55 protein-coding genes and 2 tRNA genes (1 of these 57 cut by a window edge) are annotated in these 56,355 nt (G+C 58.6%); 35 read left to right on the top strand and 22 right to left on the bottom strand.

What is annotated here, in order from left to right:
- Window positions 1–51: 51 nt before the first annotated feature.
- Both AC0TOF_RS06600 and AC0TOF_RS06595 read right to left on the bottom strand, forming a co-directional pair.
- Entirely contained in the window at window positions 52–495 is a 444-nt protein-coding gene (locus AC0TOF_RS06600; protein ID WP_473767606.1) for an SRPBCC family protein, read from the bottom strand.
- 20 nt (window positions 496–515) lie between these two features.
- Window positions 516–1,127, bottom strand: a complete 612-nt coding sequence (locus AC0TOF_RS06595; protein WP_473767605.1) for a TetR/AcrR family transcriptional regulator — start codon at window positions 1,125–1,127, stop codon at window positions 516–518.
- A 328-nt stretch (window positions 1,128–1,455) separates the two neighbouring features.
- Between AC0TOF_RS06595 and AC0TOF_RS06590 the strand changes: the two genes are divergently transcribed.
- The 25 genes from AC0TOF_RS06590 (at window position 1,456) to AC0TOF_RS06470 (ending at window position 26,974) form a co-directional block, all read left to right on the top strand.
- Window positions 1,456–1,532, top strand: a tRNA-Asp gene (locus tag AC0TOF_RS06590).
- A 339-nt stretch (window positions 1,533–1,871) separates the two neighbouring features.
- Window positions 1,872–1,948 (top strand) — tRNA-Asp (locus AC0TOF_RS06585).
- 466 nt (window positions 1,949–2,414) lie between these two features.
- Window positions 2,415–3,599 (top strand): alpha/beta hydrolase, encoded by a 1,185-nt coding sequence (locus AC0TOF_RS06580; RefSeq protein WP_473767604.1) that lies wholly within the window; start codon window positions 2,415–2,417, stop codon window positions 3,597–3,599.
- 396 nt (window positions 3,600–3,995) lie between these two features.
- On the top strand, window positions 3,996–4,361 hold the full coding sequence (locus AC0TOF_RS06575; protein ID WP_006466588.1) for an NADH-quinone oxidoreductase subunit A: 366 nt from the start codon (window positions 3,996–3,998) through the stop codon (window positions 4,359–4,361).
- The gene (locus AC0TOF_RS06570; RefSeq protein ID WP_006466589.1) at window positions 4,352–4,933 is read left to right on the top strand and encodes a NuoB/complex I 20 kDa subunit family protein; all 582 of its coding nucleotides are present in this window, start codon (window positions 4,352–4,354) and stop codon (window positions 4,931–4,933) included. Before AC0TOF_RS06575 ends, AC0TOF_RS06570 begins: the two co-directional genes overlap by 10 nt.
- A 24-nt stretch (window positions 4,934–4,957) precedes the next feature.
- A complete protein-coding gene (locus AC0TOF_RS06565) occupies window positions 4,958–5,566 on the top strand; it encodes an NADH-quinone oxidoreductase subunit C (RefSeq protein ID WP_122000108.1) in 609 nt (202 codons plus the stop codon).
- Between the two features lie 10 nt (window positions 5,567–5,576).
- On the top strand, window positions 5,577–6,017 hold the full coding sequence (locus tag AC0TOF_RS06560; protein ID WP_122000109.1) for a GFA family protein: 441 nt from the start codon (window positions 5,577–5,579) through the stop codon (window positions 6,015–6,017).
- A complete protein-coding gene (locus AC0TOF_RS06555) occupies window positions 6,010–7,200 on the top strand; it encodes an NADH-quinone oxidoreductase subunit D (protein WP_122000110.1) in 1,191 nt (396 codons plus the stop codon). Before AC0TOF_RS06560 ends, AC0TOF_RS06555 begins: the two co-directional genes overlap by 8 nt.
- The gene (locus tag AC0TOF_RS06550; protein ID WP_473767603.1) at window positions 7,200–8,339 is read left to right on the top strand and encodes an NADH-quinone oxidoreductase subunit E; all 1,140 of its coding nucleotides are present in this window, start codon (window positions 7,200–7,202) and stop codon (window positions 8,337–8,339) included. Before AC0TOF_RS06555 ends, AC0TOF_RS06550 begins: the two co-directional genes overlap by 1 nt.
- 41 nt (window positions 8,340–8,380) lie before the next feature.
- Complete coding sequence (nuoF, locus tag AC0TOF_RS06545; protein ID WP_122000112.1) at window positions 8,381–9,688, top strand: NADH-quinone oxidoreductase subunit NuoF; 1,308 nt, start codon at window positions 8,381–8,383, stop codon at window positions 9,686–9,688.
- A gap of 135 nt (window positions 9,689–9,823) precedes the next feature.
- Entirely contained in the window at window positions 9,824–11,908 is a 2,085-nt protein-coding gene (gene nuoG / locus AC0TOF_RS06540) for an NADH-quinone oxidoreductase subunit NuoG (protein WP_473767602.1), read from the top strand.
- 19 nt (window positions 11,909–11,927) lie between these two features.
- Complete coding sequence (gene nuoH / locus AC0TOF_RS06535) at window positions 11,928–12,971, top strand: NADH-quinone oxidoreductase subunit NuoH (RefSeq protein ID WP_473767601.1); 1,044 nt, start codon at window positions 11,928–11,930, stop codon at window positions 12,969–12,971.
- Between the two features lie 12 nt (window positions 12,972–12,983).
- On the top strand, window positions 12,984–13,475 hold the full coding sequence (gene nuoI, locus AC0TOF_RS06530) for an NADH-quinone oxidoreductase subunit NuoI (RefSeq protein ID WP_006466596.1): 492 nt from the start codon (window positions 12,984–12,986) through the stop codon (window positions 13,473–13,475).
- Between the two features lie 174 nt (window positions 13,476–13,649).
- Complete coding sequence (locus AC0TOF_RS06525; protein ID WP_122000115.1) at window positions 13,650–14,267, top strand: NADH-quinone oxidoreductase subunit J; 618 nt, start codon at window positions 13,650–13,652, stop codon at window positions 14,265–14,267.
- Window positions 14,268–14,277: 10 nt separating this feature from the next.
- On the top strand, window positions 14,278–14,586 hold the full coding sequence (gene nuoK, locus AC0TOF_RS06520; RefSeq protein WP_006466598.1) for an NADH-quinone oxidoreductase subunit NuoK: 309 nt from the start codon (window positions 14,278–14,280) through the stop codon (window positions 14,584–14,586).
- Window positions 14,587–14,593: 7 nt separating this feature from the next.
- Window positions 14,594–16,588 carry an NADH-quinone oxidoreductase subunit L gene (gene nuoL / locus AC0TOF_RS06515; protein WP_122000116.1) on the top strand — a complete coding sequence of 665 codons (1,995 nt, stop codon included), beginning with the start codon at window positions 14,594–14,596 and terminating at the stop codon, window positions 16,586–16,588.
- Entirely contained in the window at window positions 16,588–18,096 is a 1,509-nt protein-coding gene (locus tag AC0TOF_RS06510) for an NADH-quinone oxidoreductase subunit M (RefSeq protein ID WP_122000117.1), read from the top strand. The genes nuoL and AC0TOF_RS06510 overlap by 1 nt, the downstream gene beginning before the upstream one ends.
- Before the next feature lie 18 nt (window positions 18,097–18,114).
- Window positions 18,115–19,551, top strand: coding sequence for an NADH-quinone oxidoreductase subunit NuoN (gene nuoN / locus AC0TOF_RS06505; protein WP_122000118.1), 1,437 nt, complete (start codon window positions 18,115–18,117; stop codon window positions 19,549–19,551).
- A 24-nt stretch (window positions 19,552–19,575) separates the two neighbouring features.
- A complete protein-coding gene (locus tag AC0TOF_RS06500) occupies window positions 19,576–20,373 on the top strand; it encodes a biotin--[acetyl-CoA-carboxylase] ligase (protein WP_473767600.1) in 798 nt (265 codons plus the stop codon).
- Window positions 20,374–20,464: 91 nt separating this feature from the next.
- Entirely contained in the window at window positions 20,465–22,141 is a 1,677-nt protein-coding gene (locus tag AC0TOF_RS06495) for a ribonuclease J (RefSeq protein ID WP_122000120.1), read from the top strand.
- Between the two features lie 31 nt (window positions 22,142–22,172).
- Window positions 22,173–22,577: a methylmalonyl-CoA epimerase gene (mce, locus tag AC0TOF_RS06490; protein ID WP_006471802.1), complete on the top strand. Its 405-nt coding sequence runs from the start codon at window positions 22,173–22,175 to the stop codon at window positions 22,575–22,577.
- A gap of 2 nt (window positions 22,578–22,579) precedes the next feature.
- A complete protein-coding gene (locus AC0TOF_RS06485) occupies window positions 22,580–22,849 on the top strand; it encodes a DUF1467 family protein (RefSeq protein ID WP_473767599.1) in 270 nt (89 codons plus the stop codon).
- An 800-nt stretch (window positions 22,850–23,649) separates the two neighbouring features.
- Window positions 23,650–24,978: a proline--tRNA ligase gene (proS, locus tag AC0TOF_RS06480; protein ID WP_473767598.1), complete on the top strand. Its 1,329-nt coding sequence runs from the start codon at window positions 23,650–23,652 to the stop codon at window positions 24,976–24,978.
- A complete protein-coding gene (locus AC0TOF_RS06475; protein WP_473767597.1) occupies window positions 24,975–26,291 on the top strand; it encodes a lipoprotein-releasing ABC transporter permease subunit in 1,317 nt (438 codons plus the stop codon). The genes proS and AC0TOF_RS06475 overlap by 4 nt, the downstream gene beginning before the upstream one ends.
- On the top strand, window positions 26,291–26,974 hold the full coding sequence (locus tag AC0TOF_RS06470) for an ABC transporter ATP-binding protein (RefSeq protein WP_006466608.1): 684 nt from the start codon (window positions 26,291–26,293) through the stop codon (window positions 26,972–26,974). Before AC0TOF_RS06475 ends, AC0TOF_RS06470 begins: the two co-directional genes overlap by 1 nt.
- Window positions 26,975–27,276: 302 nt before the next feature.
- Here the strand turns inward: AC0TOF_RS06470 and AC0TOF_RS06465 are convergent, their stop codons facing one another.
- Window positions 27,277–27,657: a hypothetical protein gene (locus AC0TOF_RS06465; RefSeq protein ID WP_473767596.1), complete on the bottom strand. Its 381-nt coding sequence runs from the start codon at window positions 27,655–27,657 to the stop codon at window positions 27,277–27,279.
- 215 nt (window positions 27,658–27,872) lie between these two features.
- Here AC0TOF_RS06465 and dnaE point away from each other — a divergent pair, with 215 nt between their 5' ends.
- Window positions 27,873–31,364: a DNA polymerase III subunit alpha gene (gene dnaE / locus AC0TOF_RS06460; protein ID WP_473767595.1), complete on the top strand. Its 3,492-nt coding sequence runs from the start codon at window positions 27,873–27,875 to the stop codon at window positions 31,362–31,364.
- Window positions 31,365–31,496: 132 nt separating this feature from the next.
- Here the strand turns inward: dnaE and AC0TOF_RS06455 are convergent, their stop codons facing one another.
- Window positions 31,497–32,138 (bottom strand): NAD(P)-dependent oxidoreductase, encoded by a 642-nt coding sequence (locus AC0TOF_RS06455; RefSeq protein ID WP_473767594.1) that lies wholly within the window; start codon window positions 32,136–32,138, stop codon window positions 31,497–31,499.
- A 283-nt stretch (window positions 32,139–32,421) separates the two neighbouring features.
- Here AC0TOF_RS06455 and AC0TOF_RS06450 point away from each other — a divergent pair, with 283 nt between their 5' ends.
- Entirely contained in the window at window positions 32,422–32,835 is a 414-nt protein-coding gene (locus tag AC0TOF_RS06450) for a winged helix-turn-helix transcriptional regulator (protein ID WP_122000126.1), read from the top strand.
- Between the two features lie 55 nt (window positions 32,836–32,890).
- Window positions 32,891–33,088, top strand: coding sequence for a DUF3008 family protein (locus AC0TOF_RS06445; RefSeq protein ID WP_473767593.1), 198 nt, complete (start codon window positions 32,891–32,893; stop codon window positions 33,086–33,088).
- A 45-nt stretch (window positions 33,089–33,133) separates the two neighbouring features.
- Here AC0TOF_RS06445 and bspC read toward each other — a convergent pair whose 3' ends face one another.
- Together bspC and AC0TOF_RS06435 are read right to left on the bottom strand one after the other, a co-directional pair.
- Window positions 33,134–33,559, bottom strand: coding sequence for a type IV secretion system effector BspC (gene bspC, locus AC0TOF_RS06440; RefSeq protein WP_473767592.1), 426 nt, complete (start codon window positions 33,557–33,559; stop codon window positions 33,134–33,136).
- A gap of 118 nt (window positions 33,560–33,677) precedes the next feature.
- The gene (locus AC0TOF_RS06435; protein ID WP_473767591.1) at window positions 33,678–34,730 is read right to left on the bottom strand and encodes an extensin-like domain-containing protein; all 1,053 of its coding nucleotides are present in this window, start codon (window positions 34,728–34,730) and stop codon (window positions 33,678–33,680) included.
- A gap of 334 nt (window positions 34,731–35,064) precedes the next feature.
- On the opposite strand from AC0TOF_RS06435, the gene rpsD reads away from it, so the two are divergent.
- The 3 genes from rpsD (at window position 35,065) to AC0TOF_RS06420 (ending at window position 37,581) form a co-directional block, all read left to right on the top strand.
- Window positions 35,065–35,682: a 30S ribosomal protein S4 gene (gene rpsD, locus AC0TOF_RS06430; RefSeq protein ID WP_122000129.1), complete on the top strand. Its 618-nt coding sequence runs from the start codon at window positions 35,065–35,067 to the stop codon at window positions 35,680–35,682.
- A 209-nt stretch (window positions 35,683–35,891) separates the two neighbouring features.
- Complete coding sequence (gene ttcA, locus AC0TOF_RS06425; RefSeq protein ID WP_122000246.1) at window positions 35,892–36,764, top strand: tRNA 2-thiocytidine(32) synthetase TtcA; 873 nt, start codon at window positions 35,892–35,894, stop codon at window positions 36,762–36,764.
- On the top strand, window positions 36,754–37,581 hold the full coding sequence (locus AC0TOF_RS06420) for an inositol monophosphatase family protein (RefSeq protein WP_473767590.1): 828 nt from the start codon (window positions 36,754–36,756) through the stop codon (window positions 37,579–37,581). Before ttcA ends, AC0TOF_RS06420 begins: the two co-directional genes overlap by 11 nt.
- 362 nt (window positions 37,582–37,943) lie before the next feature.
- Here AC0TOF_RS06420 and AC0TOF_RS06415 read toward each other — a convergent pair whose 3' ends face one another.
- The 5 genes from AC0TOF_RS06415 to AC0TOF_RS06395 form a co-directional block, all read right to left on the bottom strand.
- Complete coding sequence (locus tag AC0TOF_RS06415) at window positions 37,944–39,209, bottom strand: multidrug effflux MFS transporter (RefSeq protein WP_473767589.1); 1,266 nt, start codon at window positions 39,207–39,209, stop codon at window positions 37,944–37,946.
- A 181-nt stretch (window positions 39,210–39,390) separates the two neighbouring features.
- Entirely contained in the window at window positions 39,391–39,723 is a 333-nt protein-coding gene (grxD, locus tag AC0TOF_RS06410) for a Grx4 family monothiol glutaredoxin (protein ID WP_112587901.1), read from the bottom strand.
- A gap of 184 nt (window positions 39,724–39,907) precedes the next feature.
- Complete coding sequence (locus AC0TOF_RS06405; RefSeq protein WP_006466620.1) at window positions 39,908–40,141, bottom strand: BolA/IbaG family iron-sulfur metabolism protein; 234 nt, start codon at window positions 40,139–40,141, stop codon at window positions 39,908–39,910.
- Window positions 40,142–40,365: 224 nt separating this feature from the next.
- Entirely contained in the window at window positions 40,366–42,588 is a 2,223-nt protein-coding gene (gene purL, locus AC0TOF_RS06400; RefSeq protein ID WP_473767588.1) for a phosphoribosylformylglycinamidine synthase subunit PurL, read from the bottom strand.
- Between the two features lie 174 nt (window positions 42,589–42,762).
- Complete coding sequence (locus tag AC0TOF_RS06395; protein ID WP_473767587.1) at window positions 42,763–44,169, bottom strand: aminotransferase-like domain-containing protein; 1,407 nt, start codon at window positions 44,167–44,169, stop codon at window positions 42,763–42,765.
- A gap of 157 nt (window positions 44,170–44,326) precedes the next feature.
- On the opposite strand from AC0TOF_RS06395, the gene AC0TOF_RS06390 reads away from it, so the two are divergent.
- Window positions 44,327–44,614, top strand: coding sequence for a DUF1127 domain-containing protein (locus AC0TOF_RS06390; protein WP_473767586.1), 288 nt, complete (start codon window positions 44,327–44,329; stop codon window positions 44,612–44,614).
- Window positions 44,615–44,663: 49 nt separating this feature from the next.
- Here the strand turns inward: AC0TOF_RS06390 and AC0TOF_RS06385 are convergent, their stop codons facing one another.
- The 5 genes from AC0TOF_RS06385 to purC form a co-directional block, all read right to left on the bottom strand.
- Window positions 44,664–45,065: a hypothetical protein gene (locus AC0TOF_RS06385; RefSeq protein ID WP_473767585.1), complete on the bottom strand. Its 402-nt coding sequence runs from the start codon at window positions 45,063–45,065 to the stop codon at window positions 44,664–44,666.
- 65 nt (window positions 45,066–45,130) lie between these two features.
- Window positions 45,131–45,778 (bottom strand): glutathione S-transferase family protein, encoded by a 648-nt coding sequence (locus tag AC0TOF_RS06380; protein WP_473767584.1) that lies wholly within the window; start codon window positions 45,776–45,778, stop codon window positions 45,131–45,133.
- A 253-nt stretch (window positions 45,779–46,031) separates the two neighbouring features.
- Complete coding sequence (gene purQ / locus AC0TOF_RS06375) at window positions 46,032–46,703, bottom strand: phosphoribosylformylglycinamidine synthase subunit PurQ (protein WP_473767583.1); 672 nt, start codon at window positions 46,701–46,703, stop codon at window positions 46,032–46,034.
- A 22-nt stretch (window positions 46,704–46,725) separates the two neighbouring features.
- Window positions 46,726–46,968: a phosphoribosylformylglycinamidine synthase subunit PurS gene (gene purS / locus AC0TOF_RS06370; RefSeq protein WP_008935658.1), complete on the bottom strand. Its 243-nt coding sequence runs from the start codon at window positions 46,966–46,968 to the stop codon at window positions 46,726–46,728.
- A 119-nt stretch (window positions 46,969–47,087) separates the two neighbouring features.
- A complete protein-coding gene (purC, locus tag AC0TOF_RS06365) occupies window positions 47,088–47,852 on the bottom strand; it encodes a phosphoribosylaminoimidazolesuccinocarboxamide synthase (RefSeq protein WP_122000138.1) in 765 nt (254 codons plus the stop codon).
- Between the two features lie 256 nt (window positions 47,853–48,108).
- Between purC and AC0TOF_RS06360 the strand changes: the two genes are divergently transcribed.
- Together AC0TOF_RS06360 and AC0TOF_RS06355 are read left to right on the top strand one after the other, a co-directional pair.
- The gene (locus AC0TOF_RS06360; RefSeq protein ID WP_121982563.1) at window positions 48,109–48,432 is read left to right on the top strand and encodes a DUF1476 domain-containing protein; all 324 of its coding nucleotides are present in this window, start codon (window positions 48,109–48,111) and stop codon (window positions 48,430–48,432) included.
- Between the two features lie 61 nt (window positions 48,433–48,493).
- Window positions 48,494–49,261 carry an HpcH/HpaI aldolase family protein gene (locus AC0TOF_RS06355; RefSeq protein WP_473767672.1) on the top strand — a complete coding sequence of 256 codons (768 nt, stop codon included), beginning with the start codon at window positions 48,494–48,496 and terminating at the stop codon, window positions 49,259–49,261.
- A gap of 70 nt (window positions 49,262–49,331) precedes the next feature.
- On the opposite strand, the gene AC0TOF_RS06350 is transcribed toward AC0TOF_RS06355, so the two are convergent.
- Window positions 49,332–49,898: an alpha/beta hydrolase gene (locus AC0TOF_RS06350; RefSeq protein WP_473767582.1), complete on the bottom strand. Its 567-nt coding sequence runs from the start codon at window positions 49,896–49,898 to the stop codon at window positions 49,332–49,334.
- A 265-nt stretch (window positions 49,899–50,163) separates the two neighbouring features.
- Here AC0TOF_RS06350 and AC0TOF_RS06345 point away from each other — a divergent pair, with 265 nt between their 5' ends.
- The gene (locus AC0TOF_RS06345; RefSeq protein WP_473767581.1) at window positions 50,164–51,120 is read left to right on the top strand and encodes a VOC family protein; all 957 of its coding nucleotides are present in this window, start codon (window positions 50,164–50,166) and stop codon (window positions 51,118–51,120) included.
- A 327-nt stretch (window positions 51,121–51,447) separates the two neighbouring features.
- Here the strand turns inward: AC0TOF_RS06345 and purB are convergent, their stop codons facing one another.
- The 5 genes from purB to AC0TOF_RS06320 all read right to left on the bottom strand — a co-directional run.
- Entirely contained in the window at window positions 51,448–52,749 is a 1,302-nt protein-coding gene (gene purB, locus AC0TOF_RS06340) for an adenylosuccinate lyase (protein WP_473767580.1), read from the bottom strand.
- Window positions 52,750–52,774: 25 nt separating this feature from the next.
- Window positions 52,775–53,452, bottom strand: coding sequence for a ribulose-phosphate 3-epimerase (gene rpe, locus AC0TOF_RS06335; protein ID WP_112587914.1), 678 nt, complete (start codon window positions 53,450–53,452; stop codon window positions 52,775–52,777).
- Between the two features lie 51 nt (window positions 53,453–53,503).
- Window positions 53,504–54,430, bottom strand: a complete 927-nt coding sequence (locus tag AC0TOF_RS06330; RefSeq protein ID WP_176023230.1) for a lipid A biosynthesis lauroyl acyltransferase — start codon at window positions 54,428–54,430, stop codon at window positions 53,504–53,506.
- Between the two features lie 11 nt (window positions 54,431–54,441).
- Window positions 54,442–55,470 (bottom strand): zinc-binding dehydrogenase, encoded by a 1,029-nt coding sequence (locus tag AC0TOF_RS06325; protein WP_122000248.1) that lies wholly within the window; start codon window positions 55,468–55,470, stop codon window positions 54,442–54,444.
- 80 nt (window positions 55,471–55,550) lie between these two features.
- A protein-coding gene (locus AC0TOF_RS06320; protein WP_473767579.1) for a beta-ketoacyl-ACP synthase crosses the window boundary here: on the bottom strand, window positions 55,551–56,355 show its 3' portion. Its footprint extends 473 nt past the window's final position; the window shows 805 of its 1,278 coding nt (coding positions 474–1,278); the start codon falls outside the window, past its right edge; the stop codon is at window positions 55,551–55,553.

Genomic DNA, 56,355 nt, shown 5'->3' with positions numbered 1-56,355 from the left:
CGGGGCGGGCAATCTTTGTTGCCACCCCCGCACCTCATTCGTGAAACGGCGTTACTGGTTGATTTCAGGCTCGACCAGCTTCTTCAGCTTTTCGAGGGATTCCTGCCAGCCGAGATAGCAGGCCTCAGCGGGAATGATATCCGGCACGCCCTGCTGTTCGATATTGATTTCCGTCCCGACCGATACGGCTTTCAGCGTGATCGTGACTTTCATTTCGCCCGGCAGGTTGGGATCGTCGAAACTGTCCGTATAGACGAGCCTTTCTCCCGGAACGAGTTCGACATATGTGCCGCCGAATGAGTGGCATTGGCCCGTCGTAAAGTTCCGGAAAGACATTCTGTGCTTGCCGCCCACCTTTGCCTCCAGCTCATGGACGGTGCAGACAAAGCCATAGGGCGGCAGCCAGCTGGCGATGGCGTCCGGCTCGATGAAAGCGCGATAGACCTTTTCCGGCTTGGTGGCGAATACGCGGTGCAGGCGAATTGTGCTGGGCATGGTTTCCTCCCATGTGGTCCTCAGTTGGCGGGGTGCTTGAAAAGCAGGCTTATATATCGCTTGAGATGGTCGATGCTCTCGACCGCGCGCCGCGGATCGCCGCTTGCCTTGGCGATGATGAAGGCGCCCTGGATAACCGCCTGCGTATGAAGAGCGAGGCTTTCGGCGGTGAAATCACCGGCGACCGCATAGCGTTCCATCGCGGCTGCGATATCGGGGACAAGCGTGTCCGCATGGCTTGAAATGCTGGCCCAGCAGGCATCCCGGATAACGGAACTGGTCTCGTAGACCTCCTGCGTCATGGTGCCGACGAGACAGGTGAAATCCGGCAGTTCGCCTTGAATGAGCTGCTTGCGTAACTCGACATAGGCCAGCACGCGCTCAAGCGGCTCTTCCAGAGCGTGATAGGCGGCATCCGCAAAAAGCGCTCCCGTTGTTTCCGACCAGTAGTTCGCGGCGGCAACGGCCAGATCTTCCTTGCTGGAAAAATGGTGAAAGAAAGCGCCTTTCGACAGCGATGCCTTGGCGCATATGTCGTCCACCGTGGTCGCGGCGTAGCCCTTGGTGCGAATAACGCCAAGCGCTGCATCAAGCAGATTGGGCCGGGTTGATGGATTCTGTTTGCGTGCCATGAACGTACTCCTCAATAAACAATACCAACCAGTCGGTTTGAAATCAAGCAGGCAATTGCAGCCTGCCTGTTGCCGCGAGGAAGTGCGTGCTGGCGGAGGCGACCCGGATGATTCTGAAAACCGGGCTCGATTTAAGGCCGGAGCGGACTTGTGGATAAGTTCGATCCTATTGAAAAAGCCCGGAAATCGGGTCTTTTGCCGCAAAAGCGAAAATTCTTATCCTTTCTTCGTGACCCTTGCTTGACACTTGTTCGAGAACCCCTTAAACGACCGCTCACACCGGACGGAAACGCCGGTGCGACGCAGCCTCAGGGCTGCCGAGAAATGCGCGGGTGTAGCTCAGTTGGTTAGAGTGCCGGCCTGTCACGCCGGAGGTCGCGGGTTCGAGCCCCGTCACTCGCGCCACTTTCCTCTCAACATATCGATAGATTGAAGTTGACACGAAAGTGGCGCCCACCGCCTTTTCACTTCTTTTCCAGCCAGAACATTTCCAGCAAAGCGCGAAGCGGTTTTGCGCAGGATAGTGCGTGGAAGGGAGAGAGCTTGTCCAGTGATTCAGTTTAACTGGAATGCTGGAGAATTGCTCACACCGGGAAGGCGTCGAAGCTTCCTGTGAATGATTTTCACAATATCGCGATTCTTCTCCAAACACGCGCTTGACACTTGTTCGAGAACCCCTTAAACGACCGCTCACACCGGACGGAAACGCCGGTGCGACGCAGCCTCAGGGTTGCCGAAAAATGCGCGGGTGTAGCTCAGTTGGTTAGAGTGCCGGCCTGTCACGCCGGAGGTCGCGGGTTCGAGCCCCGTCACTCGCGCCACTTTCCTCTCAACATATCGATAGATTGAAGTTGATGCGAAAGTGGCGCCCACCGCCTCGTTTTCGAAGAATCTCCAGGAAATCACCGGGTCGCGGCTGTTATTTGGAAAACTGCTTCCACGACAGATAAGCGACCGACAGTATGATCGCTGCGATGGCGAGAAGATCGCCGCTGGCGAGCAGGTAATGGCTCATGCGTGACCTCCTTGTAGTCGACAATAGGCTCCATGATAGCCGGTGCGACTGCGATCTGAAGGCATGGCTTCGCAAGGCTTTCGGCATTTGATGCGCTTCCATTCCAAGTTTGACCGCAAACGCGAACGGAATTTTCCATCCTCGGGGCAGGCGCCCTTACGCCTTGAAAAGTCGCTACGGAAAACCGGCCGCCTTGCCCGTGCATTGCCAAGGGCCTGATTTCCTGTTTTCAATCGCGTGGAACCGGATCACAGGAACGGATCGCTGCGACGATGACCCGACACGCTTTTCTTGGTGTGCTTGCAACGTTTTTGATTCTTTCCGGCTGTGACACGCCGCGCGCCGTGTTGTGGCACGGGCCGAATTCAAGCCCGCAATCGGTGGCAGCGGCTGAAGCCGCCATCGTCAAGCCGGCGACGCCCGCGGCGGTGGTGCCCATCTATGTTGCGACGAGCCGCCAGCGCTCGGCCGATTTCTCGCAGCCCTACAATTCAAATCGCTCGAAAACGCTGAATTTCGCGCAGGTCGATGTCGGCATTCCCGCAGCCCATGTCAAAGGACAGGTCGAGTCGACCGGCTACAAGCCGGACCCGGCCAGAAATTTCGCGGCGACCGCATTCCAGCCATACGACAATGCGGAACAATTTCTCGCACAATTGAATGCAGCCCTGGCGAAGCAGGGGCCGAAGGACAGGGAAATCCTGATCTTCGTGCATGGCTACAACAATAATTTTGCCGACAGCACATTCCGCACCGCGCAGTTCGTCCATGATTACAAGATGAAGTCGGTGGCGGTCGAATATGCCTGGCCATCGGGCGGCGATCTCGGCCTTTATGTCTATGATCGCGACAGCGCCGACTTTGCGCGGGACGGTCTGGCGCGGCTGCTCGAGCTTGTCGCCCGCAGCAAGGCCGAACGCATTGTTCTGGTCGGCCATTCCATGGGCGGCTTTGTCACCATGGAGGCTTTGAGAACCCTGTCGCTGCTGGGCGAGAAGGATGTGCTGCGTCGCATCACGGCGCTGCTGCTCGCCGCGCCCGACATAGATCTCGACGTCTTTGAAAAGCAGATAAAGGATATCAACCCCATGCCGCATCCGACGGCGGTGATGACATCGCGCAGCGATCGGGCGCTCGGCGTCTCTTCCTTCATTACCGGCGGTCATGCGCGGGTAGGGGACGGCACCAGTATTCCGACGCTCCAGAAATACGGAATCGCCGTGATAGACGCGACCGATCTGGATGGTGGCGCGCACAATGTCTTTGCATCTTCGCCGTCACTCATGGCTCTGGTCAGCGACGGCACTCTCTCGCTGGGGGCATTGAACGCGCGGGCAAGCCAGGCGACGGGGCAGGCGGTGCTGGCGGACGGCGCTTCCGCAATCAGGGGTGCGGCATCGCTTGTGCTGTATCTGCCTGGCAGGTTGGTCGGCGCGGGGGCTTCCGCCGCTCCTTGAGTGTATTTTCAGGCGGGTTGGGCCCGCCGATTTTTATTCCCAAGTTGCTGGCAATTGATTCTCCCGGCGATTGCCGAGTGAGGCAGGCCGTGCGACTTTTCCTCACGAAATTATGATCTTTTCATGTTATAGGGGTTTTAAGGGCGATAAGCGGGCCGGATGCATGGCTTGTTAAGCATCTTGGCGCGACTTTGCCCAACAGAACGTGCCGGAGGGGTTGCGCTTGCGCGTGCGCTGCGATAACCGTCCGGGCGAAAAGCGCTTAGTTCGCACGGTATGCCTTTTGAAGCTGCTTGGGCGACGAGGTTGCAACAGATGCAATGTGTCGCATGGCCGTGAGCTTCAAAAAGCTTATGACAGGCGGCGCAGCCTCGTATTCAAGCCGGATAAAGGACCATGAACGAGCTTTTAAGTTCCTACCTGCCGATCGTCATCTTTCTCGGCATTGCGATGGTAATTGGTGTAGCCCTTCTGGTTGCGCCGTTTCTTGTCGCTTACAGACAGCCCGACCCGGAAAAGCTTTCCGCTTACGAGTGCGGCTTCAATGCCTTCGATGACGCCCGTATGAAGTTCGACATCCGTTTCTATCTGGTGTCGATTCTCTTCATCATCTTCGATCTGGAAGTCGCCTTCCTTTTCCCATGGGCTGTGTCCTTTGGTGAAATCGGCTGGTTCGGCTTTGCGTCGATGATGGTGTTCCTTGGCGTTCTGACCATCGGCTTCATTTATGAATGGAAGAAGGGAGCGCTGGAATGGGATTGACCTCAGCCAACACGACGCTCGTGGCTCCGCAGCCGAAGGGCATTCTTGACCCGCGCACGGGCAAGCCTGTCGGTTCCGACGATGCATTCTTCAACGATCTGAACAGCGAGCTTTCCGACAAGGGATTCATCGTCACCTCCGCTGACGCTCTGATTACCTGGGCGCGTACCGGCTCGCTGATGTGGATGACCTTCGGCCTCGCATGCTGCGCCGTGGAAATGATGCACATTTCCATGCCGCGTTACGACGCCGAGCGTTTCGGTATCGCTCCGCGCGCTTCGCCGCGTCAGTCCGACGTGATGATCGTCGCCGGCACGCTGACCAACAAGATGGCGCCCGCTCTGCGCAAGGTCTACGACCAGATGCCGGAGCCGCGTTACGTTATCTCGATGGGTTCCTGCGCCAATGGCGGCGGCTACTACCACTATTCCTATTCAGTGGTGCGTGGCTGCGATCGCGTGGTTCCGGTCGATATTTACGTTCCGGGCTGCCCGCCGACCGCTGAGGCGCTGCTCTACGGCATTCTCATGCTGCAGAAGAAGATCCGCCGTACCGGCACCATTGAACGCTAAGGCCGAAGAAAAGGACATTTGATCATGAGCGAAGAAGCTCTCGGTGAACTTTCCGGCTACATCAAGGAACGTCTCGGCGATGCGATCGAAGAGGCGAAGCTGGCCTATGGCGAGTTGACCCTGTCGGTTCCGGCCGCCAGCATCATCAGCGTTCTGACCTTCCTGCGTGATGATGTGCAGTGCCAGTTCGTCAACCTGACGGATATTTCGGGCGTCGACTATCCGCAGCGCGCCAAGCGCTTCGATGTCGTCTACCAGCTTATGTCTCCGCGCCAGAACCAGCGCATCCGCGTCAAGGTTCAAGCTGACGAAGATACGCTGGTGCCGTCTGCCGTTCCGGTCTTCGTTGGCGCTGAATGGTTCGAGCGCGAAACCTACGACATGTACGGCGTCCTGTTCTCCGGCCATCCGGACCTGCGCCGCATCCTGACCGACTACGGTTTCGAAGGCCATCCGCTGCGCAAGGACTTCCCGCTCACCGGCTTCGTCGAGGTTCGTTACAACAACGAGCTGAAGCGCGTCGCCTACGAGCCGGTACAGCTGCGCCAGGAGTTCCGCAACTTCGACTTCCTCTCGCCATGGGAAGGAACGGACTACGTTCTGCCGGGCGACGAGAAAGCCAAGGCGAACTGAGGACATGCTCATGGGCGCAGGCGAGAGATTGAACGGTCAATGTCTTTGCGGCGCGGTGAAATTCACCGCTGCTCCGGCAAAGATGGAAATGGATGTTTGCCATTGCAGCATGTGCCGGCGCTGGTCCGGCGGCACGTTCATGGCTGTGATGTGCGATACGTCGGTCCAGATCGAGAACGAAGCCGCGCTCAGCGTCTATCGTTCCTCGGAATGGGGCGAGCGCCTGTTCTGCTCGACATGCGGTTCGTCGCTGTTCTGGCGCGGCGCGCATGACGGCAAGATGGCCGTTTCCATGCAAGCCTTCGCCGAGCCGGAGCGTTTCCATTTCGCCGAAGAAATCTTCATCGATAACAAGCCTGCGAATTACGATTTTGCCAATGACACCCACCGGATGACCGGCGAGGAGTTCTTGGCGGCTCTTGCAGCCAAACAGGAAGCTGAACATGGCTGAGACTCAGGTCCGCAATTTCAATATCAACTTCGGTCCGCAGCACCCTGCCGCGCACGGCGTGCTGCGTCTGGTGCTTGAGCTCGACGGCGAAGTGGTCGAGCGCGTCGATCCGCATATCGGTCTGTTGCATCGCGGCACCGAAAAGCTGATGGAAGCCAAGACCTATCTTCAGGCTCTGCCTTATCTCGACCGCCTCGATTACGTGGCGCCGATGAATCAGGAACATGCCTATGCGCTCGCCGTCGAACGCCTGCTCGGCATCGACGTGCCGAAGCGCGGCCAGCTCATCCGCGTTCTCTATTCGGAAATCGGCCGTATCCTGAACCACCTGCTGAACGTCACCACGCAGGCCATGGACGTTGGCGCGCTGACGCCGCCGCTCTGGGGCTTCGAGGAGCGCGAAAAGCTGATGGTCTTCTATGAACGCGCCTGCGGCGCGCGCATGCACGCAGCCTATTTCCGTCCGGGCGGCGTCCATCAGGACCTGCCGGATCAGCTCGTTGAAGACATCGGCAAATGGATCGATCCGTTCTTCAAGACGCTCAACAATCTTGACGACCTCATCACGCCGAACCGTATTTTCAAGCAGCGTAACGTCGATATCGGCGTCGTCTCGCTGGAAGACGCATGGGCATGGGGCTTCTCGGGCGTCATGGTGCGCGGTTCGGGCGCTGCATGGGATCTGCGCAAGTCGCAGCCTTATGAGTGCTACAACGAGATGGAATTCGACATTCCGGTCGGCAAGAACGGCGACTGCTATGATCGTTACCTGATCCGCATGGAAGAAATGCGCCAGTCGGCGAAGATAATGCGCCAGTGCGTTGACCTGCTTCTCGGCAAGGAACGCGTCGGTCCGGTTTCCAACGCCGACAACAAGATCGTGCCGCCGAAGCGCGGCGAGATGAAGCGCTCGATGGAAGCGCTCATCCATCACTTCAAGCTTTACACGGAAGGCTACCATGTGCCTGCCGGTGAAGTTTACGCAGCAGTTGAAGCGCCGAAGGGTGAATTTGGCGTCTTCCTCGTATCGGATGGCTCCAACAAGCCTTATCGCTGCAAGCTGCGCGCTCCGGGCTTTGCCCATCTTCAAGCCATGGATTTCCTGTGCCGCGGCCATATGCTGGCCGACGTGTCGGCAATTCTTGGCTCGCTCGATATCGTGTTTGGTGAGGTTGACCGCTGATGTCCGTTCGCCGTCTCGCAGATGATGCCGTCCAGCCAGCCGCTTTCGCGTTCAACGCGGAAAATCAGGCATGGGCGCACAAGACGATCGCAAAATTCCCTGAAGGCCGTCAGCAGTCGGCCGTCATTCCGTTGCTCATGCGCGCGCAGGAGCAGGATGGCTGGGTAACGAAAGCCGCTATTGAACACGTAGCAGGCATGCTCGACATGCCGCTGATCCGCGTTCTGGAAGTGGCAACCTTCTATACGCAGTTCCAGCTGAAGCCGGTTGGCACGCGCGCCCACATTCAGGTTTGCGGCACCACGCCGTGCATGCTGCGCGGTTCGGAAGCGCTGATGGATGTCTGCCGCCACAAGATCAACCACGACCCGTTCGAGCTCAATGCCGACGGTACCCTGTCGTGGGAAGAGGTGGAATGCCAGGGCGCTTGCGCCAATGCGCCGATGGTCATGATCTTCAAGGACGCCTATGAAGACCTGACGCCGGAACGCCTCGCCGAAATCATCGACGCTTTCGAAGCTGGCAAGGGCGATACCGTCAAGCCGGGCCCGCAGGTCGGTCGTGAAACCTCCAATCCGGTCAATGGCCTGACGTCGCTGACGGAAGACCTGGACTACAAGAAGATCGGCCTCGAAACCCGCAAGGCATCGGACGCTGCCGCAGCCAAGGCGAAGGCCGAAGCGGAAGCAAAGGCAAAGGCGGAAGCCGAAGTTGCAGCGGCCACGCCGTCGAATACGGCCAAGCCCGTAACCAATGCGCCTGAAACCGCTCCGGCGCTCAAGTCGCCTTCCGAGGTCAAGGTTTCGAATGCAGCCGAAAAGGCCGCTTCGGTCGAAGCGAAGCAGGAATACAAGCTTGACGACAAGAACCGTCCGGTTGCCATGGAGCGCCCGGAGGCGGTTGACGATCTCAAGCTGATTTCCGGCGTCGGTCCGAAGATCGAGGCGACCCTGCACGAGCTTGGCATCTTCACCTACAAGCAGGTTGCTTCCTGGAAGAAGGCCGAGCGCGAATGGGTCGACGGTTATCTCAGCTTCCACGGTCGTATCGAGCGCGAGGACTGGGTAAAGCAGGCCAAGGCTTTGGCCAAGGGCGGCGTCGAGGAATACATCAAGGTATTCGGAAAGAAGCCGGTATGATGACTTCGATATTGGCAAACACGAACGGAAACAGGTGAGACATGCTGGCTGATAAAGATCGCATCTTCACCAATATTTACGGCTTCAAGGATCGCTCCCTGAAGGGTGCAATGGCGCGCGGCCATTGGGACAACACCAGCGGGCTGATCGAAAAGGGCCGTGACTGGATCATCGAGGAGATGAAGGCGTCGGGCCTGCGTGGCCGTGGCGGTGCTGGCTTCCCGACGGGTCTCAAGTGGTCGTTCATGCCCAAGCAGAGCGACGGTCGTCCGCATTATCTGGTTGTCAACGCCGACGAATCCGAGCCCGGCACCTGCAAGGACCGCGAAATCCTGCGCCACGATCCGCATACGCTGATCGAAGGCTGCGTGATCGCCGGTTGCGCCATGGGCGCACACACCGCCTATATCTACATGCGCGGCGAATTCATGCGCGAGCGTGAAGCCCTCCAGGCGGCAATCGACGAATGCTACGAAGCCGGTCTTCTCGGCAAGGGCAACAAGTGCGGCTGGGATATGGACATTTATGTCACCCACGGCGCTGGCGCTTACATCTGCGGTGAAGAAACCGCGCTGCTCGAAAGCCTTGAAGGCAAGAAGGGCCAGCCGCGCCTCAAGCCTCCATTCCCGGCCAATATGGGCCTGTACGGTTGCCCGACCACCGTCAACAACGTGGAATCGATTGCTGTTGCGCCGACGATCCTGCGTCGTGGCGCGGCATGGTTCTCGTCCATCGGACGCCCGAACAATGTCGGCACCAAGCTGTTCCAGATTTCCGGTCACGTGAACACGCCTTGCGTCATCGAAGAAGGCCTCGGCATTCCGTTCCGCGAGCTGATCGAAAAGCATGGCGGCGGCATTCGCGGCGGCTGGGACAATCTGCTGGCGGTCATTCCCGGCGGCGCGTCGTGCCCGGTCATCAAGGGCGAGGACATGATGGACGCCATCATGGATTTCGACGGCATGCGCGACAAGAAATCGTCGTTCGGCACCGGCGGTCTGATCGTCATGGACAAGTCCACCGACATCATCAAGGCGATTGCCCGTCTGGCAGCGTTCTTCAAGCACGAAAGCTGCGGCCAGTGCACGCCGTGTCGTGAAGGCACCGGCTGGATGTGGCGCGTGATGGAACGCATGGTCAAGGGTAACGCGCAGAAGCGCGAGATCGACATGCTGTTCGACGTGACCAAGCAGATTGAAGGTCACACGATCTGCGCGCTCGGCGACGCGGCTGCATGGCCTATTCAGGGCCTGATCCGCAATTTCCGTCCGGAAATTGAAAAGCGCATTGACGATTATACCCGCAACGCAGTTCAGAGCCGCAATATCCGTCTGGAAGCGGCTGAATAAGTTGTGTGAGCCTGCCCGGCAGGGCATGGCCCCGAAAAGTGCCTGGCGGTTTTCGGAAAAGGCCATGCCAATACAAAGGCAGGCACGAGTTTGAGATCTGGAAAATGCGGCTTAAGCCGCAGGTTTGGATAAACGATGGCAAAGATCAAGGTTGACGGCACAGAGATCGAAGTACCCGATCACTATACGCTCCTTCAGGCTGCCGAAGCCGCGGGCGCCGAAGTGCCGCGTTTCTGTTTCCACGAACGGCTTTCCATCGCCGGAAATTGCCGTATGTGCCTGGTTGAAGTGAAGGGCGGACCGCCGAAGCCGGCGGCATCCTGCGCCATGGGCGTGCGCGATCTGCGTCCCGGCCCGAATGGCGAGGCGCCTGAAATCTTCACCAACACGCCGATGGTCAAGAAGGCCCGCGAAGGCGTGATGGAATTCCTGCTCATCAACCACCCGCTGGATTGCCCGATCTGCGATCAGGGCGGCGAGTGCGATTTGCAGGATCAGGCAATGGCCTTCGGCACCGACGGTTCGCGCTATCGCGAGAACAAGCGTGCGGTCGAAAACAAATATATCGGCCCGCTCGTCAAGACGGTGATGACGCGCTGCATTCACTGCACGCGCTGCGTCCGCTTCACGACGGAAGTTGCAGGCATTTCCGAACTCGGCCTCATTGGCCGCGGTGAAGACGCCGAGATCACCACCTATCTCGAACGCGCCATGACCTCGGAATTGCAGGGCAATGTCATCGATCTTTGCCCGGTCGGCGCACTGACCTCGCGTCCTTACGCTTTCCAGGCGCGTCCGTGGGAGCTGAACAAGACCGAAACCATCGACGTGATGGATGCGGTCGGCTCGAACATCCGCGTCGACACCCGTGGCCGCGAAGTGATGCGCGTCATGCCGCGCGTCAATGAAGCGGTGAACGAAGAGTGGATTTCCGACAAGACCCGCTTCATCTGGGACGGCCTGCGCACCCAGCGCCTCGACCGCCCATATGTCCGCAAGGATGGCCGTCTGGTCGCCGCAAGCTGGCCGGAAGCTTTCGCTGCTATCGCTGCCAAGGTTTCCGCTACCTCCGCCGATAAGATCGGTGCTGTTGCCGGCGATCTGGCTTCGGTTGAAGAAATCTATGCGCTGAAGGGCCTGATGGCTTCGCTCGGCACTGCCAATATCGACAGCCGCCAGGATGGCGCAGCTCTCGATCCGGCTCTGGGCCGCGCAACCTATCTCTTCAACTCGACCATTGAAGGCATTGAAAACGCTGATGCTTTGCTCATCATCGGTTCCAATCCCCGCGTTGAAGCCGCTGTTCTGAACGCACGCATTCGCAAGCGTCAGCGCATGGGCCATTTCCCGGTCGCGCTGATCGGCGAACAGGCTGAACTGCGTTACAACTACGAATATCTGGGTGCTGGCGCCGAGACGCTCGCAGCCGTAGCTTCCGGCAAGAACGCTTTCCGCGACGTGCTGGCCAAGGCTGAGCGTCCGCTGATCATCATCGGTCAGGGCGCGCTCACCGGCGAAAACGGTCGTGCCGTTCTGTCGGCTGCTGCCAAGCTCGCCCAGGACGTCGGCGCGATCAAGGATGAGTGGAACGGCTTCTCCGTTCTGCACACCGCCGCTTCGCGCGTTGGCGCTCTGGACCTCGGCTTCGTGCCGGGTGAGGGCGGCAAGGCCGCAGGCGACATGCTGGGCAATCTCGATGTTGTGTTCCTGCTCGGCGCAGACGAACTCGACATGACGAAGAAGGGCTCGAGCTTCGTCGTTTACATCGGCACGCATGGCGATGCCGGTGCGCACGCCGCCGATGTTATCCTGCCGGGCGCAGCCTATACGGAAAAGTCGGGCACCTGGCTCAACACCGAAGGTCGCGTGCAGCTTGGCAACCGCGCCGGTTTCGCACCGGGCGAGGCAAAGGAAGACTGGGCGATTTTGCGCGCTCTTTCCGACAGCCTTGGCAAGCGCCTGCCATTCGACAGCCTGCAGCAGCTTCGCGCCAAGCTTTATGCGGACTATCCGCATATGGCGGCCATCGACACCATCACGCCTGCTTCCGCCGACGATCTCGTCGCGCTGGCGGCGAAAGCATCCAATCCAGGCAACGGCGCTGCGTTCGTTTCCCCGGTCAAGGACTTCTACCTGACGAACCCAATCGCGCGCGCTTCCGCCGTCATGGCCGAATGCTCGGCGCTCGCGGCCGGCGGCTTCCAACAGGCAGCTGAGTAAGCGAGAGAGAGACGGAACAATGGAAGGAATTTTTGCAGCTTACGTCTTGCCCGCGCTTATCATAGCGCTGAAGTCGGTCGTTCTGCTCGTCGTATTGCTGATCGTCGTCGCTTACCTGCTTTACGCGGATCGCAAGATCTGGGCAGCGGTACAGCTTCGTCGCGGCCCGAACGTTGTCGGTCCTTGGGGTCTGTTCCAGGCCTTCGCCGACTTGTTGAAGTTCGTCTTCAAGGAACCGATCATCCCGTCTGGCGCAAACAAGGGTGTCTTCCTCCTTGCGCCTTTCGTTTCCGCCGTTCTGGCAATGGCGACCTGGGCGGTCATTCCGGTCAATGAAGGCTGGGCGGTTGCCAATATCAATGTCGGCATGCTCTATATCTTCGCCATTTCTTCGCTCGAAGTTTACGGCGTGATCATGGGCGGCTGGGCGTCGAACTCGAAATATCCGTTCCTCGGCGCGCTGCGTTCTGCCGCGCAGATGGTGTCTTACGAAGTCTCCATCGGCTTTGTGATCGTGACGGTGCTTCTGACGGCCGGTTCGCTGAACCTGACCGATATCGTTCTGTCGCAGAACACCGGCCTTGGCACGATGCTTGGCCTGCCGGGTTCGTTCCTCGACTGGAACTGGCTCTGCCTGTTCCCGATGTTCGTGATCTTCTTCATCTCGGCTCTGGCTGAAACCAACCGTCCGCCATTCGACCTTGTTGAAGCGGAATCGGAACTCGTGGCCGGTCACATGATCGAATATTCGTCCACGCCGTTCCTTCTGTTCTTCCTCGGCGAATATGTGGCGATCACGCTGATGTGCGCCCTGATGACGATCCTGTTCCTTGGCGGCTGGCTGCCTCCGGTGGATATCGCGGTCCTCAACTGGGTTCCGGGCATCATCTGGTTCATGCTGAAGCTCTGCTTCTGCTTCTTCCTCTTCGCAATGGTGAAGGCTTTCGTTCCGCGTTATCGCTACGACCAGCTGATGCGCCTTGGCTGGAAAGTGTTCCTGCCGATCTCGCTCTTCATGGTTGTCGCAACCGCGACCTTCCTCAAAGTCTTCGGTCTGGCGTAAGGAGTAAAACTCATGGCTTCATTCGCTCAAGCGGCCAAATCGCTCCTGCTCAAGGAATTCGTCGGCGCGTTCTTTCTCTCCATGCGCCAGTTCTTCGCGCCCAAGGCGACGTTGAACTACCCGCATGAAAAAGGCCCTGTTTCCCCGCGTTTTCGCGGTGAACATGCGCTGCGCCGTTATCCCAACGGCGAAGAACGCTGCATCGCCTGCAAGCTTTGCGAAGCGATCTGCCCGGCGCAGGCCATCACCATCGAGGCCGGTCCGCGCCGCAACGACGGCACCCGCCGCACGGTGCGTTACGACATCGACATGGTGAAGTGCATCTATTGCGGTTTCTGCCAGGAAGCATGTCCGGTGGATGCCATCGTGGAAGGTCCGAATTTCGAATTCGCGACCGAAACCCGCGAAGAACTCTACTATGACAAGGAAAAGCTCCTTGCCAATGGCGACCGCTGGGAACGCGAAATCGCGCGCAATATCGCGATGGATGCGCCTTATCGCTGATTGGTTTGGAGCATTTCCGGCAAAAGCGCGAAGCGGTTTTGCTTGGGACAATGCGATAAAGGGTTTAGGCATCGGTTTTTGGAAATCTTTTGAAAACCGATGCTTGAACATGATTTTGAATAAAGCGGGCGAAGCAATAGGGCTTTGCTCACGGAAAGGTGTTGGGGGAACCCCATGCTGACAGGTATTGCGGCAGCGTTTTTCTATCTGTTCGCCTTCATCATGATCGCATCCGCGTTCATGGTGATCGCGGCACGCAACCCCGTGCATTCGGTGCTGTTTCTGATCCTCACATTCTTCAACGCGGCGGCGCTGTTCCTGCTGACGGGGGCCGAGTTCCTCGCCATGATCCTGCTCGTCGTTTATGTCGGTGCTGTGGCGGTTCTCTTCCTCTTCGTCGTCATGATGCTGGATGTGGATTTCTCCGAACTGAAGCGCGGCGCGCTGCAATATGCGCCGGTCGGCGCTCTGGTCGGGCTGATCCTGCTGGGCGAGCTGATCTTCGTGTTCGCAAGCCGCATGTTCACGCCGAAGCTGGGGCAGGGCGCTGTGCCGATCCCGAATGTAGCCGAGCGGACCAACACCGCTGCTCTGGGCGACATTCTCTACACCGACTTCGTTTTCTACTTCCAGGTTGCTGGTCTCGTCCTTCTGGTCGCGATGATCGGCGCCATCGTTCTGACGCTGCGGCACAAGCCGAATGTCAAGCGCCAGTCCATTCCGACCCAGGTTGCTCGCACGCCCGAAACGGCGATCGAGATCAAGAAGGTCGAAACGGGCAAAGGCATCTGAGGATAAGCATATGGAAATCGGTATCGCCCACTATCTGACCGTTTCGGCCATCCTGTTCACGCTTGGCGTCTTCGGCATCTTCCTGAACCGCAAGAACGTCATCGTCATCCTGATGTCGATCGAACTGATCCTTCTTTCGGTCAATCTCAACTTCGTGGCGTTCTCCAGCCAGCTCGGCGACATGGTCGGGCAGGTCTTCGCCCTTTTCGTTCTGACCGTCGCGGCTGCTGAGGCGGCCATCGGTCTGGCAATTCTCGTTGTTTTCTTCCGTAATCGCGGCTCCATCGCGGTGGAAGACGTCAATGTTATGAAAGGTTGACGGGCAAATGCTCTACTACGCGATCGTCTTCCTTCCGCTTCTCGGCTTCCTGATTGCCGGTCTCTTCGGCAATCAGATCGGGGCCAAGGCGAGCGAATACATCACTTCCGGTTTCATGGTCATCGTCGCGATCCTGTCATGGGTCGTGTTCTTCCAGATACCGCTCGGCCACGACGCGGAAACCGTCCGCATCCCGGTCCTGCACTGGGTAAGCTCGGGCGCGCTTTCGTTCGATTGGGCGTTGCGCATCGATACGCTCACCGGCGTCATGCTGGTGGTGGTGAACTCGGTGTCGGCTCTCGTGCATATCTACTCCATTGGATATATGCACCACGATCCGCATCGTCCGCGCTTCTTCGCCTATCTGTCGCTCTTCACCTTCGCCATGCTCATGCTGGTCACGTCGGACAATCTGGTCCAGATGTTCTTCGGCTGGGAAGGCGTGGGTCTGGCTTCGTACCTCCTGATCGGTTTCTGGTTCCAGAAGCCTTCGGCCAATGCTGCCGCCATGAAGGCCTTCGTTGTTAACCGCGTTGGTGACTTCGGCTTCCTGCTTGGCATCTTCGGCGTGTTCGCGCTGTTCCAGTCGGTCGACTACAACACGATCTTCGCAGCAGCCGCCAACTATCTGCCGGCTGAAGGCGCTGCCGATGCCAACCAGGTCGTTCTGAACTTCCTCGGCTATCAGCTCGACAAGCAGGGTGCGATCACGATCACCTGCCTGCTGCTCTTCATGGGCGCGATGGGCAAGTCGGCGCAGTTCCTGCTGCACACCTGGCTGCCGGACGCCATGGAAGGCCCGACCCCGGTTTCGGCTCTCATTCACGCCGCTACCATGGTTACCGCGGGCGTGTTCATGGTCGCCCGCATGTCGCCGATCTTCGAACTGTCGCAGACGGCACTTCTGGTCGTGACCATCATCGGCGCGACGACCGCCTTCTTCGCGGCAACGGTCGCCCTCGTGCAGAACGACATCAAGCGCGTCATCGCCTATTCGACCTGTTCGCAGCTCGGCTACATGTTTGCGGCACTTGGCGTCGGCGCTTATGGCGCGGCTGTGTTCCACCTGTTCACGCACGCTTTCTTCAAGGCGCTTCTGTTCCTTTGCGCCGGTTCGGTCATCCATGCCGTATCGGAAGAGCAGGACATGCGCCGCATGGGCGGCCTGCGCAAGCTGATCCCGATCACCTACTGGATGATGGTCATCGGTACGGTCGCCATTACCGGCCTCGGCATTCCGGGCACGGTTATCGGCACCGCCGGTTTCTTCTCCAAGGATGCGATCATCGAATCCGTCTTCGCTTCGCACAGTGCTGCCAGCGGCTACGCTTCGACGCTTCTCATCATCGCCGCGCTCTTCACGAGCTTCTATTCATGGCGCCTGATTTTCATGACCTTCCACGGCAAGCCGCGCGCTTCGGCGGAAGTCATGCATCACGTCCATGAATCGCCTGCCGTCATGTTCGTTCCGCTGCTGATCCTCGGCGTCGGCGCGCTCTTTGCCGGTGTGCTGTTCAAGGAACTCTTCTTCGGCCACGAATATGCCGAGTTCTGGAAGGGCGCGCTGTTCACCTCGGCTGCCAACCAGATCCTTGAGGAATATCACCATGTTCCTCTGTGGGTTAAGCTGTCGCCGTTCATCTCGATGGTTCTTGGCTTCATCGTCGCCTGGATCTTCTACATCCGTTCGCCGGAAACGCCGAAGGAGCTGGCCGCCCGTCATCGTGGTCTCTACCAGTTCCTCCTCAACAAGTGGTACTTCGACGAGCTGTACGATTTCCTCTTCGTGCGTCCGGCTCGCTGGCTTGGCCGCGTGTTCTGGAAGGGTGGCGACGGCTGGCTTATTGACGGCTTCGGCCCGGATGGCGTCTCGGCCCGTGTGCTCGACGTTACCAACCGCGTCGTCAAGATGCAGTCCGGATACCTTTATCACTACGCATTCGCGATGCTGATCGGCGTCGCCGCGCTCGTCACTTGGATGATGCTCGGGAGCTCTTTCTGATGACCGACTGGCCAATTCTCTCAACGGTCACGTTTCTGCCGCTCGTCGGCGCGTTACTGATCCTTCTGATCAAGGACGACAGCGAGGCTTCGCGTCGCAATATCCGCAACGTCGCGCTGCTGACGACGATATTCGTCTTCATCCTGTCGCTCGTCGTCTGGGCGGGGTTCGATAATTCGAACGCTGGCTTCCAGATGGTCGAGCAGGTCGACTGGATGGGCGGCGGCATCAGCTACCACATGGGCGTGGACGGTATTTCCGTCCTGTTCGTGGTGCTGTCGGCTTTCCTCATGCCCTTCTGCATTCTGGCAAGCTGGGTGTCGGTGGAAAAGCGCGTCAAGGAATACATGATCGCGTTCCTCATTCTGGAAACGCTGATGATCGGCGTGTTCTGCGCGCTCGACCTGTTCCTGTTCTACGTGTTCTTCGAAGCAAGCCTTATCCCGATGTTCATCATCATCGGCGTGTGGGGCGGCAAGCGTCGCGTCTATGCAAGCCTGAAGTTCTTCCTCTACACGCTTCTGGGCTCGGTGCTGATGCTCATCGCCATCATGGCCATGTACTGGCAGGCTGGCACGATGAACATCGTCGAGCTTTTGAAGTACGACTTCCCGGCCGGTATGCAGACATGGCTATGGCTTGCCTTCTTCGCGTCCTTCGCGGTGAAGATGCCGATGTGGCCGGTCCACACCTGGTTGCCGGATGCGCACGTTGAAGCACCGACGGCAGGCTCGGTCATTCTGGCCGGTATCCTCCTGAAGCTCGGCGGCTATGGTTTCATCCGCTTCTCGCTGCCGATGTTCCCGCTGGCTTCCGCTGATTTCGCGCCGTTCATCTTCGCGCTGTCGGTCATCGCCATCATCTACACCTCGCTCGTCGCGATGGTGCAGGAAGATATGAAGAAGCTGATCGCCTATTCGTCGGTTGCGCACATGGCCTATGTGACCATGGGTATTTTCGCAGCCAATGAGCAGGGTATCCAGGGCGCCATCTTCCAGATGCTGTCGCACGGTATCGTGTCGGGCGCGCTCTTCCTCTGCGTCGGCGTGATCTATGACCGCATGCATACCCGTGAAATCGCGGCCTTCGGCGGTCTGGTGAACAACATGCCGAAATATGCGGTGGCCTTCCTCATCTTCACGATGGCGAATGTCGGCCTGCCGGGTACTTCGGGCTTCATCGGCGAGTTCCTGACGCTGTTCGGCGTGTTCCGGGTCAATACCTGGGTGGCGCTGTTCGCAACCACGGGCGTCATCCTCTCGGCGGCCTATGCGCTCTGGCTCTATCGTCAGGTGATCTTCGGCGCGCTGACCAAGGAAAGCCTGAAGGCGCTCCTCGACCTCAGCCCGCGTGAGAAGCTCATTCTCTATCCGCTTGTGGCGCTTACCATCTTCTTCGGCGTCTATCCGACCCCGGTCTTCGATGTGACCGCCGGTGCCGTGAACGCCCTGGTCCAACATTACGACGCAGCACTCGCGAGCACCGCGAGCGCCGTGCCGGCACAGTAAGAAATAAAGGCGTAGGTCATGCAGACTGATCTGATAGCTCATCTGACCCTTGCAGCACCGGAGGTTCTCCTTGCTGTGGGCGCCTTGGCACTGCTCATGATTGGCGTGTTCTCCGGCGAACGGGCGACGACGCTCGTCAACGGATTATCCGTCGCGGTGCTTATTGCGGCGCTGGCACTGGTCATCCTTTTCCCGACGAACGGCGCCGCATTCGGCGGAGCCATCGTCAATGACGGTTTCAGCCGCTTCATGAAAGTGCTGACGCTGATCGGCTCCATCGTGACGCTGATCATGTCGGTCGGTTTCGCCAAGGCGGAAAAGTTCGACAAGTTCGAATTCCCGGTCCTGATCGTGATTTCCACGCTCGGCATGCTGCTGATGGTTTCGGCCTCCAACATGCTGTCGCTCTATCTCGGCCTCGAACTGCAATCGCTGGCGCTCTACGTTCTGGCAGCGTTCAACCGCGATAGCGTCCGCTCGACGGAAGCCGGCCTGAAATATTTCGTCCTTGGCTCGCTGTCCTCGGGCATGCTGCTTTACGGCATTTCGCTCGTCTATGGTTACACCGGACATATCGGCTTTGCCGAAATCGCGCAGGCCGTCTCCGGCGGCCAGCGTGAACTCGGCCTCGTCTTCGGTCTGGTCTTCATCCTGGCCGGTCTGGCATTCAAGATTTCCGCCGTTCCGTTCCACATGTGGACGCCGGACGTCTATGAAGGCGCGCCGACCCCGGTAACGGCATTCTTCGCCGCCGCTCCGAAGATGGCCGCCATGGCGCTCATCATCCGCGTCGTCTCGGAAGCCTTTGCCCCGGTCACCCATGACTGGCAGCAGGTCGTGATCTTCATCGCGCTCGCCTCGATGATCCTCGGTGCCTTTGCCGCTATCGGCCAGCGCAACATCAAGCGCCTGATGGCTTATTCTTCGATCAGCCATATGGGCTATGCGCTCGTTGGTCTGGCCGCCGGAACGGTGATCGGCGTGAAGGGCGTGATGATCTACATGGCGATCTACCTTGCCATGACGCTCGGCACCTTCGCGTTCATCCTCGCAATGCGCACCAAGGATGGCAATGTCGAGAACATCGACGATCTGGCCGGTCTGTCCCGCACCAATCCGGTGCTGGCAACGATCATGACCATCTTCCTGTTCTCGCTCGCTGGCATCCCGCCGCTCGCTGGCTTCTTCGGCAAGTGGTACACCTTCCTTGCCGCTGTGCAGGCTGGTCTCCTGCCGCTCGCCATCATCGGTATCGTGGCTTCGGTCGTGGGTGCGTTCTACTACCTACGCATGATCAAAATCATGTGGTTCGATGAGCCGACGGGCGGTTTCGTGCCGGTTGCGGGCGAGCTTCGCCTCGTCCTCGGCGTAACGGGTGCCTTCGTGCTGTTCTACGTCTTCATTGCTGGCCCGATCGGCGGTTTTGCCGAAGCCGCAGCCAAGACGTTCTTCTGACCAATGCATGAGGCGGAAGCATAGATGAGTTTTACGCTTTCGCCTGTTGCGAAAAATGAGGGCTACCGTCTCGAAAGCTTCGAGACGGTAGGTTCCACCAATGCGGTTGCTCTGGAACGGGCAGCCGCGGGTGATCCGGGCAAGCTTTGGCTCGTTTCGAAGAGGCAGGAAAGCGGTCGCGGAAGAAGGGGCCGTGCCTGGTCCACGCCGGAAGGTAATCTTGCCTCCACGCTTCTCCTTGTCGAATCCTATGAAATGAAGACGGCGGCAACGCTCGGGTTTGTCGCGGGCCTGTCGCTCGCCGATGCGCTTGACGCGGTATTTTCCGCAACCGGGCCCGCCGTGCCGCCGACGATCGGCCTCAAATGGCCGAATGACGTTCTGGTCAACGGCGCCAAACTGTCGGGCATCCTGCTCGAATCCTCCATTCTGGCGACAAACCTGTTCGCCGTTGCCATCGGGATCGGGACCAATGTGGTCGCGTTTCCGGATGACTTGCCTTATCCGGCAACCTCCCTGCGTGCGCTTGGCAGCAAATGCGATGCGGAGACCTTGTTCGCAGCCCTGTCGGATGCATGGTCCGTCAATTATCGCGTCTGGAACGAGGGGCGCGGCCTTGATGATATTCGCAAGCGCTGGCTGCAGCGCGCCCATGGCCTTGGCCAGGATGTCACCATGCAGGTTGAAGGGCGCATCATCGAGGGGCGTTTTGATACGATCGACGAGGCATGCCGTTTTGTTATTCGCGAAGATGATGGCTCGCGGGTTGCGGTAACGGCTGGCGATGTCTATTTCGGGACTGCTGCTACAATACGCAAATAATTGCTTTGTTTTGTCTTGCCAGGGTTGCAACAGGACAACTTTAGGTCCAGTTGATGCGGCAAGACCGCTCGATAGTCATAGAGGAAATTTCATGGCCCGATCCAATACTACGGAACTCGTCTTTCTGCCGCTTGGCGGCGTGGGCGAAATCGGCATGAATTTGGCCATGTACGGCTTCGGCCCCGCGGATAATCGCGAGTGGCTGGTCGTGGATATGGGGGTCAGCTTCGCCGGGCCGGAACAGCCGGGCGCCGATCTCATCCTTCCGGATATCCGCTATCTCGAAGCTGAAAAGCACAATCTGCGCGGCATCGTCATCACCCATGCGCATGAAGACCATTTTGGCGCGCTGCTCGATCTGTGGCCGCGCCTCAAGGTTCCGGTCTATGCGACGCCGTTTACGGCTGGCCTGCTGGAAGCCAAGCGCCAGTCCGAATTTGGCGCGCCTGATATTCCGATCACGATCTACAAGGCTGGCGAAAAGTTTGAAGTCGGGCCTTTCAAGGTCGAAGCGGTTGCCGTCACGCACTCGATCCCAGAGCCGGTCTCTCTCGCCATTACGACGCCGCTCGGTACGGTCGTGCACACGGGCGACTGGAAGATGGACCCAGAACCGTCGCTGGGGCCGGTTATCGATGAGGCGCGTTTCCGCGCCATTGGCGATGCGGGCGTGCTGGCGCTGATCTGCGATTCCACCAATGCGCTGCGCGAAGGGGAATCGCCTTCGGAGCGTCAGGTGGGTGATAGCCTGCGTGAACTGATTGAAAATGCGCGTGGCCGTGTCGCGATTACGACCTTCTCTTCCAATGTCGGTCGTATCCGCTCGATTACCGAGGCGGCGCGTGACGCTGGCCGTCAGGTGCTGGTGGTCGGGCGTTCGATGAAGCGCGCCATCTCCGTTGCGACCGAGCTTGGCTATATGGAAGGCCTGCCGGAATATCTCAGCGAAGAGGATTACGGCTATATTCCGCGCGAAAACGTGGTGATGATCCTGACCGGCAGCCAGGGCGAGCCGCGAGCCGCACTTGCCAAGCTGGCGCGTGATGAAATGCGCAGCCTTGCTCTTACGGCAGGCGACACGGTCATCTACTCGTCGCGTGCCATTCCGGGCAACGAGAAGGCCATTCTCGACATCAAGAACCGCCTGATCGATCGCGGCATCAAGATCATCGGCGATGAGGATGCACTGGTTCATGTGTCCGGCCATCCGCGCCGCAGCGAATTGCGCCGCATGTATTCGTGGGTTCGCCCGCAGATTCTGGTGCCGGTGCATGGCGAGGCCGCTCACCTAGTTGCGCAGGGATCGCTTGGCGCCATGGAAGGCATCGAGCAGGTCGCGCAGGTGCGTGACGGCGACATGCTGCGTCTGGCGCCCGGCAAGGCCGAAATCATCGATGAAGCGCCGGTAGGCCGCATCTACAAGGACGGCAAGCTGATCGGCGACGAGGAAGAAATCGGCATGGTCGAGCGCCGCAAGCTCGCCTATGTCGGCCACGTGGCCGTTTCGGTGCTGCTGGACCGTGAACACAAGATCATCGATGAGCCTGACCTCGTGACTTTCGGCGTGCCGGAAGAAAACGCCGTGGGCGACCTGATGGAAGACATTCTGCTGGATGCGGCCATTGAGGCAATCGACAGCATTCCGCGCGTTCGCCGCAAGGATATCGAGCTGGTGCGTGAGTCCGTGCGCCGTGCCGTTCGCGCTGCGGCAAATGACGCATGGGGCAAAAAGCCGGTGGTGACCGTATTCGTGAATAGGATACGCTGAGCCGCAACGGATAACAGCAAGGGAGGTGCTGATGCTCGAACGCTTGAACCATGTGGCGATTGCCGTTCCGGATATTGATGCCGCAGCCGCGCTTTATCGCGGCAAGCTCGGTGCCAAGGTTACCGAGCCGCAGGCGCTGCCTGAACATGGCGTGACCGTGGTTTTCATCGACGTCGGCAACACCAAGATCGAATTGCTGGAGCCGTTGGGCGAGGGGTCGCCCATCGCGGCCTTTCTGGAAAAGAACCCGTCCGGCGGCATGCATCATCTGTGCTACGAGGTTGCCGACATCATCGCCGCGCGCGACAGGCTCAAGGCGGAGGGCGCGCGCATCCTCGGTGACGGAGAACCGAAGACCGGCGCGCACGGCAAGCCGGTCCTGTTCCTTCATCCCAAGGATTTCAATGGTACGCTGATCGAGCTTGAAGAGGTGTAATCATGTCTCTGATTTCTGGCATCGCGATCTACTTCATCATCTGGTGGACAACGCTTTTTGCGCTGCTGCCGGTTGGCTTGCGCACGCAGGCTGAAGAAAATGAAGTGACTTTGGGGACGGTGGCAAGCGCTCCCGCCAAGCCACGCATCGGACGCGCCTTCCTGCGGACGACGGCGGTCGCAACGCTCATTTTCGGGCTCTATTATTATCTGACGCAGGTCAGCGGTTTCGGCCTCGACGATATCCCGCATTTCTTCCCCGACCTGACGTGACCTGACCCGCTATCGCGACACGCATTTGGAGGCTGCTTAAAAATTAGGCAGCCTTTTTTTTGTATAAAGAAAGATGGAACGCTCTACCAAAAGTTGTATCCAATAGGGGGCATAGAGCGTAACCTATTGAATCTGCGGCAGGCTGCAACCTGCCGTCATTTGTGACGGGGAGGCAGTTTTCCAAGGAGTTTTGGGTGAATAAATCGATTTATACTTAAGTGAAATTTAATACTTGGATGCGCAGAGGGCGCTGCGATAAATCCCACAAAATCAATGTGTTATTCGCGCATAAAAAACAGCGGAACTGCGGAGAGGAGGGCCATTCTGCAAGTGCAAAAAAAAAGCAAGGCTTTCGCCTTGCTAATCAAATACGCGTTCGATCCGTTTCCATTTGACTGGCGGCTGCGAAAGTCGCGCCTGGATCCATCCTCCCAAGACTTTGACCGCGTGAAACCAACGGTTTTATTCCGTTGTTGCTCTTATGCTGAAAAAAATAGCGAACTGCACAGCTTTTGTCACGAAAAATCTTCTATGGCGTCATAATTCTTTCGCAAATTTTCGCGAAGGACCGTGATATATCTGTAATATATTGAATTTGAATGTGAATCTGGATGCCCTGTTTCGCGCGGACCGTTCATTCGGCAGGCGATCATGGCTGTGGATGGGGAAATCCGCTGCCGCGAAAGCTTTTCCAGGCGGGTTTCCAACCGATCTAGAACCCGGTAAGAAACCGACGAATATGCTTAATTTTTGCCTGATTCTTGAAGCATTCAGGCAGTCCCTCTTGATTGGTGGTTACGATGCGTCTGTCGCGGTATTTTTTGCCTATTCTGAAGGAAAACCCCAAGGAGGCGGAAATCGTCTCCCACAGGCTGATGCTGCGTTCGGGCATGATCCGTCAACAGTCGGCCGGCATTTATGCCTGGCTGCCGATCGGCCTGAAGGTGCTGAACAAGGTCTGCGACATCATTCGTGAAGAGCAGAACCGCGCCGGCGCCAATGAAATCCTGATGCCGACCATCCAGTCCGCCGACCTGTGGCGCGAAAGCGGCCGCTATGACGCCTATGGCAAGGAAATGCTGCGCATCCAGGACCGCCAGGAGCGCGAAATGCTCTTCGGCCCGACCAACGAGGAAATGGTCACCGACATTTTCCGCTCCTATGTGCGCTCCTACAAGGACCTGCCGCTCAATCTCTACCACATCCAGTGGAAGTTCCGCGACGAAGTGCGCCCGCGTTTCGGCGTCATGCGCTCGCGCGAATTTCTGATGAAGGACGCCTATTCGTTCGACCTCGATTATGAGGGCGCGAAGATGGCTTACTACCGCATGTTCGTGTCTTACCTGCGCACCTTTGCCCGCGTCGGCTTGCAGGCGATCCCGATGCGCGCCGATACCGGCCCGATTGGCGGCGATCTTTCCCACGAATTCATCATTCTAGCGGAAACCGGCGAAAGCCAGGTTTTCTGCGACAAGGCCTATCTCGATCTGGCCGTGCCGGGCGCGGACACCGATTTCCGCAACGATGCGCAGCTGACCGAGATCGTCCAGCGCTGGACGACGCCTTACGCGGCGACAGACGAAATGCACGACGAGGCCGACTGGGCCAAGGTGAAGCCTGAAAATCAGGTTTCCGCGCGCGGCATCGAAGTCGGCCACATCTTCCATTTCGGCACCAAATATTCCGAACCGATGGGCGCGAAAGTGCAGGGCCCGGACGGCAAGGAACATCTGGTTTCCATGGGTTCCTACGGCATCGGCCCGTCGCGCCTTGTCGCGGCCGCCATCGAAGCCTTCCACGACGATGCAGGCATTATCTGGCCGAAGGCCATCGCGCCGTTCGGTGCCGGTATCGTCAACATGAAGCCGGGCGATGAAGGTTGCGACGCCGTGAGCGAAAAGCTCTACGAGGCGCTGACCAATGCAGGCGTCGATCCGCTGCTCGACGACACGGATGACCGTCCGGGCGCGAAGTTCGCCACGATGGACCTGATCGGCCTGCCGACGCAGGTGATCGTCGGCCCGCGCGGCGTTGCCGCCGGTGAAGTCGAAATCAAGGATCGCAAGACCGGCGAACGCCAGAACCTGAGCGTTGAAGCCGCAATCAATCTCTTGACGGCAGAAGCATGAGCAACGCGGCGGCAGCAACATCCGGGGACAAGGCAAAGGTAGCCCAAAAGGCTCCGAAGTCAGGTCCATTCTCGGCCTTTGAGCGGATGATCGCCTGGCGATATCTGCGTGCGCGCCGCCGCGAGACTTTCATCTCGGTCATTGCCGGGTTTTCCTTCACCGGCATCATGCTGGGTGTGGCGACCCTCATCATCGTCATGGCGGTGATGAACGGCTTCCGCGCCGAGCTTCTTTCGCGCATTCTCGGCATCAACGGCCATCTCATCATGCAGCCGATTGACCGTCCGCTGGACGATTATGCCGATCTCATCAAGCGGATCGACGGCATTTCCGGCATCAAGTTCGCCATTCCCGTGGTGGAAGGGCAAGCGCTTGTGCAGGGCAATATCGGCGCTGGCAACGGCGCGCTGATCCGGGGCTTGCGTGAGGAAGATCTCGAAAAGCTCAAGCTCGTTTCCAGCAATATTCGCCAGGGCACGCTCCAGGGCTTCGATCAGGCGGGCGGCGTCGCCATCGGCACCCGCATGGCCGAAAATCTCGGCCTTTCCATCGGCGATACGCTGCGCGTGATCTCGCCCGATGGCGATGTGACCCCCTTCGGCGTCAATCCGCGCGTGAAGGCCTATCCGATTGTCGCCATCTTCGAGATCGGCATGTCGGAATATGACGCGTCGATTGTCATGATGCCGCTTTCCGAGGCGCAGCTTTTCTTCAATCAGGAAGGCAAGGTGCAATCGCTTGAAATCTTTGTCGATAATCCCGACAAGGTGGATGCGATGCGCGCGCCTGTGGAAGAGGCGGCAGGACGCCAGCTCTCGCTCGTCGACTGGCGCCAGCGCAACCAGACTTTCTTCTCGGCGCTGGAAGTCGAGCGCAATGTCATGTTCATGATCCTGACGCTGATCGTGCTCGTGGCGGCGCTCAACATCATTTCCGGCCTCATCATGCTGGTGAAGGACAAGGGGCATGATATTGCGATCCTGCGCACCATGGGGGCAACCCGCGGCGCGGTGATGCGCATATTCCTGATGACGGGTGCTGCCATCGGCGTCACCGGCACTGTGGCCGGTGTGGTTCTGGGCGTCGTCGTGTGCCTCAATGTCGAGCGTATCCGCGAGTTTTTCTCGTGGCTCTCTGGCACCACGCTTTTCAATCCGGAACTTTATTTCCTGAGCCAACTGCCTGCGAAAATGGACCCGGGCGAGACGATTTCCGTCATCGTCATGGCTCTGGTGCTTTCGTTCATCGCCACCATTTTCCCGGCCTGGCGCGCTGCCAAGCTCGATCCGGTCGAAGCATTGAGGTATGAATAATGGCGGCTGAAATCATCATGCGGCTGCAACGGGTCGGCCGCGCCTATAAGGAAGCCGACCGTGAACTGGTGATCCTTAAGGATGCCGATTTCACGCTTCGTCGCGGTGAGATGGTTGCGCTTGTCGCGCCATCGGGCGCAGGCAAGTCAACCTTGCTGCACACCGCTGGCCTTCTGGAACGTCCCGATGAGGGAGAGGTTTTCCTTGACGGGCGCTCCTGCAGCAAGCTTTCCGACGATGAGCGGACAGCGGTGCGCCGCAACGACATCGGCTTCGTCTATCAGTTCCATCACCTCCTGCCGGAATTTTCCGCGCTGGAAAACGTGATGATGCCGCAAATGATCCGCGGATTGTCGAAGAAGCAGGCAGCGGAGCGCGCACAGCAGCTTCTTGAATATATGAAGATCGGCAAGCGTGCCTCGCATCGCCCGTCCGAACTTTCCGGCGGCGAGCAGCAGCGTGTTGCCATTGCCCGCGCCGTCGCCAATGCGCCGCTCGTCCTTCTGGCGGACGAGCCGACCGGCAACCTCGACCCGACGACATCCTCTTATGTCTTCGGCGCCCTGGAAGCGCTCGTGCGCCAGTCGGGGCTTGCTGCCCTCATCGCCACCCACAATCACGAACTGGCTGGCCGCATGGACCGGCGCGTGACGCTGAAGGACGGCAAGGTCGTCGACCTGTAAAACTTCCATACTACATAGCACCTCATCCTGAGGAGCTGCCGCAGGCGGCGTCTCGAAGGCGAGGTGCGGTTCCGCTATCAGCGTGTTCCGGCCTGATCGACGCTCTGGCCATTTGCTCTGGCCATTTGATCTGGCCAGTTGCTTTGGGTTGAATGTACTCAGGGCAGATGCGGTTCGCTGAATTGCATTTCTATGTGGGGCATCGCGTTTTGCCAGAGCGCGGCCCAGCACCTCATCCTGAGGAGCCGCCGCAGGCGGCGTCTCGAAGGGCGAGGTGCGTCTCCGCCTGAACAGGCCCTCGTTCAAAGCCCGGCAGCACTACCATCCCACTGTTCTTCCGTGGTCCGTGCTGCGGTTGTGTATTCACTATTCGTAAACCCTAAAATGAATGCCGTTGCAAAACGGGTGTTGACTTTGGAACAAAAATAGAACAAAAAATAAACATACGTGAACATAGAGGAGTTTCTCACATGACCGATCTCGTCCACGACGTTCTGTCTTTCATTTCGGTAAGCCTGTTCATTGCAACTTTCGCCATCTGGGTGAGCGCGATTTGAAGGAAATAGAGCATGTCTCCCAAAGGCGGGAACCGGTTTTGGGGACAAGGACATGCGCAAAAACTGGAAATGCTTCGGCGGGTTCCTGTGAACCCGCGCCAGGGCGGCGATAGTCTCACTGGACATCGCCACATCATTCCCCGAAACTGATGCTTTCAGGCGACAGAGTCGCCAGCCGTGATGAATCACGAATGTGGTTCATGCTTGAAGCAATGTGCTATCACGCGGCTACTGTATCGGCTCGAAGATCGAAATCGATTTTCGGAAAGTCCGATGCATGGATTTGGAGCGCCGGATGTATGTCCATCCGGGCGGCTCGGCAGATGATCGGGGTCGATGGAATGAGTGATGCAGCAGCAGCCAGCGCAGCAAATGACGGTGCTTTGACGCCACGTTTCGTGCATCTGCGTGTACACTCGGCCTATTCCTTGCTGGAGGGCGCATTGCCGCTCGGCAAGATCATCAAACAGGCGATTGCCGATGAGGCACCGGCTATCGCAGTCACCGACACCAACAATCTGTTCGGTGCGCTTGAATTTGCGCAGAAGGCATCGAAGGACGGGCTGCAACCCATCATCGGTTGTCAGGTCGATGTCGCCTTCGGCGACCACAATGATAATGGCCGCAGCGTCAATCGCCGTGTTGCGCTGGACCTTGCCCCGATCGTGCTGCTCGCGGCAACGGAAGAGGGCTATGCGAACATCGTGCGGCTCGTCAGTCGCGCGTTTCTGGAAACACCGGCAGGTGATCCGGTGCATATTGAGGCCAGCTGGCTGCCGCCATTGGCGAAAGATGTCATCGTGCTTTCAGGCGGCGCACTGGGACCGATCGGCCGGGCTTTTGCCGCCGACCGTCCCGACAGGGCCGAGGCGCGGCTGGCTTTCCTGCGGGAAGCCTTCGGCGACAGGCTCTACGTCGAATTGCAGCGTCAGGCAGGCTACGACCGTGCGCTGGAGGCAAAGACGGTGGCGCTTGCCTATGAGATGGACCTGCCTCTGGTGGCCACCAATGAGGCGTTCTTTCTCAAGGCGGAAGATTTTGAGGCCCATGATGCGCTTCTCGCCATTGCGGAAGGCCAGATTCTCTCAAATGATGATCGCCGCCGCCTGACGCCGGATCATCATCTGAAAAGCCGTGCGGAAATGGCGGCACTCTTTGCCGATCTGCCGGAAGCGCTCGAAAACACGGTGGAGATTGCCCAGCGCTGCAGCTGGTACACACAGACGCGCAAGCCGATCCTGCCGCGCTTCACGGGCGAATCGGACGATCCGGAAGCGGCCGTTCAGGCCGAGGCTGACGAGCTGGCGCGGCAGGCGCGCGAAGGCCTGAAGATGCGCCTTGAAACGGCGGGCCTCGCGGAAGGCTATACGGCGGAGCAATATGCCGAGCGTCTCGAATACGAGATCGGCATCATCACCCGCATGAAGTTCCCCGGCTACTTCCTGATCGTTGCCGACTTCATCAAATGGGCCAAGGCCCATGGCATTCCGGTCGGGCCTGGCCGTGGTTCGGGTGCCGGTTCGCTCGTCGCCTATGCGCTGACGATTACCGACGTCGATCCACTGCGTTTCTCCCTGCTTTTCGAACGCTTCCTGAACCCGGACCGCGTTTCGATGCCCGACTTCGATATCGATTTCTGTCAGGATCGCCGCGAAGAGGTGATCCGCTATGTGCAGGAAAAATACGGGCGCGATCAGGTTGCGCAGATCATCACTTTCGGAACCTTGCAGGCCCGCGCCGTGCTGCGCGACGTGGGGCGCGTTCTGGAAATGCCTTACGGTCAGGTCGACCGTCTCTGCAAGCTGGTGCCGCAGAACCCGGCCAATCCTGTGTCGCTGGCGCAGGCAATCGACACCGAGCCGAAGATCAACGAGGAGCGCGAGAAGGAGCCGGTCGTCGGGCGGCTTCTCGATATGGCGCTCAAGCTGGAGGGGCTTTACCGCCACGCCTCGACCCACGCCGCCGGTATCGTGATCGGCGACCGTCCGTTGTCGGAACTGGTGCCCATGTATCGCGATCCGCGCTCCGACATGCCGGTCACCCAGTTCAACATGAAATGGGTCGAGCAGGCGGGACTGGTCAAGTTCGACTTTCTCGGCCTCAAGACGCTGACCGTTCTGGAAACGGCGGTCAAGCTGGTGGCGCGCAAGGGCATCGAGATCGACCTGTCCCATGTGCCGCTCGATGATCCGCTCACCTATGAAATGCTGTCGCGCGGCGAAACGGTCGGCGTGTTCCAGGTTGAAAGTGCGGGTATGCGTAAAGCGCTGCTCGGCATGCGCCCGGACCGGATTGAGGACATTATTGCGCTTGTGGCGCTTTATCGTCCCGGCCCGATGGAGAATATCCCGACCTATAATGCGCGCAAGAACGGCGAGGAGGAGATTGCCTCCATTCACCCGAAGATCGACCACCTGATCAAGGAAACGCAGGGCGTTATCGTCTATCAGGAACAGGTGATGCAGATCGCGCAGGTGCTGTCCGGCTATTCGCTCGGTGAAGCTGACCTTCTGCGCCGCGCCATGGGCAAGAAGATCCGCGAGGAGATGGACAAGCAGCGCGTCCGTTTTGTGGATGGCGCGATTGAGGGCGGCGTCGACAAGGCGCAGGCCAACATGATCTTCGACTTGCTGGCCAAGTTCGCCGACTATGGCTTCAACAAGTCGCACGCCGCCGCTTATGCCATCGTCTCCTACCAGACGGCCTATATGAAGGCGCATTACCCGGTCGAGTTCCTCGCCGCGTCGATGACCTACGATATGTCGAACACCGACAAGCTCAACGATTTCCGCCGCGAGGCGAACCGTCTGGGCATTGAGGTCGTGCCGCCATCGGTGATGACTTCCTTCCGTCCGTTCGAGGTTGGCGAGAAAAAGATTTTCTACTCGCTCGCCGCCATCAAGGGCGTCGGCGAGGCGGCTGTCGATCATATTGTCGAGGTGCGGGCCGAAAAGCCTTTTGAAAGCCTTGAGGATTTCTGCGAGCGGGTCGATCCGCGCATCGTCAACCGGCGAGTGCTGGAAAGCCTCATCAATGCCGGCGCGATGGATTGCTTCGGTCGCGAACGCCCGGCCATGAGTGCGGGCATGGACCGCATCATGGGCTTTGCCCAGCGCACGCAGGAAAATGCCGCAAGCGGCCAGTCCGATATTTTCGGCCTGTCCGGCGCGCCCAAGGAAAAGCTTATCCTGCCGCAGGCAGCACCCTGGCTGCCATCGGAAATGCTGCATCGCGAGTTTCAGGCGGTCGGCTTCTATCTGTCGGCGCATCCGCTCGATGAATATCGCGACGTGCTGAACCGCATGCGCGTTCAAAGCTGGGCGGATTTCTCCGCCGCCGTCAAGCGCGGCGCCAATGCCGGGCGTCTGGCAGGCACCGTCACAGCGCGGCAGGAGCGCAAGACCCGCACCGGCAACAAGATGGGTATTGTGTCATTGTCGGACGCCAGCGGCCAGTTCGAGGCGGTGCTGTTTTCAGAAGGTCTGGCGCAATATCGCGATCTGCTGGAAAGCGGCAAGTCGGTGGTGATCACGGTTCAGGCGGAAAACCGTCCCGAGGGCATTGGCTTGCGCATCCAGACAGTGCAGTCGCTCGAAGATGAGGCCTGCCGGATGCAAAAGGCGATGCGGCTTTATCTGCGCTCGGCCGATGCGGTCCGTCATATCGCGCCGCATTTCAACACGCGCGGCGACGGGCAGGTGAGTCTCATCGTCATCAAGGATAACGGCCAGCGGGAAGTCGAGATCGAGCTGCCGCATCGCTATCGCGTCAGTCCGCAGATCGCCAGCGCCATGAAATCCATCCAGGGCGTCGTGGACGTGGAGCTGGTTTGAGATAATTAAGGCAAAACGGGGGCGGACCCGTTTTGCGGTCTGCTTGCGCGAAAAACCGGTGGCGACGGAGCTTTTTCACCACCGATTTTGCGGCGAACGCCTGTCAAAAACATGGCGTTTTTGTGATTGGCATCAATAGGCGGCTGTGAAGCGCTTGCGGATATGCTGGCCTTTTTCTGCCTCGTCCAGAATGGCGACGGCCAGATCAGCGACCGAAATCTTGCTTTCGCCCTTGTCGTCGAACACTGGTTCGTCTCCGCCGAGACGATATTTTCCGGTGCGTTCACCCGGCTGGAGAATGATCGCTGGCGACACCAATGTCCATTCCAGTCCATCCTCGCCGCGCAGGTCTTCAAGTGCCTGACGCGCCCCGAGCGCGCCTTCCTTCCATTCAGCAGGGAACTCTGGCGAGTCGACCAATTGCTTGCCGTTGATCGAAAGGCTGCCAGCGCCGCCAACCGCTATCAGGCGCTTGATGCCGACTTTCTTGGTGGCTTCGGTGATGGAGCGGCTGCCATTGATGTGCTTTTCGCGGATATCCTTGTCGCTCCAGCCCGGATTGTAGGCCGAAATTACGATGTCGTGGCCTGCAAGCTGGCTTGCAAGCGCATCGGTGTCGAACACGTCAGCCTTCACTGCGGTAACATTGGCAAGCTTTTCAACTTTCTCGGGATGGCGAACCAGCGCGGTCACCTGATTGCCGCGTGCTGCGGCTTCCTTGAGAATTGCGGCGCCCACAAATCCCGTTGCGCCGATGAGTGCGATCTTGACCATGATATTCTCCTTCTCGCATCGAACGAATTAAGGTATGTTTCACAAGCAAGTTATTTCTGATAACCACATAAGTCATGCCGCAATGCTTGTGAAGAACGCACTTTTACATGGTCAGGATACATGGAAGTAACCGTGCCAAAGGCAAGGGTTCAGAGGAGGGAAGGAGCTTCCCAGTCTGTTTATAGCATTGTTTTAAAACATTATTTTCCGTATGCCGCCGCGCTTCTGGAAGGAAGCCAGCGTCGACGGTGAAATGGAGGGCCGGTTTTTCCGGAGAAACAAGATGACCATACCGACACGTCCTGATGGCAAGACGCCTTTGCTCTCTTCGACGCCTGCCTTTGAAACCGGTGATGACGGTTCCTGCCCGATCCGCGAAGTGCTGGACCGGGTTGGCGACACCTGGAGCATCCTCGTCATTTTCAACCTTCAGGGTGGTTCCATGCGTTTCAATGCGCTGCGGCGCGCCATTGAAGGAATCTCGCAGCGCATGCTGACTGTCACGCTGCGGTCGCTGGAGCGGGATGGCCTTGTGTCACGGCATGTGCGTCCGACATCCCCGCCGGAAGTGGAATATTCGCTGACCGAACTGGGGCATTCTCTGGCTGTTCCCATCGACGTGCTGGGTCAGTGGGCCGTCAGAAACCGCGCAGCCCTTCGCGTTGCGCGTTCACGTTTTGACGGAAACGGCGATTAATCCGGAACCGGCCCCCTCCATATGCGTTCCTCCTGTCGAAACAGGGAGAAGGCTAATGCCCGCAAAATCACAGGCCCAACAGAAAGCAGCCGGTGCAGCCCTTGCCGCCAAGCGCGGTGAAATGAAGAAGAGCGAACTCTTTGGTGCGTCGAAACAAATGTATGAATCGATGAGCGAAAAGGAACTGGAAGAATTCGCGGAGACCAGACGCAAGGGGTTGCCGCAGCACAAGGAAAGCGGAAAGAAGCATTGAATGAAATGGCGAGCGCCATCAGGCACTCGCCGCAATTGTTGTATCTTACTTGCCCGCCGCGCTTGGAGCGAGTTCGATCGCCTTCAGCTTGCCGTCGGTAATGCCGCAGCGCAGCATGATGCTGTCCCATTTCGCAGAAACGCCCTTGTTGCGCGCTCCGCCGGGAACCGAAATCACAGCGGAAACCTTACGCGGGTCGCTGGAACTGAATTTCGAAGACTTGTCATTGGTTTGAGCAGCAGAAATGTCGTCCTTGGTAAAGCCGAGGCGGTCATATTTCTTGCTTTTCTTCACATAATCATAGGCGCTCGCAATGCAGTCCGCGATCTGTGGGGCTGCCTGTTGATCCTTCACCAGAGTCTGGTAATTCGCCGTAAAATCCTTCGTTCTCTTCGGAACGGCGTCCGCATGAGCGGCGGCGGAAAAGCCAAGTGCGAAAAAGACGGAAAATATGAGTTTGGTCGATTTCATGCCCATGTCCTTCTGGAAACCCGCCATTCACCGCGATTGGCAGGATTGAACCGATAATGGAAAGCAGCTTACAGGCGCAATTCTGATTTTTTTATGAAATTCCGATGCTTACGATAGCTCATTGGCAAATGCGTGCAAGACAGGATTTGCCATGGCACCCCTGATCGAGATGCATGTTGGTGCGATGCGCGGCATCGCCGTCCGGACCGATGACGGTCATGAAAAGCTTGCAACTTGCGCTGTGCACCGCACGCCAGAAAGCCTTTTCCTTGTCCGCGCCATTCCAGCCGCTTTCCAGCCGGGTTTTGCTGCCGTCTGAAAACGTAAACGACATGATGTCGAGCGCATTGGCGAAGGCGTGCTCGGAAACCCGCCCCGACGAAGCGCCGTTTACCTTCCGGCATTGATAATTCGAGCCGACGCCGATTTCGGTGATTTTTGAACCCGGACCGTAAACATCCTTCGCGACCTTTGCGACCGCGGTGCTCCACTGCGCCAGCGTCACCGCCATCGCGCAATTCGTGGTCACCGCATTGGCGAATTTCAAAGGCTCTTCCTTGCCGATGGCGGTCAGGGACAAAGGGGAATGAACGCCGCATTGCTCGCCGTCCTTGATCGGAGGCAGGAGCTTGCCCTCGACTTCTCCGGAAATCAGGGCCGGGCAGGACACCTGATAGATTCGCTCGGAGCTTTCCGGCTTGGCTTCCTGCCGCTTGTCGTCCGTCTGCTTCGGACTGCCAGCCGGTTCTGAAGGTTTCGCCGGAAGATCCGGGGGTGGAGGAGGGGCGGTGCGCGGCTGCTCCTGCGGTTTCGTATCCGGCTTTTCCTCGGGAACGGGTGTGGTTTCCGGTTCCGGTTTAATCTTTCCCGGTTCCTCGGGGCGCGGGGCGGGGATTGGCACGGGCAGGGCGATGCCGGGTTCTGCTTCAGCCTTTGGTGTGGGTCTTGCCGTTTGTTGCTTTGCGGGGGATTTCCTTTGTGTGTGCCTCGCCGCCGGGCGTTTGCGATGTGGCTTTGCCTTCTGTGCGTCCTGTTTGAGAATGCGTTCGATGAAGGTCTGCGCCTGCGCCTCGCCGGAAAAAGTGCCGGATAAAGACGGTATCGTAACGAGCCCAAGCGCGATCAGAGCGGTAAATGCATCCTTGCCGGACGGAAGCAAAAACAGAGCCATTGAAGCCTCATGAGTAGAAGTTCAGTCAGGGCTAATGATGAAACAGGGAATGGCGTTCCTTCACGCTTGATGGCAGGGCGTAGCAAATGGTAGGAAACACGTGCCGAACACCGGTTTTTCCGGCTTTTTCGACCCTGCGCGCTTGACAAGACAATAGCTGCATGACTAAAAGCCGCCCATCGCTGGCGCGTATTCGCACCGGCGTTTCATTTGACGTGTCCCGTGGATGAAGATTGCGCTCGCGCGCTTCATCCTGTCAGTTCTCCGAAAGGAGGGCAGAGGAGGGCGCGTTTCCTCCAGCGCCTCCGGCGCTATAACCTTTGAAGGAAATGCGATGAGCAAGCGCGAATCCGCTAAGTACAAAATTGATCGCCGTCTTGGCGAAAACATCTGGGGCCGTCCGAAGTCCCCGGTAAACCGTCGTGAATATGGCCCGGGCCAGCACGGCCAGCGCCGCAAGGGCAAGCTGTCGGACTTCGGTGTGCAGCTGCGCGCAAAGCAGAAGCTCAAGGGCTTCTACGGCGACATCTCCGAAAAGCAGTTCCGCAAGACCTATGAAGAAGCCGCTCGCCGCAAGGGCGACACCGGTGAAAACCTGATCGGTCTGCTGGAATCGCGTCTCGACGCAGTCGTATACCGCGCCAAGTTCGTTCCGACGATCTTCGCTGCCCGCCAGTTCATCAACCACGGCCACGTGAATGTGAACGGTCGCCGCGTCAACATCCAGTCCTACCGCCTGAAGGCCGGTGACGTTGTTGAAGTCCGCGAAAAGTCGAAGCAGCTGGTTATCGTTCTCGAAGCTATTCAGCTCGCAGAACGTGATGTTCCGGAATATATCGAAGTCGATCACAACAAGCTGGTTGCGACCTACTCCCGCGTTCCGACCCTTTCGGATGTGCCTTACGCCGTCCAGATGGAACCGAACCTGGTCGTTGAATTCTATTCGCGTTAATCCTGTGCGCGCTCAGGCGCGCCGGATATATACCGAAATCGAAAAGCCGCGCTGTGCATGCAGCGCGGCTTTTTCCTTTTCAGCAAAAGTGCGACGCAGTTTTGCGTAGGATCGGGCACTTCACGGCAAAGAATTGCGGTTTCCCGGTTTTCCCTGCGCCAGCTTTTGGGTATGAAGCCTGCAACATCCTCAATTTTTCGGGAAGCCCGATGAACGCTTTCGATCCTGATATTGCCGAAGACGCCGACGGCAGCGGCTGTCATCCCCTGTTCCGCGATGTGCCGGCCACGGTGGAATTCAACAAGTTGCGCAAGCGCCTCCTGCGTCTGACGCGACAGGCCATCGAGGATTTCTCGATGGTGAAGCCCGGCGAGCGCTGGATGGTCTGCCTTTCAGGTGGCAAGGATTCCTACGGTCTGCTGGCGCTGCTGCTTGATCTCAAATGGCGCGGCCTGCTGCCGGTGGAACTGCTGGCGGTCAATCTCGATCAGGGCCAGCCGAATTTTCCCAAGCATATTTTGCCGGATTTTCTCAATCGTTACGGGATCGAACACCGGATCGAATATCAGGATACCTATTCCATCGTCACCGACAAGCTGCCGGAAACGAGCACCTATTGCTCGCTCTGCTCGCGCCTGCGTCGTGGCAATCTCTATAGGGTTGCGCGTGAGGAAGGCTGTTCGGCGGTTGTTCTCGGTCATCACCGGGAAGACATTCTCGAAACCTTTTTCATGAACCTGTTCCACGGCGGACGGCTGGCTGCGATGCCGCCGAAGCTGGTCAATGACGAGGGCGACCTGATGGTGTTCCGCCCGCTGGCTTATGCGGCGGAAGACGATCTCGAAAAATTTGCGACTGCGATGCAGTTCCCGATCATTCCATGCGATCTGTGCGGCAGTCAGGACGGGTTGCAGCGCAACGCGATGAAAGCCATGCTGACCGACATCGAAAAGCGCATGCCGGGGCGCAAGGACACGATGATCCGCGCCATGACGAATGTGCGCCCGAGCCATCTGCTGGATCGCAAGCTGTTCGATTTCGCAGGACTGATGTTGAACGGCGAGGGCGATCATGCGGTTTGATGAAGGGCAGATGGAATGGCTGGCGGATTTGCTGGCCGATGCGGCGCGACAGGAAATCATGCCGCGATTCCGCAGGCTGGATGCTGGCGATATAAGGCAGAAGACCTCAGCCGCCGATCTGGTGACGGAAGCGGATGTGAATGCTGAACGGTACATCACCGCAAGGCTCAAGGAACGCTTTGCCGACGCGGTGATTGTCGGTGAGGAAGCGTGTTCCGACGATCCCGCTTTGCTTGGCGGTCTCGATGATGCGGAGCTTGCCTTCACAATTGACCCCGTTGACGGCACTTTCAACTTTGCCTCCGGCGTTCCGCTTTTTGGCGTGATGCTGGCGGTTGTGTCGAAAGGTGAAACCGTTGCCGGTATCATTCACGATCCTGTCGGTAATGACTGGATCATGGCTTCGAAGGGCGGCGGGAGCTACATTCGCCGCGCCAGTGGCGATGTGAGCCGGGTCAGCGTTGCCGAACCGGCTCCGATCGATCAGATGACCGGCTCGATTTCGTGGCAGTATACAGCGGAGCCGATGCGGTCGCGCCTGGCGCGCAATCATACGAAATTCCTGTCGCAGATTGGCTATCGCTGCGCGGCGCACGAATATCGGATTATCGCAACCGGCGGCGCGCATTTCGCGGTCTATAACAAGTTGATGCCCTGGGATCATCTGCCCGGAGCCTTGATCCATCAGGAAGCGGGCGGCTATCTGGCGCGGTGGGATGGAAGCGCATATCTGCCGTCCCACACCGGCGGCGGGCTTCTGGTGGCGCCGAGCAAGGAGAGCTGGCAGTCCATTCAGGCCGCACTTTGGGAAGAATAGCTGGTCGTGGCTGCCAGCTTGTGTTTTCCGCGGTAGCGCATTATATTGGCGGAGTGGGTTGGAAGCGCCTACTCCCAACCCGTTTCGCTTACGTAAAGAATGTGACCCGCACGTAGCATTGCCAGCCCGTGCGGGTTTTCTTTATCGTCAGCGTGATACTCACGGGTAATAGACCCATTTGCGTCACTCCGGTTCGAGAGCAAAGCTCTTGCCAAAGTCGAGGTGGCTTATCCTCCCCGATGCGCCTGCTGGCCGACGCGTTCTGCTTTTGCTCCCGAAACACCAATTGATAACATGTGTATGGCATAAGAAAAGCCCGCTAATGATGAGCGGGCTTTGATCGTTTCTTACTGATATTTAAATCAGATCACGTGTTCCGCGCGCGGGTTCTGCGCCCGGAACAACCGTCCGCGTTCGGCAATCAGTACGCAGCCCAGAGCCACAAATCCGAGCACGCAATAGCCGGTCGCAACTGGTGTCGTGGTGCCGTCGAAGGACTGGCCAATGACTGCGCCCAATGCCGCGCCGATCACGGTCTGGGCGAAGCCCAGAACGGAGGAGGCCGTCCCGGCAACCTCACCGAGCGGCTCCATTGCTAGCGCGTTGAAATTGGCGGTCACGAGGCTGAACGAGAACATGATGGTCATGTAGATCGCCATCAGGATCGGAAAGGGAACCGGCCCTTCCATCATGACCGACAGCACCATCCACAAAAGGCTGAACCCGGTGAAGACAAGCAGCATCGTCTGGGAAATCCGGCGCATGCCGAAGCGGCCAACCAGGCGCGAGTTCAGGAACGAAGCAAGCGCCAGCGTCATGGCGACGGCGGCAAAAGCGACCGGGAACAACGCGCCGAGCTTGTAAATTTCGACGAAAATCTGCTGTGCGGAATTGATATAGCCGAACAGTGCGCCGAGGATGAACGAGGTGCCGAGCGTGTAGAACAGGGCGACGCGGTTCGACAGAACGATTCCGAAGCCGCCGATCACGCTCTTGACCGTCAGCGGGCGCCGATTGGATACAGGCAGCGTTTCGGGCAGGCGAAGGAAGGCCCATATGCCGACAATGAGCGCCATCACGGCCATCGACAGAAAGATCAGGTGCCACTCGCCGAAAAGCATGATGAGCTGGCCCGTCGCCGGTGCAACCACAGGCAGGATCATGAATACCATCGTGACAAGCGACATGACTTCGGCCATCTGGCGTCCGGCGAACTTGTCGCGGACGACCGAGACGGCGATCACGCGGGTACCGGCTGCGCCGAGGCCCTGCAATACGCGCAGGACGATAAGCGTCGTAAAATCGGTCACGACCGCCGCTGCAAGGGCTGCCGCGATATAGATGGCCAGTCCGCCGAACAGCGGCAGCCTGCGGCCGAAGCGGTCGCTCAACGGTCCATAGAACAGCTGTGAAACGCCGAAACCGAGCAGATAGGCGGTAATGACGAACTGGACGTGGTTTTCCGACTGAATGCCAAGGCTTGCGCCGATCTGCGGGAGGCCGGGCAGCATGACGTCCACCGCCAGCGCATTGATGGCCATGATGGCTGCGATAAGCGCGATGAATTCGCCACGCCCATACATGGAGGTTTTCTGGTCCGGCGAACCGTTCTTGATGTCGAGCGGCATGACTGGCATTCCCTGGCAAGGTGACGCATCGCGTCGGGAGACACGATACGAAAGACAAAATTTTGAAAGCAGAAGCCGACAGATCGAATCCGTCGTTGAGCATCTAGCAAAACGCGAAAGGCGCCGTTGAACGGCGCCTTTGAAAAAGTGAGACTAAAGCCGTATAACCGGCAATTAATCCTCAAGCAGCCTTGGTTGCAATACCTTTATCGGTAAAAAGTGCCTGCAACTCGTTTGACTGGAACATTTCGCGCACGATATCGCAGCCGCCGACGAATTCGCCCTTCACATAAAGCTGGGGGATGGTTGGCCAGCTGGAATATTCCTTGATGCCCTGACGCAGTTCGTCAGAGGACAGGACGTTGACGCCCTTATATTCCACGCCGAGATAGTCGAGGATCTGGACGACCTGACCGGAGAAACCGCACTGCGGGAAACCCGGCGTGCCCTTCATGAAAAGCACGACGTCGTTGGTCTTCACTTCATTGTCGATGAAATCGTTGATGCCGGTCATTTGCGGTCCTTTCAAAATGCCGGCCCAAATTCCGGCACAGGATGGGAGGATATCTCCCATATAATCGCTTTGAATGCTGGTAACCACCCGGATCGGGTGAAAGCAAGTCAAATGCGCGAGAAATTTGCTTTCGCGGGAGCAACATCTTGCCGCAGCGGACGCTGTTCCCGCGAAAGAACCCGTATTACTCCGGTACGCTCGTCTGCAATGCGAGCGCGTGCAGCACGCCGCCCATATTGCCCTTCAGCGCATCATAGACCATCTGGTGCTGCTGCACGCGGGACTTGCCACGAAAACTTTCCGCGACAACCTCGGCGGCATAATGGTCTCCGTCACCGGCAAGGTCGCGGATCGTCACCTTTGCGTCGGGAATCCCCTCGCGTATCAGTTTTTCGATCTCATGTGCGTCCATAGCCATGCAAAATCTCCTGCCGTTTCCGGCCTTTTCTTATCGTTCTGTCGAATCGTAACGCACCATCGTGGAACGTCAACAACCATCTGTCTAACGCTTAAATCAAAGACAAGCAAACCGCCCGGACAGGCTTTCCATCCGGGCGGCAATTAAAGCATTTCCAGCAAAAGTGCGAAGCGGTTTTGCGTAGGATAATGCGTAAAATAAAGAGTTCAGGCGTGCGGGGCAGGTCAGTTATCGCTGACCGGCTCGCCACTCATGAAGCCGGGGAACCAGCCTTCAAAGGCACCAGCCAGATCGGCGACGCTGACATCGACAAGGCTGCCAATCTTCAGGCGGTCGCCGCCAACCGTGCCGAGCACGCGGAACGGAACGCCTGCGCCTTCGGCATTCAGCGCAACGAGCTTTGCCATTTCCGCCGTGGCCGCGACGACATAGCGCGCCTGATCTTCACCGAAAAGAACGGCATGCGGCAGGCCGTCGCCGGCATCGAGTTCAGCGCCCTTGCCGGACTTGATCGCCATTTCGGCAACCGCAATCGCCAGACCGCCATCGGAGAGGTCATGGCAGGCCGTAACCTGACCGTTGCGGATGGCGGAGCGGACAAACTCGCCGTTGCGCTTTTCAAGCGCGAGATCGACGAAAGGCGCGGGGCCATCGGCGCGGTCGAACAGATCGCGCAGATAGACCGACTGGCCAAGATGCGTGCCGTCACCGCCAAGCAGAATGAGCGTATCGCCGTCCTGCATGCCGCCGATCTTCGCCATCTGCGACCAGTCGGGGATGAGGCCCACGCCCGCAATGGTCGGGGTCGGCAGAATGGCCTGGCCGTTGGTCTCGTTATAAAGCGAGACATTGCCGGAAACGATCGGGAAATCCAGCGCGCGGCAGGCTTCGCCAATGCCTTCGATGGCCTTGACGAGCTGGCCCATGATTTCCGGCTTTTCAGGGTTGCCGAAGTTCAGATTGTCGGTAGCAGCCAGCGGTTCCGCGCCGGTCGCGGTGATGTTGCGCCAGCATTCGGCAACGGCCTGCTTGCCGCCTTCAAACGGGTCCGCTTCGCAATAGCGCGGCGTCACGTCCGACGAGAAGGCGAGCGCCTTGGTTTCATGGCCTTCGACGCGGATCACACCGGCGTCGCCGCCCGGCACCTGCAAGGAATTGCCCTGAATGAGCGTATCATACTGCTCATAGACCCAGCGGCGCGACGAAAGATCGGGCGAGCCGATCAGCTTGAGCAGGGCAGCGGAATAGTCTTCCACCTGCGGCACATTGCTGGCAGGCAGCGGCGCGTGCTTGCCCGGCTCCATCCACGGACGATCATATTCCGGCGCTTCATCGCCCAGGTCCTTGATCGGCAGATTGGCGACTTCCTCGCCCTGATGGATGACGCGGAAGCGCAGATCGTCAGTCGTCTTGCCAACGATGGCGAAGTCGAGGCCCCATTTGCGGAAAATGGCCTGAGCTTCTGCTTCCTTTTCCGGCTTCAGAACCATGAGCATGCGCTCCTGGCTTTCCGAAAGCATCATTTCATAGGCCGTCATGCTCTCTTCGCGGACCGGAACATGATCGAGGATCAGTTCGATTCCGAGATCGCCCTTGGCGCCCATTTCGACCGCCGAGCAGGTGAGGCCCGCCGCGCCCATGTCCTGAATGGCGATGACCGCGCCGGAAGCCATCAGTTCGAGGCAGGCTTCAAGCAGGCATTTTTCGGTAAATGGATCGCCCACCTGAACGGTCGGGCGCTTTTCCTCGATCGACTCGTCGAATTCAGCCGATGCCATCGTTGCGCCGCCGACGCCATCGCGGCCCGTCTTCGCGCCAAGATAAACGACCGGCAGGCCGACGCCCTTGGCTTCCGACAGGAAGATGCCGTCATGCTTGGCCAGACCGGCAGCAAATGCATTGACGAGGATGTTGCCGTTATAACGCTTGTCGAAATTCACCTCGCCGCCAACGGTTGGCACGCCAAAGGCATTGCCATAACCGCCAACGCCGGAAACGACGCCCGAGACGAGGTGACGGGTTTTGGGATGGTCCGGTTCGCCGAAGCGCAGCGCATTCATGGCTGCTACAGGGCGCGCGCCCATGGTGAACACGTCGCGCAGGATGCCGCCAACGCCGGTCGCCGCACCCTGATAGGGCTCGATATAGGAGGGGTGGTTGTGGCTTTCCATCTTGAAGACGACGCAATCGCCATCACCAATATCCACCACGCCCGCGTTTTCACCGGGGCCCTGAATAACGCGCGGCCCGGTTGTCGGAAGCGTGCGCAGCCATTTCTTGGAGGACTTGTAGGAGCAATGCTCGTTCCACATGGCCGAGAAAATCCCCAGCTCCGTGAAGGTGGGTTCGCGTCCGATCAGTTCAAGAATGCGCTGATACTCGTCCGGCTTAAGACCATGCGCTTCGATCAATTCCGGCGTGATGTCTCGCGTATTGGAAATAGTCATGGAAATGGGGAACCCCGTCACAGGCTGCGGCACCCGAAAAACCCTCTGCCGAAGGCTGGATACCTAAGGTTTCAAGGCGCCTCTTTAACCTATGTTTTCACGAAGTGCGACAGGAAAATACCGCTTTCCCGGCCTCAATCGCATATCAGTAACGATAAAACGGAGCGAAGCCTGTCAGACGCTTCCCTCATATCCGGCCTGTTCGTTTTCAAGCAGGCGACGCAGCGTCAGAAAACCGTTTTCGACCACCTCGCGATCGGCGGGCGAGGAGAAGGCAACGCGGACCCGGTGATAAATCTGGTCCACACGTCCGGCCTTGAACTCGTCCTCATCATCGATCAGGATTCCGCTTTCATAGGCTGCGGCCTTGAAGGTTCCCGAAAGCCACGGTTCGGGCAAGCTCATCCACAGAAACGGGATCGTGGGTCGGGAGACAAAATCGAACCCGCTGAAAGTTTTGCGGGCTATTTCCTCGCGCGCGATGGTTTCTTCACGGCATTTGGCGTGAATGGCATCTGCCTCGCCGGACAATACAAGCTGTGCGCCGGTTTCAGCGAGCAGGAATGCTGCGCCGCCCGTAACCATCTTGTGCGTCACCTTCACCCGCTGCGCGCAATGCGCCGGGCAGGCGACCCATCCGCTGCGTATGCCTGCGGCCACGGCCTTGGACAGACCGGAAACAACGAATGTGCGTTCCGGCGCAAGGCTTGCCAGGGGCGGCATCGGGCTCTGGCACATAACGCCGTAAATATCGTCCTCAATCAGCCAGACATTGTAACGCCGGGCAATGTCGGCAATGGCGCGACGCCGTTCTTCCGGCATGACGGACAAAGTCGGATTGTGCAGGGTCGGCATCAGGAAGGCGAGGGTCGGGTGCTGCTGGCGGCAGGCGCGTTCGAATTCTTCCGGGATCAGGCCATATTCATCCAGCCCCGCCTGAATGGTGCGCCGCCCGAGCAGGCGTACCGAGCGGCTGATCTGGGCATAGGTCAGATTTTCGAAAAGGATGCGATCGCCGGGATTCGTGAAGGCTGTGATAATGGCAATGCTTGCCGCCTGCGCGCCATTGGTGACGACAATGTTGTCGAGGTCCGGCTGCCAGCCCGCTCGCGAAAGCCATTTTTGCCCGGCTTCCAGCCAGTGCTGCGGAAAGTAGCGCGAATAGCTTGCTATATCCTGCGGAAAATCCCGGTGAACATCCGCATTGATACTGGCCAGAATTTCGTGCTGGCCGACATCCGGCGCCGCCGTGGTGTCGAAGCGAATTTTCCCCGCAGGAACATCGGCAGGCTTGGTCCCGGCAATGCCGGAGGCGGACAGCGCATTGTCTGCCGGTTCTTCGCCCAGAACATAGGTTCCCCGGCCAACTTCGCCGGTGACAAGGCCGCGCTCATGGGCGAGGGCGTAGGCGCGCCCGATTGTGCCGATTGTCACCTTCAGGTCGAAGGCCAGATTGCGTTGCGGCGGCAGCTTCGTGCCCGCAGGCAATCCGCCATTTCCGATTGCCTCTTCGATGGCGTCGGCAAGCTGCAGGTAAAACGGGCCGGTCTTGCCGGAAAGGTCTGGAAGCCAATTTGTCATGGTGACAACTTATAAATTGTACCTATTGCCAAGTCAATTATAGAGTCAATTCGTCGCTATTTAGAGCGTATCCCGAAAAGCGTGAAACGGTTTCAGGCGCACAAACGCCTGGCTATCTGCTTTCCAGCTCCCAACTGGCAAAGAATGGACCGAGACAATGTTCTACTTCAGACCGCAGACCGAGACAATAGATACAATTCTTCCCATGCCCGTGGCTGATACGGCTGCGGATCTGCCGAAAGGATTGCAGGTGCATCTGGCAACAGCCGCACAGCCGCGAGGCGGATATTTACGGTGGGTCTTGAATTGGCTGTCTTATCGAATGATGCTGCGGCGCAGCCGGATCGCCCTGGGTGAACTGACCGATGATCAGTTACGCGACATCGGCCTCCAGCGTTGTGAAGCAGAGCGCGAAGCGCGCAAGGTGCGCTTTCACCTACGTTGAAATCTGTCGCGGAAAGCCAATTTCGGCGTTTCCGCGACGCATCTTGTGATTACTGGCAGCCGCTCTGGCCCGACGCCCAGCGGTTGACATCGGCGGCGATGCGTCCGCCGTGGCTTTCTCCCATCATGGGGCCGAAGGTCTCGACACGAGCCGGATTTCCCTGCGCCTGCACGACAAGCAATGGACGCGATGCCGGATTGCGGGCTGGCACGACCAGAATGCGCGGACGTCCGGTAAAGGAGTTCAGCTCCGGCGCAAGCGTATAACCGCGGAAATCCTTGTCCTTGGATTTGAACCAGCAGCTATTTGCTGCCAGCGCGATGCGCTCCATGGTTGGAAGCGCCGCCTTTTTGACATCGACGGCAGTGGGTGCCGTGGGTTTGCTGGAGGTGCAGGCCGCAAGCATTGCAATGGCCGGGAGGGCCAGAAGAGCGAAAGTCTTGGTCTTCAAGGAGGGGCTCCGATAGTGCGTGCCTTCCAAAAGGCACGCATGAGATGTGGGCGGGGGTAAATATTTCAGGCGAGTTGCGGCATGAAGGCCTTCAGTCCGTCGCTCATCTCGTTCCAGATGCGCTCGAAAGCCGGATGCTGTTTCGCCTTGGCTTCATATGCATCAAATTTCGGGAATTCGTCCAGCAAATCCGCTTTGTCGGAAAGCTTCTTCAACGGTTCCATGAGAAAACGCACCGGCAACAGCCAGCAGTCGGCAAGGGTCGGCTCGTCTCCGGCGGCGAAAGCCTTGTCCGAGAGGCGGCTTTCAACCACTTTCAGTCCCGTATGCATCTTGTCGAACAGGCGCTCGATGCTTGCGCTGTCACGCTCCGGCTTGCTCAACAGGATGAACAGTTTCATTGCGGGGCCGAGAACTTCAAGCTCCGTCACGCGCGCCAGAAGCCGGATCAGGGCGCGTTCGCGCGGGGTGCCGGGCAACACAGGCGTTTCGGGGAAATGATCTTCGAGATATTCGGCGATGACCGCGGCTTCGAACAGCGTTTCGCCGGAACTGGTGGTCAACACCGGAATGCGGCGCAGCGGCGTGATATTGGCGAAATCGGCCGGAAACGGGTAGGGCAGGTTCATGGGCTTGAACGGCAGGTCCTTGAGATAGAGAACGCCGCGCACGAAAGATGAGTAGGGGGAGAGAGGCCTGGAATATAGCTGCATGATTGAATATCCCCTGATTCTTTATCGCTAAAATCTGTGAGGCATTTCCAGCAAAAATGTGGACGATTTGTGCCGGGAAAACGCACGAAACAAGTATGAAGGCGACCCCGACGGTTTGTCCTTTGTCAAAGGTCTCCTGAAGCCAAGCTGCCACGAAACACGGTGCTTTGCCAGTGCAGTTTTGAGGCGCAGCAGGCGCAATAAAAAAGGCGGCTCGATGGGAGCCGCCTTTTCCGTTCATATGTCAGCCAGCTTACGCCGCGATGCCGAGTGCGCCCGCAAAAAGCGCCCGGCCATCAACACCGCCATGGGCCGCTTCGATCAGGTTTTCCGGGTGCGGCATCATGCCGAGCACATTGCCGCGTGCATTGACGATGCCGGCGATGTCGTTGACCGACCCGTTCGGATTGGTGCCTTCGGCATAGCGGAACACGACCTGGCCTTCGCCTTCAATGCGCTTCAGCGTTTCGGCATCGGCGAAATAATTGCCGTCATGATGCGCAACCGGGCAGCGGATGATCTGGCCCGGCTGGTAGCCACGCGTGAACGACGTGTTGGCGTTGGTCACTTCGAGCTTCACTTCGCGGCAGACGAATTTCAGCGAGGCGTTGCGCATCAGCGCGCCCGGCAGAAGTCCGGCTTCGACGAGGATCTGGAAGCCGTTGCAGACGCCCATGACCATGACGCCCTTTTCGGCCTTCTCGCGGACGGCCTGCATGACAGGCATACGGGCTGCAATGGCGCCGCAACGCAGATAGTCGCCATAGGAGAAGCCACCGGGAATGAGGATCAGGTCCACATCGTCGGGAATGCTGGTGTCAGTCTGCCAGACGGTCACCGGAGCCTGTCCGGTGATCTTGGTCAGCGCAGCGATCATGTCGCGATCGCGATTGAGACCGGGAAGGAGAATGACTGCGGATTTCATGGCGACTGCTTCCTTATTGGGCTCAGGCGATGGCGATAGAATAATCTTCAATCACGGTGTTGGCGAGCAGCTTCTCGCACATGGCTTTCAGGTCTGCTTCGGCCTTGGCCTTGTCCGAGCCTTCCAGTTCCAGATCGAACACCTTGCCCTGACGTGCGGAGCTGACGCCGTCGAAACCGAGGCTGCCGAGCGCGCCGACGATTGCCTTGCCCTGCGGGTCGAGAACGCCGTTTTTCAGTGTAACGGTGACGCGTGCCTTGATCACTCTGTAGTTCCTGCAATTTTAGAACGAATGAAACAGCCCGGAAGGGTTGTTTTGGCATGATCTGGTCCGAAAAACCGTGTCGACCTTTCGGGATCATGCCCTTCCGGGCTGGGCGGATATTATTTCACGAGCGTTGGGCCGGATGGGCGCGGCGTGTCGTTCTCGTTCATGATGCCGAGACGGCGCGCAACTTCCTGATAGGCCTCGACCAGCCCGCCCATATCGCGGCGGAAACGGTCCTTGTCGAGCTTGTCATTGGTGGTGATATCCCAAAGACGAGCTGAATCCGGCGAAATCTCGTCGGCGACGACGATGCGCATCATGTCGCCTTCCCACAGGCGACCGCATTCCATCTTGAAGTCGACAAGCTGGATGCCGATGCCGAGGAACAGGCCGGTGAGGAAGTCGTTGACGCGAATGGCGAGCGCCATGATGTCGTCGATTTCCGGCGGGCTTGCCCAGCCGAAAGCCGTGATATGCTCTTCGGTGACCATCGGGTCATCGAGCGCGTCGGCCTTGTAATAGAACTCGATGATCGAGCGCGGCAGGATGGTGCCTTCTTCCAGGCCAAGGCGCTTGGCCAGCGAACCGGCGGCCACATTGCGCACAACCACTTCAAGCGGAATGATTTCCACTTCCTTGATCAGCTGCTCACGCATGTTGAGGCGGCGGATGAAGTGCGTCGGAATGCCGATGCGGTTGAGCTGGGTGAAGATATGTTCGGAAATGCGGTTGTTCAGCACGCCTTTTCCGTCGATGACTTCATGCTTCTTTGCATTGAAGGCAGTTGCATCATCTTTGAAGAATTGGACTAACGTACCGGGTTCAGGGCCTTCGTAAAGAATCTTGGCCTTGCCCTCGTAAATACGGCGGCGACGGTTCATGGCTTTTCTCGGATTTCCATATTTATGGTGATCGGCTCTCAGCCGCTATTCTCGCGGGCTACCTATAGCAATTGTGGGCTTTTAACAATCCTGCTTTGTGCCCGTTCCCCCGTTTTCGGCGTTTCTGACGCAAGTTTACGTATGAGTCGCAAGAAAGTAGTCTTTAAGCCCTTGTATAATCTTGCGCCCCTTGCCAGCTTTAGGCAAGAGAACGGATGACGATCTCTTCTAACTTGTAAGTCTGGGAGCTTTAGGAATGACCACTGGCATGGATGATCGCCGCGACGCTTTTGAAAAGAAATTCGCGCTTGATGCGGAACTGCGCTTCAAGGCGGAGGCACGCCGCAACAAGCTTCTGGGACTCTGGGCCGCAGACCAGCTTGGCAAGAAGGATGCGGAGGCGGAAGCCTATGCCAAGGAAGTCGTTGCCGCCGACTTCGAGGAAGCCGGTGACGAGGATGTTTTCCGCAAGATCCGTGCCGACTTCGATGCTGCCAATGTCAGCGTAGCCGATGAAGCAATCCGCGAGAAGATGTTCGCTTTCCTTGAGGAAGCCATTCGTCAGGTGAAGCAGGATTGATGAATAATTCAGGGCGGATGTGCCGGTGGCATTTCCGCCCTGAGCTTATGAAATGAAGGAAATTCGAATGTCGTTGTCGTCGCGCCTTCGCGCCGGGGAAACAGTGCTTTCCGCATGGTCCTCCCTTCCTGAACCCCTGACGGTCGAAATTCTCGCCCATAGCGCTTTCGACGCCGTAACGCTCGACATGCAGCATGGCGGCCACGATGAGGCGAGCGTGCTTCGCTCGCTGGGCCTTATCCTGAATGCGGGCAAGCCGCCCGTCGTGCGCATTCCCGTCGGCCGTTTCGACATGGCAAGCCGCGCGCTGGATTTCGGCGCGCAGGCGGTCATCGCCCCGATGATCAATTCGGTCGAGGATGCGCGCCGGTTTGCAGCCGCCATGAAATATCCGCCGGTGGGCGAGCGTTCATGGGGCGTGTTCCGGGCCAATGCGGATTACGGCACGCCGGGTTCCAACGATTATCTGACGACCGCAAATCACGACACACTTGCTTTCGCGATGATCGAAACGCGAGACGCCTATGATGCGCTGGATGCCATTCTGGACGTGCGCGGCATCGATGGCGTTTTCGTAGGACCGGCGGATTTCTCCATCGCCTGGAGCAATGGACGCGAGGCCAATCCACATTCGGATGCGATTGTGGAGCCGATCGGCAATATTGCGCGCAAGGCAATTGCGGCTGGCAAGTTTGCAGGCATCTATTCGCCGACTGCGGAATTTGCGCGCCGCTACATTCCGCTTGGCTTCCGCTTCCTGACGCTCAGCAATGATGGCGGCTATATCCGCCTCGCAGCCGAAACGCTGACAAAAGCGGTTCGCGATTAAACTCGTCGTAATAGACAAGACGGAAAAGGCGGGCTCGGGGCCCGCCTTTTTCATGCAATTTGCACAAAGATCAGTGGTGCTTGGGCGGCTGTAGCTGCGTCATGAACTCGGCAAATACCATCGAGCCTTCCGGCCATGGGCCATGACCGGATTCCGAATTGATATGTCCGGATTCGCCGGCATCGATCAGCATCGCGCCCCAGTCCTTCACGACATCTTCCGCGGCTTCAAAGCTGGAGAAGGGATCGTTGCGGCTGACAACGGTGATCGTCGGGAACGGCAGGGGGTCACGCGGGTAGGGACCGAACGTCATCAGGTGTTTGGGCCTGATCTTGTCATTGGAAACATCCGGCGGCGCAACAAAAAACGCGCCCGCAATCTTGTGCTGGATATGCGGCAGCGCATGAACGGCAGTGGCGACACCCAGCGAATGCGCAACCAGAACAATCGGCCTGGTGGCGGCATTGGCGGCCTTTACCACTTCACCGATCCAGTCTTCACGAACTGGCTTGGTCCATTCGGCCTGCTGTACGCGCCGCGCCGTCGAGAGTTTGCTCTCCCAGCGGGTCTGCCAGTGATCGGGGCCGGAATTGGTATAGCCGGGGATGATGAGGATATCTGCGTCTTTGACTTTCATGGCTCCCCATTTAGAGAGGCTTTGTGACTTCTTCAAGCGGCGCGTATCGCGTGCAACGCATAGAAGGCATGTGAATGATGAACAGCCTGTTCGCTGATCGCGATCTTGTGAAACACGCTCCAAATGGTGATGTTTAGGGCGCATCCCGAAAAGTGTGAAACGGTTTTCGGAACAAGATGCGCGCCAACAGTTAGAGTTCGGACATGATCCCAATCAGATCGAAATGCGCTCCGGACCAGATTTGAAACGCGACGGAGTCAATGGCATGGCAATCAGCAGACGTAAGGTCCTCGGCGCTGCCGGGACTGCTGTCATGGCCCACATTCTTCCTGTTCGCGCAGAAATGCCGTCGAAGGAGGGCGACATGACACAGCAACTGAGAGCAACGGCAGTCGAAACCGAACGCCCGGTCGCTCCGCTTCCTTTCGCAATGACCACGCCAATGCGTGTGGCGCGCGTCGGCCTCAAGGCGCGCGATGCTGAAACGCTGGCTGAATATTATCGTGACGTCGTCGGCTTGCGAGAAATGACCCGCCGCGGCGCATCGATTGTACTTGGTGCAGGCGACCGCGAACTGATGGAAATAGAGCAGTTTTCAGCCGCCAAGCCGGATGATCCGCGCAGCGCCGGTCTTTATCACACCGCGTTTTTGCTGCCCACGCGAGGAGACCTTGCGCGCTGGTCGCGCCGCGCCATCGATAAACAACTGCCGGTCAGCGGCGCGTCGGATCACAAGGTGAGCGAAGCCATCTATCTGACCGACCCCGAAGGCAACGGCATCGAAATCTATACCGACCGTCCGCACGACCAATGGCAATGGAATGGCGATCGCGTGGCCATGAGCACCGATCCGCTTGATGTCGGCAATTTGCTGGATGTCATCAAGCAGGAAGGCGGAGAATGGACCTTTGCGCCGCAGAACACGGTCGTGGGCCATGTTCACCTGCGCGTTGGTAATGCCCATGAAGCCGAAACCTTCTGGCACAATGAACTCGGCCTCGAAACCGTTCAGACCTATGGCGACCGGGCGGTTTTCATGTCCACCGGGCGCTATCACCACCATATCGCAGCCAATGCCTGGCAGAGCGCCGGTGCGGGAAAACGCGATATGGATCGCACTGGCCTTGCGTGGGTCGAGCTGGAGGATACGCGCGGCGGCGACAACAGCACATTCGTCGATCCGTGGGGCAATGTGGTCAATACGATCAAGACCAAAGCATAAAAGCTACGCCATTATGGATAATAAAAAGCCCCATGTTTTCAAAAACATGGGGCTTTTTTCGGATTCAATTTATGAGGCCCTCAAAGGGGCGCGGTCCAGATTTTGGTTATGGCGTGGCGAAAATGGTGGGTTTCGAGAACCGAAGCGGAGCGTACTCCCAAGCATAGCCCCGAAAAGTTGTAGACTTTTCGGATAAGGCTATGCGTCAGAGAAAACGACGTGAGCACCGGAAGCTTCGCATAATCTCGAAAAGTTGCAGACTTTTCGGATCAGATTATGCGACTGCAAAACTCAAGACGCCATTTGCAGCCCGCCAGAGCCGAAATCTCAACCGAAGACGCGTTTGAAAATCGTATCCACATGCTTGGTGTGGTAGCCGAGATCGAATTTTTCGCGGATATGTTCTTCGGAAAGCGCTGCGCGCACTTCCGTGTCGGCCAGCAGTTCTTCAAGGAAGTCGGCGCCCTGTTCCCAGACCTTCATGGCATTGCGCTGCACGAGACGATAAGCGTCTTCACGCGAAACGCCTGCCTGCGTCAGCGCCAGAAGCACGCGCTGCGAATGCACCAGGCCACGGAACTTGTTCATGTTTTTCAGCATGTTGTCCGGGTAGATCACCAGCTTTTCGATCACGCCAGCCAGACGATTGAGCGCGAAGTCGAGCGTGATGGTGGTGTCCGGGCCAATGGCGCGTTCGACGCTCGAATGGGAGATATCGCGTTCGTGCCAGAGGGCCACGTTTTCCATGGCAGGTGTTACCGACATGCGCACCAGACGGGCAAGGCCGGTCAGGTTTTCGGTCAGGACCGGATTGCGCTTGTGCGGCATGGCGGACGAACCCTTCTGGCCCGGCGAGAAGAATTCTTCTGCTTCCAGAACTTCGGTGCGCTGCATGTGGCGGATTTCGATGGCGATGTTTTCCATCGAGGAGGCGATGACGCCGAGCGTTGCGAAGAACATGGCGTGGCGGTCGCGCGGGATGACCTGTGTCGAGACAGGTTCCGCCTCAAGGCCAAGCTTGGCGCAGACATATTCTTCCACACGCGGGTCGATATTGGCGAAAGTGCCGACAGCGCCGGAAATAGCGCCTGTTGCGATTTCCGCACGGGCCGCAACGAGGCGGGCGCGGCCACGCGCCATCTCCGCATAGAAACGCGCAAAGGTGAGGCCCATCGTCGTCGGTTCTGCATGGATGCCATGGCTGCGACCAATGCGAACCGTATCCTTATGCTCGAAAGCGCGCTTCTTCAGGGCTTCCAGCACGCGGTCTATGTCGGCGAGCAGCAGATCGGCAGCGCGTACGAGCTGGACGTTGAGCGTGGTATCGAGCACGTCCGATGAGGTCATGCCCTGATGCACAAAACGGCTGTCCGGGCCGATGAATTCGGCCAGATGCGTCAGGAAGGCGATGACGTCATGCTTGGTGACGGCTTCGATCTCGTCGATGCGGGCGACGTCGAATTTCGCCACGCTGCCCTTTTCCCAGATGGTCTTTGCCGCGTCCTTTGGAATGACGCCCAGTTGCGCCAGCGCCTCGCAGGCATAGGCTTCGATCTCGAACCAGATGCGAAATTTCGTTTCTGGCGACCAGATGGCGACCATTTCAGGCCGGGAATAGCGCGGGATCATGGGCGTATCCTGTAGACGTGTGAGTTTAACGGTTGCGCGCAGCTTCGGCTGCGGCACGAATGGCATCGATATTGGCGCGGTAGCTCTCGACCGAATTGCCCTTGTAGACAGCCGAGCCGGCCACAAGAATGTTGGCGCCAGCGGCAACGACCGAGCCTGCGGTTTCAGGCGTGATGCCGCCATCGACTTCAATGTCGATAGGGCGGTCGCCGACCATTTCGCGGACGCGCTTGATCTTGTCGAGCATCGGGGCAATGAATTTCTGGCCGCCAAAGCCGGGATTGACGGTCATGACGAGGACGAGATCGACATCTTCGATGACGTTGGTCAGCGCTTCGGCAGGCGTTGCGGGGTTCAAAGCCAGACCGGCCTTCTTGCCGAGGGCGCGGATCGATTGCAGCGAGCGGTGCGTGTGCGGACCGGCTTCCGCATGAATTGTGATGAGATCGCAACCGGCATCGGCAAACGGCGCCAGATAGGGATCGCAAGGCGCAATCATCAGATGCGCATCGAAGAATGCCTTGGTGCGCGGACGGATCGCTTTCACCACTTGCGGGCCGAAAGTGATGTTCGGCACAAAATGCCCGTCCATGACGTCGATATGCACCCAGTCGGCACCGGCTTCCAGCACGGCGTCGACTTCTTCACCAAGGCGGGCGAAATCGGCGGAAAGGATGGACGGGGCGATGGCGATGGGGCGCATATGTGATCTCCGTAACTTTGGCCAGCCCCTAGCACATGAGGGGCGAGAATCCTATCCCCAGCGCTTGTGGAACCACATCCACTGGCCGGGATATTCGCGCACCCATGTTTCCACGGTATCGTTCAGAAGCTGCGCGGTTGCGGCTACATCGATCTCGCCCTTGTCGTCGCGCGGCAATTCCATGCGCTCGTAGAGTTCGAGGCGATAACGTCCGCCGGGAAGGCGGATGCAGCGCGCCGGATAGACGTCGCAATCATATTGGCGCGCAAGCTTGGCCAATAGCGGATTGGTCTTCACCGGACGATTGAAGAAAGTGGAAGGCACGCCGCGACGGAACTTCTGGTCCACCAGCATGCCGACATTGCCGCCTTCATCGAGGATATGCGCAAGCGACCATGCCGCACCGGCTTTCGACGGAACCAGATGGCCCATATTGGTGCGGCGCGCCTTCAGCACCTTGTCGGCGATATAGGGATTGTTCGGCGGACGAAAGAGGGCCGTGACATTGAGGCCAAAGGTGGCGGCACAGATCGGCAGAAGCTCGAAATTGCCGGTATGGGCGGTAAAGAAGATATGCGGCTTCTTCTCGTCGCGCAGGCGCTCGAAAATCGGAATGCCTTCCACTTCGACCAGCCCCGGCGTGGTTGCATGGGGATCGAAATCGAAGACCGCATCGAGGAAGATATATTCCGCGAAGAGGCGCGCCATCGAATCCCACATTTCGCGGGCGATATCCTCGATTTCAGCGTCGCTTTTCTCTGGATATGCCTGACGCAGATTATCGGTCGCCACCTTGTGGCGTGGCGTCAGCGGCCCGACCAGACGGGCCACCTTTGCCGAAAAGCTGATCGCTGCCTTCGCCGGGAACAGGCGCAGCAGGCCGAGCAGCAGAAATACGGCCTGTGCCCAGAGCCAGTAGTTGAACTGCTTCAGCTTGCGGGTCCAGCGGAAGAGCAAAAGTTTCAGCTTGAACATCATGGAATTGCGGCTCAGTCGATCTCAAGAATGATCTTGCCGAAGACGTCGCGGCCTTCCATGCGCTTCAGCGCCGTGTCGATATCGTTGAAGCCGACCACAGTGTCGATGACCGGATGCACGATGCCACGCGCCATTTTCTGCATGGCGTCGGCCATGTTTTCCATGCGGCAACCGAAGGAGCCGAAAATCTTGAGCTGCTGCTGGAAGAGCTGCATCAGGTTCATGTTGGTGGAAACGCCTGAGGTCGAGCCGCAGGTGACGAGACGCGCGCCGCGCTTCATGCACAGCATCGAACCCGCCCAGGTGTCCGCGCCCACATGCTCGAACACCACGTCCACGCCCTTTTTCTTGGTGAGCTTGCGCACCACACCTTCGAAGCGGTCTTCGCGGTAATTGATGACGTGATCGGCACCAAGCGCCTTGGCTTTCTCGATCTTGTCGTCGGAGCCGACAGTGGTGATGACCGTGCAGCCCATCTTCTTGGCAAGCTGGATCGCCGCCGTGCCGATGCCGGAGCCGCCAGCCTGAACGAGCACGGTTTCGCCGGGCTCAAGCTTGGCATTGTCGAACAGCATATGTTCCACCGTGCCGAAGGTAACAGGCGCGACAGCTGCGCCGATGGCGTCCACGCCGGGAGGGGCGGGAACGAGCAGGCGGGCAGGCAAGTTCACCGCTTCGCAGGCAAAGCCGTCGAGATGGAAACCATGCACGCCGCCGACATGCTCGCACAGATTGTCACGGCCTTCGCGGCAGGCGCGGCAAAGGCCGCAGGTGCGCGCACCATAGATCGAAACAAGCTGGCCGGGCAGGAGGTTGGAAACGCCGGGGCCGACAGCATCGACGATACCGGAGGCTTCCGCACCGATAACCAGCGGCATCTTGCGCTTGGCAAATGCCATGCCGCGCCAGCCCCACACGTCGATGTGGTTGAGCGCGACGGCCTTGATCCGCACGGTCACCTCGCCGATGCCGGGGGCGGGCGGCGGTGTGATATCGGTGATTTCAAGGCGGCGGTCATCGAGAAGCTGCAAGGCGCGCATGAAGTAATCCTTTTCAAGACATAATCCCGGAAACGGCGAACCGTCCGGGATCATGGGAAAATTCGTATTTGCCGGACCGATTAATTCGGATTTGCCGCCAAAACAAGGCTCGTATTCTGTCCGCCGAAACCAAACGAGTTGGAAAGCACGGCAGAAACCTCCGCCTGACGCTTCACATTCGGCACGACATCAAGCGGAATAGCGGGGTCCGGATTGTCGTAATTGATGGTCGGCGGCAGCGTGCCTGTCTGGATCGTCAGAAGCGAGAAGACGGCTTCGATGGCGCCCGCTGCGGTCAGCGTATGGCCGATCATCGACTTGTTGGAGGAAACCGGAATGGAGGCCAGCTTGTCGGCGAATACGGACGAAAGCGCCAGATATTCCATCTTGTCGTTTTCCGGCGTCGAGGTGCCGTGGGCGTTGATGTAGGAAATCTGGTCTTCGGTGAGACCGGCATCCGCAAGGGCGGCGCGCACCGTGCCGATGGCAGGCGAGGCATCCGGCTTGGAACGGGTGCGGTGGAAATCATCGGCCTTTTCGCCGCAACCGGCAAGAATGCCCAGAACCTTGGCGCCACGCGCAACCGCGCTTTCCAGCGATTCCATCACCAGAGCGCCAGAACCCTCCGACATGGCAAAGCCGTCGCGATCCTTGGAGAAGGGCTTGGAAGCCTTTTCCGGCTTATCGTTCTGGGTGGAAAGGGCCGACAGCAGCGAGAAGCGGATCAGCGCTTCGGCAGAGACGGAACCGTCGGTTCCGATAGAGAGAACCCGGTCGCTTTCGCCGCGACGGATGGCTTCCACGCCGAGCTGGATCGCGGTTGCGCCCGAGGCACACGCCGTCGACAGCGTGATCGGCAGGCCGCGCGTGCCGAAAGCTTCCGAC

Source organism: Ochrobactrum sp. PL_is501 (genome assembly GCF_055816895.1).
The sequence above is the reverse complement of the archived record's forward strand: the minus strand, read 5'-3'. Positions and strand labels throughout refer to the sequence as shown.

Bases quoted from the DNA above. Each gene is read 5' to 3' on its own strand.
- AC0TOF_RS06600 (WP_473767606.1), bottom strand. From the start codon at position 495: ATGCCCAGCACAATTCGCCTGCACCGCGTATTCGCCACCAAGCCGGAA.
- AC0TOF_RS06595 (WP_473767605.1), bottom strand. From the start codon at position 1,127: ATGGCACGCAAACAGAATCCATCAACCCGGCCCAATCTGCTTGATGCA.
- AC0TOF_RS06580 (WP_473767604.1), top strand. From the start codon at position 2,415: ATGACCCGACACGCTTTTCTTGGTGTGCTTGCAACGTTTTTGATTCTT.
- AC0TOF_RS06575 (WP_006466588.1), top strand. From the start codon at position 3,996: ATGAACGAGCTTTTAAGTTCCTACCTGCCGATCGTCATCTTTCTCGGC.
- AC0TOF_RS06570 (WP_006466589.1), top strand. From the start codon at position 4,352: ATGGGATTGACCTCAGCCAACACGACGCTCGTGGCTCCGCAGCCGAAG.
- AC0TOF_RS06565 (WP_122000108.1), top strand. From the start codon at position 4,958: ATGAGCGAAGAAGCTCTCGGTGAACTTTCCGGCTACATCAAGGAACGT.
- AC0TOF_RS06560 (WP_122000109.1), top strand. From the start codon at position 5,577: ATGGGCGCAGGCGAGAGATTGAACGGTCAATGTCTTTGCGGCGCGGTG.
- AC0TOF_RS06555 (WP_122000110.1), top strand. From the start codon at position 6,010: ATGGCTGAGACTCAGGTCCGCAATTTCAATATCAACTTCGGTCCGCAG.
- AC0TOF_RS06550 (WP_473767603.1), top strand. From the start codon at position 7,200: ATGTCCGTTCGCCGTCTCGCAGATGATGCCGTCCAGCCAGCCGCTTTC.
- nuoF (WP_122000112.1), top strand. From the start codon at position 8,381: ATGCTGGCTGATAAAGATCGCATCTTCACCAATATTTACGGCTTCAAG.
- nuoG (WP_473767602.1), top strand. From the start codon at position 9,824: ATGGCAAAGATCAAGGTTGACGGCACAGAGATCGAAGTACCCGATCAC.
- nuoH (WP_473767601.1), top strand. From the start codon at position 11,928: ATGGAAGGAATTTTTGCAGCTTACGTCTTGCCCGCGCTTATCATAGCG.
- nuoI (WP_006466596.1), top strand. From the start codon at position 12,984: ATGGCTTCATTCGCTCAAGCGGCCAAATCGCTCCTGCTCAAGGAATTC.
- AC0TOF_RS06525 (WP_122000115.1), top strand. From the start codon at position 13,650: ATGCTGACAGGTATTGCGGCAGCGTTTTTCTATCTGTTCGCCTTCATC.
- nuoK (WP_006466598.1), top strand. From the start codon at position 14,278: ATGGAAATCGGTATCGCCCACTATCTGACCGTTTCGGCCATCCTGTTC.
- nuoL (WP_122000116.1), top strand. From the start codon at position 14,594: ATGCTCTACTACGCGATCGTCTTCCTTCCGCTTCTCGGCTTCCTGATT.
- AC0TOF_RS06510 (WP_122000117.1), top strand. From the start codon at position 16,588: ATGACCGACTGGCCAATTCTCTCAACGGTCACGTTTCTGCCGCTCGTC.
- nuoN (WP_122000118.1), top strand. From the start codon at position 18,115: ATGCAGACTGATCTGATAGCTCATCTGACCCTTGCAGCACCGGAGGTT.
- AC0TOF_RS06500 (WP_473767600.1), top strand. From the start codon at position 19,576: ATGAGTTTTACGCTTTCGCCTGTTGCGAAAAATGAGGGCTACCGTCTC.
- AC0TOF_RS06495 (WP_122000120.1), top strand. From the start codon at position 20,465: ATGGCCCGATCCAATACTACGGAACTCGTCTTTCTGCCGCTTGGCGGC.
- mce (WP_006471802.1), top strand. From the start codon at position 22,173: ATGCTCGAACGCTTGAACCATGTGGCGATTGCCGTTCCGGATATTGAT.
- AC0TOF_RS06485 (WP_473767599.1), top strand. From the start codon at position 22,580: ATGTCTCTGATTTCTGGCATCGCGATCTACTTCATCATCTGGTGGACA.
- proS (WP_473767598.1), top strand. From the start codon at position 23,650: ATGCGTCTGTCGCGGTATTTTTTGCCTATTCTGAAGGAAAACCCCAAG.
- AC0TOF_RS06475 (WP_473767597.1), top strand. From the start codon at position 24,975: ATGAGCAACGCGGCGGCAGCAACATCCGGGGACAAGGCAAAGGTAGCC.
- AC0TOF_RS06470 (WP_006466608.1), top strand. From the start codon at position 26,291: ATGGCGGCTGAAATCATCATGCGGCTGCAACGGGTCGGCCGCGCCTAT.
- AC0TOF_RS06465 (WP_473767596.1), bottom strand. From the start codon at position 27,657: ATGTCCAGTGAGACTATCGCCGCCCTGGCGCGGGTTCACAGGAACCCG.
- dnaE (WP_473767595.1), top strand. From the start codon at position 27,873: ATGAGTGATGCAGCAGCAGCCAGCGCAGCAAATGACGGTGCTTTGACG.
- AC0TOF_RS06455 (WP_473767594.1), bottom strand. From the start codon at position 32,138: ATGGTCAAGATCGCACTCATCGGCGCAACGGGATTTGTGGGCGCCGCA.
- AC0TOF_RS06450 (WP_122000126.1), top strand. From the start codon at position 32,422: ATGACCATACCGACACGTCCTGATGGCAAGACGCCTTTGCTCTCTTCG.
- AC0TOF_RS06445 (WP_473767593.1), top strand. From the start codon at position 32,891: ATGCCCGCAAAATCACAGGCCCAACAGAAAGCAGCCGGTGCAGCCCTT.
- bspC (WP_473767592.1), bottom strand. From the start codon at position 33,559: ATGAAATCGACCAAACTCATATTTTCCGTCTTTTTCGCACTTGGCTTT.
- AC0TOF_RS06435 (WP_473767591.1), bottom strand. From the start codon at position 34,730: ATGGCTCTGTTTTTGCTTCCGTCCGGCAAGGATGCATTTACCGCTCTG.
- rpsD (WP_122000129.1), top strand. From the start codon at position 35,065: ATGAGCAAGCGCGAATCCGCTAAGTACAAAATTGATCGCCGTCTTGGC.
- ttcA (WP_122000246.1), top strand. From the start codon at position 35,892: ATGAACGCTTTCGATCCTGATATTGCCGAAGACGCCGACGGCAGCGGC.
- AC0TOF_RS06420 (WP_473767590.1), top strand. From the start codon at position 36,754: ATGCGGTTTGATGAAGGGCAGATGGAATGGCTGGCGGATTTGCTGGCC.
- AC0TOF_RS06415 (WP_473767589.1), bottom strand. From the start codon at position 39,209: ATGCCGCTCGACATCAAGAACGGTTCGCCGGACCAGAAAACCTCCATG.
- grxD (WP_112587901.1), bottom strand. From the start codon at position 39,723: ATGACCGGCATCAACGATTTCATCGACAATGAAGTGAAGACCAACGAC.
- AC0TOF_RS06405 (WP_006466620.1), bottom strand. From the start codon at position 40,141: ATGGCTATGGACGCACATGAGATCGAAAAACTGATACGCGAGGGGATT.
- purL (WP_473767588.1), bottom strand. From the start codon at position 42,588: ATGACTATTTCCAATACGCGAGACATCACGCCGGAATTGATCGAAGCG.
- AC0TOF_RS06395 (WP_473767587.1), bottom strand. From the start codon at position 44,169: ATGACAAATTGGCTTCCAGACCTTTCCGGCAAGACCGGCCCGTTTTAC.
- AC0TOF_RS06390 (WP_473767586.1), top strand. From the start codon at position 44,327: ATGTTCTACTTCAGACCGCAGACCGAGACAATAGATACAATTCTTCCC.
- AC0TOF_RS06380 (WP_473767584.1), bottom strand. From the start codon at position 45,778: ATGCAGCTATATTCCAGGCCTCTCTCCCCCTACTCATCTTTCGTGCGC.
- purQ (WP_473767583.1), bottom strand. From the start codon at position 46,703: ATGAAATCCGCAGTCATTCTCCTTCCCGGTCTCAATCGCGATCGCGAC.
- purC (WP_122000138.1), bottom strand. From the start codon at position 47,852: ATGAACCGTCGCCGCCGTATTTACGAGGGCAAGGCCAAGATTCTTTAC.
- AC0TOF_RS06360 (WP_121982563.1), top strand. From the start codon at position 48,109: ATGACCACTGGCATGGATGATCGCCGCGACGCTTTTGAAAAGAAATTC.
- AC0TOF_RS06350 (WP_473767582.1), bottom strand. From the start codon at position 49,898: ATGAAAGTCAAAGACGCAGATATCCTCATCATCCCCGGCTATACCAAT.
- AC0TOF_RS06345 (WP_473767581.1), top strand. From the start codon at position 50,164: ATGGCAATCAGCAGACGTAAGGTCCTCGGCGCTGCCGGGACTGCTGTC.
- purB (WP_473767580.1), bottom strand. From the start codon at position 52,749: ATGATCCCGCGCTATTCCCGGCCTGAAATGGTCGCCATCTGGTCGCCA.
- rpe (WP_112587914.1), bottom strand. From the start codon at position 53,452: ATGCGCCCCATCGCCATCGCCCCGTCCATCCTTTCCGCCGATTTCGCC.
- AC0TOF_RS06330 (WP_176023230.1), bottom strand. From the start codon at position 54,430: ATGATGTTCAAGCTGAAACTTTTGCTCTTCCGCTGGACCCGCAAGCTG.
- AC0TOF_RS06325 (WP_122000248.1), bottom strand. From the start codon at position 55,470: ATGCGCGCCTTGCAGCTTCTCGATGACCGCCGCCTTGAAATCACCGAT.